Below are 55,717 nucleotides of genomic sequence, written 5' to 3'. Positions count from 1 at the left end.
GTGGCGAAACCGAGGCCGAAGCCAACGCCATCATAAGCCGCTTCGGAAAACAGGCTGCGGCTCATGGCCGGCAGATCGACGCCGCCGGGCAGATGGTTGGCGGTCATCAGATCGAGGGTCTTGCGGCTGATCAAGCGGTGGCCGTTCAGGGTGCCGCCGTTCAGCAGCATCCGGCAGAACTGCAGATAATCGCTCGCCGTTGAAACCAGCCCGCCGCCGCCGGAGATGAAGCTGGGCGCCGTGAGGTAGCTGGACGTGGTGGGATCATCCTGCAGGGTGATGGTGCCGGTCTTGTCGGGCTGATAGCAGGCGGCGAAGCGGTGCTGCTGGCCTTCGCGCACGTGGAAGCCGGTATCGACCATGCCCAATGGTGCGAAGATTTCCTCGGCAAGAAACTGCTCGAACGGGCGGCCGGAAACCACCTGCACCAGCCAGCCCAGCACATCGGTTGCCACCGAATAATTCCAGGCGTCGCCGGGCGAGAATTCCAGCGGCAGCTTGCCGAGCGCCTGGATCATGGATTCCAGCGTGCCGGCCTTTTCGATCTCGCCGATCTTTTCGCGGCGATAGGCTTCATCCACGTTCGTGCGCAGCTGGAAGCCATAGGTAAGGCCGGCGGTATGGCGGAACAGATCGACCACCTGCATGGGGCGCGTGCAGGGGCGCGTCTGGAAGCCCAATTTGTGGGTGCCGGCGACGAACACGCCGAGGTTCTTCCATTCCGGGATATACTTCGCCACCGGATCATCGAGCGCGATCTTGCCCTGTTCGACCAGTATCATCAGCGCCACCGAGGTGATCGGCTTGGTCATCGAATAGATGCGGAAAATCGTATCGTCGCGGGCCGGGATGCCGCGTTCGACATCGGCAAGACCTTGCGTGTGGAGATGGGCGATCTCGCCGTGGCGGGCGATCAGCGACAGGGTGCAGGGCAGGCGGCGGGTGGCGATGTATTTTTCCTCCAGATGCGAATCCAGCCGGGCAAGCCGGTCTGGCGACAGCCCCAATGTATCGGTCATCGCGTGTATCCCCCCACTGTTGTTGCGGCCGATCAGAAAGTCGGCTGGTCGTATTTGCGCGGTGCCACCTGGCGGTGCAGTTCGCAGATCGCGTCTGATCCGGCGGTCTTGTACAGGCCGGGGATTAGCCCGTGGACAAAGCATTTCAGGCTGGCGAAGAACATGCGGCCGCCCACGCCGAAGGCGGCGCCCATATGCTCGGTATAGGTTTCATTCACGATGCGCGGGTGTTCGAGAAAGAGGCGGGTGAACATGCGAACCTCGTGAGCGGTGAATCGGTCAAGCCATATTGGCCGCAGCCGCGCGATGCCGCAACCGTGCCGTGCCGCCCATCAGGCGATTGATGGCCAGCGCCACCGCGATCGTGGCCAGCAACGTCACCAGCATCAGGTGGATATAGTGGGTCGGCGTCCATGCCCAGGTGAACACGGCATAGAGCCCAACGCCGAAAACCAGCGCCAGCATGACGGCGCTGGCACGGATGCCAGTGAACACCAGGCCGCAGATGAAGGCCGCGAGGATCGGCATGGAGAGCAGGCCGTTCAGCTGCTGGACCAGGTTGATGATTGAATCCGCGCCGCTGTAGAGCGGTACCAGCGCAATGGAGATGGCGACGAAACCCAAAGAGATGAACGTGTTGAGCCGGCCGACATTGGGATTGCGGTTGATATAGGCTTCGTGGATGTCGCACACCCACAGCGTCGTCGTGCTGTTGAGGATCGACGTGTAGTGCGTGAGCACGGCCGCCGCCATGAACGCCGCGAACGCGCCGGAGGCCCAGGTGGGCATCACTTCCGCAACGATGCGGCCGTAGGCGCTGTCCCCCAAGGGCCCGAACAATTTGTAGCTGGCGATGCCGGGCAGCACGACGATGGCCGGCACGATGCACAGCCGGATGAGGCCGGCGACAAACACGCCCTTCTGGCCTTCGCGCAAGCTGGGCGCGGCCATGGCGCGCTGGGTGATGTTCTGGTTGGTGGACCAATAGAAGGTCTGGATGAAGATCATGCCGGTGAGCAGGGTGGGCCACGGGATCGGGCTTTCGGGGCCGCCAACCAGTGTGAGGCGTTCAGCCGGGATGCCGGAAAAATCCCAGCCGATGGCCTGCAGCGCCAGCCAGACGATGGCCAGCGCCGATCCGAGCACGCCCACCCCGGCGATCGTGTCGTAAACGGCAACGGCGCGCAGTCCGCCAAGGATGGCATAGAGCGAGCCCGCCACGCCCAGCACGGCCGCCAGTGGCAGCAGCGGCAGATCGGAACCGGATACCGTCCGAAGGAACAGCGCGCCGGTGTAGAGCGTGATCGGCAGATAGATGAGCAGATTGCCGGCCAGGAACAGCGCCGAGACGAGGGCGCGCAAGGCCGGCGAGTTATAGCGTTTCTGCAGCAGTTCGGTCGTGGTGGTGCAGCCCTCGCGATAATAAACCGGCAGGAACACCAGAGCCAGGATGGCGAGGCCGGCCACGGCGGAGAGTTCCCACCACGCCAGCAGCAGCATCTGCTGCCCGTTCATGCCAACCAGTTGATCGGTGGACAGGTTGGTGAGGGTGATGGAGCCGGCGATGAAGGGCCAGGTCAGCCCGCCGCCGGCGAGGAAATATTCGCGATTGTCGGCAGCGGCACTGCGGGCGCCCTGCTTGCGGCCCATGCGCCGCACCTGCCAGATGGTGGCCAGCGCCATGGCTATGGTCAGCGCGATGAAAACGGCGGTTTGCGTGGTGTCGAGTGTGGCCATTGCGGCCAAGGTTGCACGAACGGCCCGGCGCGGCTAGGGGCGGGCGACTAATGGCTTCACCGGCGGCTTGGGCGCTTAGCTCAGCGGTAGAGCATCTCGTTTACACCGAGAGGGTCGGGGGTTCGAAACCCTCAGCGCCCACCACGCCGCCGCCATTGCCTTCCTGATCCCAGGCGGGATCTGCAGTGTTGCTGCACTGCAACACTTCGCGGCCAACTGGGCCCTTGCCCGCCATGGTCACGAACTGACCATGAAGCTGTAACAGAAGCGTCACAAATCCCCTGCAGAGCCCGCCTTAATTATTGACGGCGGGGTTCGATTCCCGTTGTTTGCCTATGCCGTCTCAACCAGCCCCAGGGGGTCTTCTCATGCGTCATCTTCGTCTTGGTGTTGCGCTTGCCGCGCTTGCCGTTCCGGCCTTCGTTCTGCCCGCCGCCGTGCAGGCCCAGGAAACCACGTCGGCCATTCGCGGCGCCGTGGTCAATGAACAGTCCAAGCCGATCGCCGGCGCCACTGTGACGATCATCCACACCCCGTCGGGCACCCGCATGGTGCAGACCTCGGGCGCCAACGGCGAATTCAATGCCACCGGCCTGCGCTTGGGCGGCCCCTACAGCATCACTGTGCAGGCCCCGGGCTTTGACGCTGCCACCGACACGCTGGACGGCCTGACCGCCGGCGCCCCGCAGCGCGTGGAAGTCATGCTCGCCTCGGCCGGCCGCACCATCACGGTCACCGCCGCGCGCACCCGCAGCGCCATCACCATCGCGTCGGGCGCCGCCACCATCCTGACCGCGCGTGACATCGCCGGCGTGGCCAACGTCGGCCGCGACATCCGCAACTTGGCGGCGCGCGATCCGATGGTGAACATCGATCCTACCAACGGCGGCGCCATCTCGATCGCCGGCTCCAACAACCGCTTCAACCGCTTCACCGTGGACGGCGTAGCCTTCGGCGATCCCTTTGGCCTCGAAGCCGGCGGCCTGGTTTCCACTCGCGGCCCGGTGCCGCTGGATGCCATCGGTGAATTCTCGGTTGAAGTGGCCCCGGTCGATATCCGTCAGGGCTTCTTCCAGGGCGGCGCCATCAACACCCAGCTAAAGTCGGGTTCCAACCGCTTTACCTTCCTGGCGGGCGCCTATTATAACTCCGACAAGCTGCGCGGCGACAATGCCCGCGGCGTGATCCGCACCGGTGCGTTTGAATCGCAGATCTACACCGCGCAGTTCACCGGCCCGATCATCAAGGATCGCCTGTTCTTCGCCGTCACCTATGAACGCACCCGCGATGTCGTCCCGGCCGCGATCAGCCCGGGCACCCTGGGCATCACTGATGCCCAGATCAGCGAGATCGGCACCATCGCGAAGAACCGCTTTGGTTTCGATACCGGTGGCGTGGCCACCTCCATTGGCGAAAAGGACGACAAGGTCGTCGCCAAGTTCGACCTCAACATCGCCGATGGTCACCGTGCCGCCTTCACCTACATGTACAACGAAGGCACCGTGCTCGCCGGCCAGACCGGCGTTGGTGAACTGAATGCCACCAACCCGACCTTCGCCCTGCTGTCCAACAACTACAATCAGGGTGCCATCAACCACTTTGGCATCTTCGAACTCAACGATCAGTGGAGCGACAATTTCTCCACCCAGGCCCGTGTGTCCTATGCTGATTATGTGCGCCTGCAGGTGCCGTTCAGCGATCGTGGCTTTGGTCAGTTCCAGACTTGCCTTGCTCCGACCAGCTCGGCTCCGCCGCTGACCTGCCCGGCTGGCACCCGCCGTCTGCAGTTCGGTCCGGATATCAGCCGCCAGGCCAATGAATTGTCCTCGCAGTCGTTGAACTTCGAATTCACCGCGACGTTGAAGATGAACAATCACACGGTGAAGGCCATCGTCGAGCGCCGTACGCAGGACATCAACAACCTGTTCGCCCAGCGCGTTTCGGGCGCCTATTATTTCGATTCGATCGCCGATCTGAATGGCCGCACCGCCAACGAACTTGACATCGCCGTGCCGTTGCGCGGTGGCATCGATACCGTGCGCGCGCTGTTTGCCAACAACAGCTGGTCGTTCGGCATGCAGGACACAATGGATCTGGGCGAGAATTTCAGCCTGATTGCCGGCTTCCGTTATGACATGTTCGACACGCAGGACGAGCCGTTCTTCAACGATGCGTTCCTGGGCCGCTATGGCTTCCCGAACAACAAGACCCTGAACGGCCGCAGCTTGTTCCAGCCTCGCCTTGGCTTCAACTGGAAGCCGACCGATCGTCTGCAACTGCGCGGTTCGGCTGGCCTGTTCGGCGGTGGCAACCCCAACGTCTGGATTTCGAACAACTATTCGAACCCGGGCCCGACGCTGGGCCGCGCCCAGGTGCGCCGCAACGCCGATGGAACCTTCACGGTTGCCGGCATTTCCGGCCTGACTCCGGCTCAGGTGGCCAGCATCGGTGCCGGCGCGCTGAACAACGTCACCAACGGTTCGAACATCCCGGTTGATCTGGTCAACGCGATCCGCGCCGGTGGCACCGCCGCTTCGCCCACCAACTCGCTCGACCCGAATTACCGCATCCCGTCGACGTGGCGCCTGTCGGGCTCGGTGGATTATCTGGCCGATCTGGGCTTCCTGGGTGACGAATGGCGCTTGGGCCTCGACGTGGTGTGGAGCCGCCAGCGCGATGCTGCGACTTGGACCGATCTGCGCTCGGTGCCGCTGGGCACGTTGCCGGATGGCCGCATCCGTTATCAGGTGCTGCCGGGCCAGGGTACGACCACCAACACCGATATCCTGCTGACCAATGTCGATGACGGCTTCAGCTGGAACGTGGTGACCCGGTTTGACAAGCGCTGGTCGAACGGCTTCCGCCTGGGCGGCAGCTACACCTTCCAGCGTGCGCGTGATGCCAGCAACGGCACTTCGTCGGTGGCCTTCTCCAACTACGTCAACGCCGCTGCCGGCATCGATCCCAACAATGCCGCTTATGGCATCTCCAGCTATCAGCGTGATGATGCCTATCGCCTGATGGCCAGCTATGACTTCAACATGTTCGGGGACAACAACACCCGGATCGAGCTGTTCTTCAACAGCCAGGCTGGTCAGCGCTTCAGCTACACGATGGCGGATCAGGCGTCGGGCAGCAACCGCTCCGCCGTGTTCGGTGTCACCGGCACCAACAACCGCTATCTGATGTATGTGCCGAACGTCAGCTCGGCCACGGCTGATCCGCGTGTTGTGTATGCGACTGGCTTCGATTTTGCCGGCTTCCAGAATGTCGTGCAGAACTCGGAACTCAACCGCTATCAGGGTGGGATCGCGCCGAAGAACATTGGCAAGACGCCGCGCTACAACCGCCTCGACCTCGCCGTCCGCCAGGAAGTGCCGTTCGTGTTTGGCGGCAAGATCGAGCTGAGCGCCGACATCGAGAACTTCCTGAACCTGCTGAACAAGGATTGGGGTACCATCCGCCAGGTGGCCTTCCCGGGCTACGGCACGCTGGTCAGCGTGACCTGCTCCACCCCGGCTTGCACGGCGTATCAGTTTGCCAACCGGAGCGGGACCACCGTGACGGCGCCGGTTCAGGGTGTGAACCTCAACGGTTCGCTGTGGGCGCTGCGTCTGGGTGCCCGCGTCAAGTTCTGATCGCAGCCGGGCGGGTGGATAGCGCAGCTATCCACCGGCTCAGGCAAGATCGGCCAGCGAAAGAGAAAGGGCGGCCCCGACGGGCCGCCCTTTTTCTGTTCGTCTGACGGCGCGGCTTTGCCGCGCTCTTTCTCTTACTTTCCTTCAGCATCCCCAGCGGACTCGGCGGCTTTGCCGCCGGCCGCGTGCCTCAATATCCTTCCCGCTTCTCCAGATTCCGCTCTACCTCCGTTCGCGTCAGCCACAGCGACCGGAACCGCTTTTCGCTGAGCAGGTTCAATTGATCGCTGCGATGCGCCGTGCCGGGCTGGCTGCTGTTGCCATAGCTCATGGTGGCGATGGCCTTCATCGGCGTGGTAAACTGAATGAGGTTGACCCAGGTTTCGCCCGCTTCCGGCACACGGTTGCCGGTTTGCCACGGTTTCCAGCTGATGGTGCGGAACAGGCCAAGGCCGCCTTCGCCGCCATGGCCGGGGAAGGTGAGGCTTTCTCCTGCGCTGAAACGCGAAACGTCGCCATAGCGGGGATCAACGCGGCCGTGGCGGGCTGTCACGGCCTGTGCGGCCGCTTTCAGCATGGCGGTGGCGACCGCATTGTCCTTGATGCCGGATGGCGTGTTCACCGGATCGTCCAGGGTCCAGCGGCGGGCATAGTTGGCCTGATCGTTCAAGTTCGGCCCGGCGAAGCGCGTGGCCCATTCCTCGAACAGGATGGCGGCGCGGCTGTCTGGTTCAAACCGATTATCCCATCCCGTCAACAGGTCGCGCGCCGCGGCAATGTCCGGGTCCGGGCTGCTGGCGACTGCGGCAAGCAGGGCGGGTTTCATGCGTTCGGCCATCAGGCTGGTGGTGGTGAGCTTGCGGCGCTGGAACTCGGCGAAGGACAATTTGTCTGTGCCAGCCAGCAGCCGGGCTGACATTTGCGCACGCAGGCTGGTCGGCTGGGGCGGGGCGACATACGCGGGATAATCCTTGGGATCGATCACGCGCGGCAGGCTGTTGACCCATGGCGTATCGTTGGCATTCTGGACGAAGCCTCCCGGCGGATCGAGCGCCTTGGGCAGGCTTTCATAGGGTTCAATCTCGGCGGAGATCAGGTCGCTGCGGTTGCCGGGGACAATGCCGGCCCAGAAGGCGTGCGTCCCGCCCGTCTTGTGGCGGGGCAGGATGCCGTTCGAAATGTGGAACACATGGCCGGCGCGATCAGCATAGACGATGTTGAAGCTGGGGATCTGCACCCGTTTCAGGGCCGATTCAAAGCCGGCGAAATCCTGCGCCTTGCCCATGTCGAGATAGGCCTGCAGCACGCCGGGGCGATCGAGGCCGGCGATGCGCACGGCGATCGGCTTTCCGTCCACATCGAACACCGGGCCGTGCACGCTGTGGCGCTGTATGAAGCTCTCGCGCTTCAGGCTGCCGTCGCTCTGGCGGATCAGCAGCGATTTGGTGACGCGGCGATAGGCCATCACCTTGCCGTCAAGCAGATAGCCGCCGGGCGCTTCCTCCAGCGCAAAGCGCGTCGCACCCAGCATGTTGTTGACCGTGTTGGTAAAACCCAGATTGTTGTTGAAGGCAAAGCGCAGCACCGGCAGACCGACCTGCGTTGCGCCATAGACGCTGTAGCCCGGCGCGGTGATCTGCGCCTCGTAGTAGGTGAGCAGCGACGGCGCCCACGGCAGGTGTGGATTGGCCAGCAGCATCGCCGCGCCATCGCTCGTGCGCTGCGGGGCGACGGCCCAGCCGTTGGAACCGCCGGCATCGCCGTCCCCGTTATCGCCGATACCGGTTGGCTTGAAGTCCGCCGGCGGTGTGAGCATGCGGCCCATCGGGGCGACATAGAGGAACTGCATCAACCGGTGGGCGTGGGCCATCACATCGACACCGGTGATGGGCAGCACGCGTTTGAGTTCGGCCGGCACATGATCCGGGTGGGCGGCGAGATAGGCGTTAATGCCGGCAGCGAACCCATCGAGATTGGCGCGCATCTGGGGCGTTTGCGCCTTGTACCAGGCCTTGCTGCGCTCCGGCGCATCATGGGCGATCAGGTAGCGATCGAGCGGGGCGTGTTCCGCTCCCCAATATTCCGCCGCCCGCGCCCGGCTTTCGCCGTACATCCTGAGCAGGATATTGCCGTGGCTGGCCGCCTGCGCCCAGCCGAAGCCCTTGAAGGCGCCGGCTTCGCTATCGGCATAGATGTGGGGAACGCCGTAACTGTCCCACAACACTTCATCGGCCAAAGAAGGCGCGGCAATGGCGGCAGTCGAGGCCAGCAGGCAGGCAGCAAGCAGAGCGATTTTCATGTGTGTCCTGTCGTTTTCCCAAGGCAGATTGCGGACGCTAGCAAGGGCACACTGGCCTGAACAGTGAGGAAGCAGACATGACTATCAGCTTTGATGAATGGCGCGCACGCTCGCCGTTCTATGATGAAACCCACGAGGCCGTGGCGCAATCGGTGCGCAAGTTCATGGCCGCCGAAGTGCTGCCCAACATCGACAAGTGGGAAGCCGATGGCGAACTGCCGCGCGAACTGCACAAGAAGGCGGCGCAGGCCGGCATCTTGGGCTTGAACTATCCGGAAGAATATGGCGGCCATAGCGAAGGCTTCGATGTTTTTCACGGGCTCACCCAGACGGAAGAAATGTCTGCGGCCGGCGCTGGCGGGCTGGGAGCCAGCCTGATGACGCACGGGATCGGCCTGCCGCCGATCCTGGCGCTGGGTTCGGACGAGATGAAGCGCCGCATCGCGCCGGCCGTGCTGGCTGGCGAGAAATTGATCAGCCTGGCCATCACAGAGCCCTCCGGGGGTTCAGACGTGGCGCAACTGAAGACCCGCGCCGAGAAAGTGGGCAACAAATATGTGGTGAATGGGCAGAAGATGTTCATCACCACCGGCATGCGCGCCGATTATATGACGGTGGCGGTGCGCACCGGCGGGCCGGGGATGAAGGGCATTTCGCTGATGCTGATCGAAACCGATCGGCCGGGCGTGAGCCGCACAAGGCTCGACAAGATGGGCTGGCGCTGTTCGGACACCGCCGCCGTTTATTTCGACAATGTCGAAGTGCCGCCGGAAAACATGATCGGGCCGGAAAACGGCGGCTTCATCGGCATCATGCGCAATTTCAACAGTGAACGGTTGGGCATGGCGCATGGCTGCTGTTCGATGGCGCGGGTGGCGCTGAAAGAGGCGATGGATTGGGCCCAGCAGCGCGAGACGTTCGGCAAGAAACTGGGCGCGCATCAATCGATCCGCATCAAGCTGGCCGATTGTGCCCGGCAGATTCAGGCAACGCAGGCCTGGGTCGATCTGTGTGCGCATCAGCATCGTTCGGGGACCGGTGTGCCGGCCGATTACGCCATGCTGAAGGTGCAGGCGACGCGCATGCTGGAACATGTCGTGCGCGAGGCCGCGCAAGTACTGGGCGGCGCCAGTTACATCACGGGATCCAAGATCGAGCGCATCTATCGCGAGGTGAGGGTGAACGCGATCGGCGGCGGTTCGGAAGAGATCATGCTCGATCTGGCCGGGCGGCAGATGGGGCTGGGTTAAGGGTTACACCAATCGCAGCTGGCGGGGCTTGCCGCGGTTACGCCATCGGGGCGCGGTCGGGTTTCGCGGTGGTGGCAAACGGTGCAGCCATCGATGATCGCCATCACGCCCTGCGTGGGTTGATTGCACGAGGAACAGGGCAGACCGCGCAGCAGATCGACTTGGCCCCAGCCGGGGGCGCCGCAATCCGGGCACAGGGCGGCCAGTCGCGCCGCTAGCCGGCCGGCAAGGCTGCGGATCGCGGCCATGCGGGCGGGGTTCATGTGGGCGCGCATGTCGGTTTCCAACCGGTTGCCGGGCCAGGCCAAGGGCGAAAGCGTGGCCATGTCCTGCACGCCGGTGGCCAGTACGTCGCCATCGGGCCCCTTCACCACCAGCGCGTGGGAGGGAAAGCCGACGCGGGTGAGGAAGGCGGCGATATCGGTGCCGGCGCTCACCTCATGCTGGGCGAAATTGGTGCGGCGCGAGACAGCGGAAAGGGTGAGTTCGAGGCCGCGCGGTGCGTCGATGAAGGCCAGGGTCTCCACGCCGCCGGCGCCGAACGGCAGCCATGGGTGCGGGCCGAAACTGCCTTCGCTGGCCATGCCCAGATCAAGCCCGGCGGCGGCCATCCCGGCCCGCGCCTTCGCCAATACCGCTTCGGCTGCGGTGCCGGTGCGCGCGGTGGTGCCGGTGAAGGTGCCGAACGCATCGGTATCGATGGCGGCAGGTTCAACAATCAGTCCCAGCCGGCGCGCCAATGGTGGCGCCAGCGCGCGCAGCTTTCCGTGCTGTGTGGCCAGCACGACGCGACGGCCTTCGTAAGGATGCTCAGGCAACGAAGCGCCAGTCCAGCACCTCGCCGGCGTGGAAGGGCACGATTTCGGTGCCAGCGGCCGGGATGCGGGGTGGCACGGGCGTTGCGACCCGTTCCAGCGTGATGAAATCGGGGTTCAGCGGCAGGCCATAGAAGCGCGGGCCATGCTCGCTGGCAAAGCCTTCCAGCCGGTCCAGCGCGCCTTCTTCCTCGAACACGCGCGCATAGGATTCGATGGCCAAGGGCGCGCAATAGATGCCGGCACAGCCGCAATCGCTCTCCTTGGTCTCCACGGCGTGCGGTGCGCTATCGGTGCCGAGGAAGAATTTCGGATCGCCGCCGGTGGCCGCCTGGCGCAGCGCCTGGCGGTGCAGTTCGCGCTTGGCCACCGGCAGGCAATAGAAATGCGGGCGCATGCCGCCTTCAAACATGGCGTTGCGGTTGATGGCCAGGTGGTGCGGCGTGATGGTGGCGGCGATGTTGGGGCCGGAATCGCGCACGAAATCCACCGCATCCTTGGTGGTGATATGTTCGAACACGATCTTCAGCGCCGGGAAATCGGCGACAACGCTTTTCAGGATGCGTTCGATGAACACCGCCTCGCGGTCGAAGATGTCGACTGTGTGATCGGTCACCTCGCCGTGGATGAGCAGCGGCATGCCGATGCGCTGCATCGCTTCCAGGGCCGGATAGATGTGGCGCACATCGGTGACGCCATGGGCGCTGTTGGTGGTGGCGTGGGCCGGATAAAGCTTGGCGGCGGTGAAGATGCCTTGCGCATGGCCGCGCACCAGTTCGTCCGAATCGATGCCATCGACCAGATAGCAGGTCATCAGCGGCTCGAATTTCAGGCCCGGCGAAACGGCGGCGCGAATGCGGTCCCGATAGGCAGCGGCAGCGGCAGCGGTCGTCACCGGCGGTTTCAGATTTGGCATCACGATGGCACGGGCGAACTGGCGCGCGGTGGCATCGGCCACGGCGGCCAGCATCTGGCCATCACGCAGGTGAACATGCCAATCATCGGGGCGGCGCAGGGTGAGCGATACTGTCATGCGCCGCCTGTTACGCCGTTCATTGGTTGGCGAAAAGCCCCTCGGAACCGGCTCACTCCGGAATCATGCGTAAAGCTTTGGACCGGGCAGCGGCGTAAAAAGGGCATCGGCGGCATTCTGGCTGGCATCGGCCGCCGAACCTGGCGCCATCGAGACATGGCCGGCCGCCAGCGCCGGGCCGTCGTTGAGGCCGTCGCCAACCATCAGTACGCGGCGGCCGTTGGCGGCGAGCGACTTGATCGCCGCTAGCTTATCAGCGGGGTTGAGGCCACCTTCGCCGGGGACACCCAGCGCCCGCGCGACCGCCGCGACCGGTTCGGGGCGATCGCCGGAGAGGATACGGGCGGGCAGGCCCAGATGGGCCAGTTCGGCGACGGTGCCAGCGGCGGCCGGGCGCAGCGGATCGGCAAAGCGCAGCTTGATTTCCGGCGCCGCGCCGATCGAGAGAGCGGCAGCCATCATGTCACCGTCATCGCTGGCGGGGCGGCCAAGCAGCACGACTTGCCCATGCCATTGGCCGCTTAGGCCTTCACCGGGCGTTTCCGTGACCAGTATCACCCGTTGCGGAACGGTGCCGGCGCCAGTGAGGGCGGTGCGCAGGGCTTCAGAGAGTGAGTGGCGGCTGCACTGGGCGAGAGCCAGCGCGATGCCGGCTTGTGTTGCGTCCAGCATCGACAGGTCAACGGGTTCGGGCGACCCAAGCGTGAGGGTGCCGGTCTTGTCGAATACGGCGGCGTCCGCTTCGGCGAGCCGTTCGAGCGCGCTGCCGTCCTTTACCAGCACGCCGGCCTTCATCAGCGCGCCGGTGGCGACAATATGGGCGGCAGGCACGGCGAGGCCATGTGCACCGCAAAGGCGGTGTCTTGCGCTTGGGCCATGCCAAACGGCGCGATGATCATGGCCAGAAACAGGCCGCCTGATTTTGCCAGGGTCGCCGGCATGGTATTTCCCCTAATGGTTATTGCAGCTTTGGCCCTTTTGGCGCGCCGTGTTGCGCTGCGGAAATACAGGCAAGCCCGATTAGGTATTGCAAAGGAGGGCGTTTTTTCCCAGTCTGGCAGCAGAACAACAAAAGGCCTGTGCAGTGCAGCAGGCCGGGGGCGTACATGCATCAACTGGCAATTGTTCATGACCATCCGGATGGGTTTCAGCCGCTGTTTGCCGCGCTGTCCCGGGCCGGGATCGATTATCTGCCGGTGCACACCGCCGGCCACGGGTTTGATCCCATTGGTGGCCAGCCGCCGGCGCCGGTGATCTTCAACCGCATCGCCATGAGCTCGGCCCGCCACGGCGTGCATCACCCGGTCTATTACGCCATGGCGCTGCTCGATCATTGGGCCGGGCAGGGGGCGCTGGTGCTGAACGGCGCCGATGCCATGGCGATCGATGCCAGCAAGGCGCGGCAGCTGGCGCTGATCAACCGGCTGGGGCTGGCGGCGCCGGCAACGCGCGTGGTGCACGACACAGCGGCGCTGCTGGCGGCGGCCACGACTATCGGCTTTCCGGTGGTGGTGAAAGCGGATGTGAGCGGTGCCGGATCGGGCGTCACCCGCTTCGATGATCGTGCGGCGTTGGCGCATACCGCCGAAGCTGGCCTGTTGCCGCCATCGGCCAACGGTGTGTGGCTGTGCCAGGCGCTGGTCAAACCGCGCGATGGCACCACCACTCGGATCGAGGTTCTGGGTGGCCGCTACCTTTATGGGGTCGATGTTGCCGCTGCCGAGGATGCGCTGATGCTCGCCAGCCCTGATGACCGGCTGCAGCGCCTGGCCCAGCGTCGCCGCCGTCGTGCCGAACCCCCGCCCAATCTGATTGCGGCGGCCGAAATGCTGGCGCGTGAGGCCGGCATGGAGGTGTGCAGCATCGAATATATGATTGACGATGTGTGCGGCACACCGCGCTTCCACGATATCAACGGCCTGTCGCCCTTCGTGGAAAATCCGATGGATGTGCTGGGTTGGGATCCGCACGATCGGCTGGTGGAACGGTTGTGGCATCATATCCGCCGTATGGGTGGATGAAGGCAATCGCGGGTTGCACCGTAACAAATGCCAACCTATGCCCTGCGGCGCGAAAGGATCTACCCATGAACCGCACCTCTGCCGCCATCAACCGCATCCAGCCATCGCCCACCATCGCGGTGACCAACAAGGCGGCCGAGTTGAAGCGTCAGGGCCGCGACATCATCGGGCTGGGCGCTGGCGAGCCGGATTTCGACACGCCGGATTTCGTCAAGGAGGCAGCTATCGCTGCTATCCACGCCAACCAGACCAAATATACGGGGGTGGATGGCACGCCCGAATGCAAGGCCGCGGTGCAGGCCAAGTTCAAGCGCGACAACAACCTCGATTACGGACTTGACCAGATCAGCATCAATTCCGGCGGCAAGCACACGATTTTCAACGCCTTGCTGGCCACGCTCGATCCGGGCGATGAAGTGGTGATTCCGGCGCCGTATTGGGTGTCTTATCCCGATATCGTGCTGCTCGCCGGTGCCACCCCGGTGGTGATCCAGTGCGGCGTCGAGCAGGGCTTCAAGCTCTCCCCCGCACAGCTGGAAGCGGCGATCACGCCCAAAACCCGCTGGTTCATCTTCAATTCCCCGTCCAACCCCACCGGCGCGGCGTACACCCGCACGGAACTGAAGGCGCTGGCCGACGTGCTGATGCGCCATCCGCAGGTGCTGGTGCTGGCCGACGACATGTATGAACATATCGTCTATGACGATTTCGATTTCGGCACCCTGGCCGAGATCGAACCCGGCTTGTACGACCGCACGCTCACCGTCAATGGCGCCTCCAAGGCCTATGCCATGACCGGCTGGCGCATCGGCTTTGCCGGCGGTCCGGCGTGGATCATCAAGGCGATGGCCAAGCTGCAATCGCAGAGCACCTCAAACCCCTGCTCCATCTCCATGGCCGCCACGGTGGCGGCGCTGAACGGTGATCAGAGCTTCCTTGCCGAGCGCAACGCCGCCTTCCAGCGCCGCCGCGATCTGGTGGTGTCCATGCTGAACCAGACGCCCGGCCTGATCTGCCCGCGCCCGGAAGGCGCCTTCTACGTCTATCCTGATTGCTCGGGGCTGATCGGCAAGACGACGCCCACCGGCACCGTGCTGATCAACGATGAAGAAGTCGCGGCCTACTTCCTCGAAACCGAAGGTGTTGCCGTTGTCCATGGCGCGGCGTTCGGCGGCTCGCCGGCCTTCCGCATCAGCTATGCGACGTCAGACGCGGTGCTGGAAGAAGCCTGCAAGCGCATCCAGCGCGCGGTGGGCAATCTGCGCTGAGAATGCGCATTGCGCTGTTTGAGCCGGAAATTGCCGGCAATGTCGGCGCCGTCCTGCGCCTCGGCGCCTGCCTGGACGTGCCCGTCGATCTGATCGAACCGCTCGGTTTCCTGTGGGACGATGCCCGCGTCCGCCGCACGGCGATGGACTATATCGATCACGTCGCGATCACCCGCCACGCCGACTGGCCCGCCTTCCACGCCAGCATTGGTGCCGCGCGGTTGGTGCTGCTCACTACCAAGGGCAGCGTTTCGGCCTATGATTTCGTCTTCCGCCCCGACGACGTGCTGCTGTTCGGCAAGGAAAGCGCCGGTGCGCCACCGCATGTCCACGCCGCCTGCGAGGGCCGCATCCGCCTGCCGATGAAACGCGACGTGCGCTCGCTGAACCTCGCCATGTCGGCCGGGCTGGCGGTGGGGGAGGCCCTGCGGCAGACGGGCGGGCTGCCGGGGTAGGAGAAAGGGGCCTCCGGCGGGCAGGGACGCAGTCCCTGCACCCGTATGTTTTCGCGTTCGCTGGACGGCGGGACCGTGCCCCCAGTCGGTGGAATCAGCGGTTAAGGGTCGGCACAAGAAAGCGTCCCAACCTCACCCAATAAGTCCGTAGCTCATTTTCCATCGGCGCGAAGTCCGGCGGGTCGATGTAACGCTGCATGCTTGCGACTGATATGAACTGGTCGTTGAGCCTTATTCGCTCTAGCTCCTCGAAGTAGGCGCGGTCGATGATTTGCCGCTCAAGAAGGCTGGCCGCAACGCGGGTGCAGGGACTGAGTCCCTGCCGGCCAATGACGATCCCGAAAAGATCGATTACGTCACCTATGTAACCGCGCACGAGGTCGCCCACCAATATTGGGGCCACCAGATCGTCAGCGCGGAGATGCAGGGCGGCACGTTGTTCGTGGAGACCATGGCGCAATATTCGGCGCTGATGGTGATGAAGCAGCTCTATGGCGAGGACAAGATCCGCCGCTTCCTGAAGTACGAACTGGATAACTACCTGCGCAACCGCGGCGGTGAGATCATCGAGGAACTGCCGCTGAACCGGGTCGAGAACCAGGGCTATATCCATTACCGCAAGGGTAGCCTGGTGATGTATCTTCTGGCCGACCGGCTGGGCGAGGATCGGGTCAACGCCATGCTGTCCGGCCTGCTCGCCACCCACAAGTTCAAGAGCCAGCCTTATCTCACCTCCACGACACTGGTGGATGGCTACAAGTCGCTGGCCCGCAATGAGGCCGAACGGCAGCTGGTGAGCGACCTGTTCGAGCGCATCACCCTTTATGATCTGAAGGCGACGGCGGCGACGACCCGGAAACTGGCCGATGGCCGCTGGGAAACGCGGCTGACGGTGGACGCCGCCAAGCTCTATGCCGATGGCAAGGGTGTGGAAAAGGCGGCGCCGCTGGCCGACACGATCGACGTTGGCCTTTTCACCGCCAAGCCGGGGCAGGGGGCGTTCAGCCGGACCGATGTGCTGGCGATGACGCTGCTGCCGGTGCAATCGGGCAAACAGGTGCTGGTGCTGATCAGCAAGGCCAAGCCGGCCTTTGCCGGGATCGATCCCTACAACAAATATGTCGACCGCAATTCGGACGACAATCTGGTGGATGTCAGCTGATCCGTTGTTCCCATAGTGGGAAGAGCGGCCCGGTGCCGAAGCCCGCGCGGTCGATGCTGTAGAAGAGGTGGATGACCGGCCCGGTGGACAGTTGGGCGGTCGTCTGCCGGTCGGTCAGCGTCGCACCGATCCGTTCAATGGCGGTGCGACTGCGAATGTTGGTTTCGCCGATCAGGAAGATCACCCGTTCCACGCTCTGCAGCGCGTGGCCGACCATGAGTGCCTTCATGATGTGATTGGTGCGGCTGCCCCAGTGGCGGCGCACCAGGAAGGTCCAGCCCACTTCCACTTCACCGGCTTCGGCTCGGCCCAAGTCAAAGCGCGAGGAACCGATGAGGACGCCGGTTGCCGGTTCTGCGGCGACCAGCATGCCGCCGCTGGCCAGGCCATCGTCGAAGAAGGCGCTGAACACCGGTTCCTGCCAGCGATCATGCGCCGGGTGGCCTTCCCAGATGCCGGGATCATGGGCGGCGGCAAACAGCGCCGGCCAGTCGTCTGCGGTGGCGGGGCGCAACGTGACGGCGGGATGGGTGAGGGTGGGCTGGCGGTTCAGCATGGGAGCTTCAGTGTGGCAGGAGGACAAAGCGCGCGCTGGCATAGATGACCACGCCGATGCAACCCCCGATCAGCGTGCCGTTGATGCGGATGAACTGCAGATCGCGGCCAACCGCCTGTTCCACCTTGTCGGTGACGGTATCAGCATCCCAGCTGCGCACGGTTTCGGAAACCAGCTTCACGATCTCGTCGCCATGGGTCTTGGCGAGGCCAGCAACGGCGCGGCGCAGGGCGGTGTTCAGCCCCGCTTTCAACGCGTCGTCACCTTCGATGCGGTTGCCAAGCGCCACCAGCGCGCCGCCCAGCCTGTTCTCGCCGGGTTGTTTCAGGCTGGTGGCCAGCGCGCCGCGCGCCGCATCCCACAGGCCCTGCACCCAGCTGCCCATCGCCGGATTGGCGAGCAGATCATCCTTGAAGCCTTCCACCCGCGCCTGGCTTTCGGGGAAGTGGCGCAAATCGAATGTCCACTGCTTGAAGGCATCGACCAGGCGCTGCCGCACCGGGTGCCAGGGATCATGCTTGATCTCTACCAACAGGCGCTGCACCGAACTGATCATCGTATCCGACAGGCTTTCATCGGCGCCGGCGAGGCGCAGCAGCCAGTTGGTGCGCTCTGTCACCTTGCCGCGGATGTTGGGGGCTTCATCGACGATCGTCGCCAGCCCCCATTCGACAGCGGCATCGATCAGCAGTTCGTGTCGGCCTCCCGCCACCAGCGTGTCCACCGCATCGGCAACGATGGGGGACAATTGCATGGATTGCAGCCGGCCGCGGGCCAGATCTTCCACCGCCTTGGCAATGGCGGGATCATCCAGCCCGTCGATCAGCTGGCCAACCAGCGGGGCAATGCCCTTCTTGCGGTTCGGGCCTTCCGCCGGCGGCGCGGCCAGCCAGCGCGCCAACACGCCGGCCAGATCGGCATCGTCCAGACGGCGGGCGACGACCTGGGGTTTCAGGAAATTGTCTTTCAGGAACTGGGCCAGGGTTTCGCCCAGCCGGTCCTTCTGTTGCGGGATGATGGCGGTGTGCGGAATCGGCAGACCCAGCGGATGACGGAACAGCGCGGTGACGGCGAACCAGTCGGCAAGGCCGCCCACCATCGCCGCTTCACTGAACGCCATCACCCACGGCACAGCCGGATGCGCCTTGGGAAACATCAGGCAGACGATGAAAATCACGGCCATCGCTGCCAGCAGCAGCGTCGCCATCAGGCGCATCCGGTGAAAGGGCGATTCCGGCAGCAGGCTGTTCAGGGCGTGATCACTCCGCAGGCGTTGCGCCGGGAAGCTTAGCAGCCCCTTCGTTGTTGGTGAACCACCGCTTCATGCGCGGCGCCAGCCATTCTTCCACCGAAACGGCGATGGAGAAGCCGGCCGGCACGATGATCAGGGTGAGAGCGGTCGAAACAATCAGGCCGCCGATCACCACGATGCCCATCGGTGCGCGCCAGGAACCGTCACCACCCAGCGCCAGTGCCACCGGCATCATGCCCGCTACCATGGCGACCGTGGTCATCACGATCGGCTGCACGCGCTTGTGGCCGGCCTCAAGGATCGCTTCCAGCTTGGGAACGCCCTTTTCCATTTCTTCGATGGCCATGTCGACCAGAAGAATGGAGTTCTTGGCGACAATGCCGAGCAGCATCAGCAGGCCGATAAACACCGGCATGGAGATGGCATTGCCGGTGAGCCCAAGGGCGATCAGGCCACCCAGCGGCGCCAGCAACAGCGACATCATGTTGACGAACGGCGGCAACACCCGCTTGTACAGCAGCACCAGCACGGCAAACACCATCACCACACCTGCGATCACCGCCAGAATGAAGTTTGACACGAGTTCGCCCAACCACTTCTGCATGCCCAGCTGCACCTTTTCGACGCCAGGCGGCAGGTTCTTCAGGCTCGGCAGCAGGTTCACCTTGGTCTGCACATCGCCAGACAGCAGGCCTGGGGCAAGATCGGCACCCATCAGGATGCGGCGCTGCTGGTTGAAGCGGCGGATTTCAGTGGGGCCGGTGCCAAAGCTGATTTCGGCGACCACCTTCAGTGGCACGGTGCCGCCGCGCGCGGTGGGCACCGGCAGGTTTTCGATCGTGGAAAGATTGCGCCGCGAGGATTCGGCCAGCGCCACGCGGATCGGGATCTGGCGATCAGCCACGCTGAACTTGGCAACATTCTGATCGATATCACCTAGCGTGGCGATGCGGATGGTTTCCGACAGCGCAGCCGTGGTCACACCCAGTTCGGCGGCAAGATCAAGCCGCGGCTTGATGGTGATTTCCGGCCGTTGCAGGCCGCCATCGATCCGGGCTTGGCGCAGTTCTGGCATCGCGCGCATTTCTTCCACCACCTTGCGGGCGGTGCTGTCGAGCAGGATGGGATCATTGCCGGTGAGTGTGACACTGATCGGGCGGCCGCCGGGCGGGCCATCGCCCTGGGCTGAAAAGCCGATGCGGGCATCGGGAATGGCAGCCAGCTTGGGCGCCATTGCACGTTCCCAATCGATGCGGTGCATCGTCCGGCTTTTCTTCAGCGTGAGATAGATGTTGCCGCCGCCGACATCGACATCGGCAAAGGCCAGCGCCAGATCGGGCGAGCTTTCCAGCACGGCCACAGCCTTTTCAACGATGGCTTCGGTTTGTGGCAGCGTGACGCCAGGCGGGAGGGCGATGGTCACCTGGGAGTCATCATTGTCGACGTCGGGCTGGAAGGTCATCGGCAGGGTGGCAAACAGCACGATGGTCAGCCCCAGCGCGACGCCGCCAATGCCGAACACGGTCTTCATGCGGTTGGCCAGCGCCCAGTTCAGGATACCCATATAGACATCGACCCACTTGCCGGTGCCATGTTCGGCCTGGCCCTCGCTCTTCAGGAAGAAGGCGGCGAGCATCGGCGTGATGAGGCGGGCGACGGCAAGGCTGATCAGGACGGAGACCGCAACGGTTGCGCCGAAATTCTTGAAGAACTGGCCAGAAATGCCGGGCATCAGCGCCACCGGCAGGAACACCGCGACAATCGACATGGTGGTGGCAACCACGGCCAGGCCGATCTCGTCGGCTGCGTCCATGCTGGCCTGCCAGGCGGATTTGCCCATGCGCATGTGGCGCACGATGTTTTCGATTTCCACGATGGCATCATCGACCAGCACGCCCGCCACCAGGCTGAGCGCGAGAAGCGAAAGCTGGTTGAGGCTGAAGCCCAGCCAGACATCGAGGAACCAGAAGGTGGGAATGGCCGACAGCGGGATGGCCAGCGCCGAAATCACCGTGGCGCGCCAATCGCGCAGGAACAGCCACACCACCAGCACGGCGAGGATCGCGCCTTCGATCATCGCGTCGATGGCGCCGTGATACTGGTTCTTGGTATATTCCACCGAGGTGAAAATCAGCTTGAACGAAACCTTGGGATACTGCGTGCGCAGGGCATCGATTTCTTTGACCGCCGCATCATACACCGTGACGTCGGAGGAGCCTTTGGCCTTGGCCATCGAGAAGCTGAGCACCTGGCGGCCATTAAGCTTGGAAATGCTGCGCTGCTCTGCATAGCCGTCGCGAACATCGGCGATATCGGCAAGGCGGATGCTGCGCCCCTGGCCAAGATTGATCTGGGTTTCGCCGAGGCCCACGGCGTTGCGGGCATTGCCCATCACGCGAACCGATTGTTCGGCGCCGGCGATTTCGGCGCGGCCACCGGCGGCATTCAGGTTCACCTGACGCAGTTGGGCGTTCACCTGGCTTGCCGTGACGCCATAGGCCTGCATGCGATCGGGATCGAGGATCACCCGGATTTCGCGGCTGACCCCACCCGAACGGCGCACCTGAGCCATGCCGGGGATGCCCAGCAGGCGCTTGGCCACGGTGTTGTCGACGAACCAGCTGAGTTCTTCCAGGGTCATCGCCGTGGATTCAACCGCGAAATAGGCAATCGGCCCGCCGGCAATGTCGAGCCGGCTCACCTGCGGCTGCAGGATGCCCTGCGGCAGATCGGAACGGATATTGGCAATGGCGTCGCGCACATCGTTGACGGCGCGATCAATCGGCGTGCCGATGGCAAACTGCACCATGGTGCGGCTGCTGCCTTCGGAAACCGTGCTGTTCACTTCATCGACACCGGTGATGTTGCGCACCGCTGCTTCAACCCGCTGCGTGACCTGGTTTTCCAGCTCTTCCGGGGCAGCGCCCGGCTGCGCCACCATGATCATCGCGCCCGGGAATTCGATATCGGGCTGGTTGTTGATGTCCATCGCCCGGAACGAAAGGATGCCGGCCAGCATCAGCAGTGCGAACAGCACCAGCGGCGGTACCGGATTCTTGATCGACCAGGCGGAAATATTGCGCATTTTGGGCGTGTCCTGTCGAAATCAGCGCGTGGCGGGGGCGGCCAGCACCGGCTTGATCGTATCGCCCGGCTTCAGGAAGGCGCCCGCACTGGCCACCACCCGTTCCGCGCCGGTGAGGCCCGAAGCAACACCGACGCCGGCATCGCTGATCGCGCCCACTTCGATGCTGCGGCGCTCCACCTTGTTGTCTTTGCCCAGTACATAGACGAAATTGCCGTTCGCATCGGCCAGCACCGCGGATTGCGGCAGCAGCGGACGCGTGGTTTCGCCGCCTTCGATGCGGGCGCGGGCAAAGGCGCCAACCCGCAGGCCGGGCGTATATTCAAGTTGGATGCGCACGATGCCCTGGCGATTGGCCGGATCGATCACCGGGTCGATCAGCCACACTTTGCCCTTGAAGCCTTCGGTCGCGCCCACCGGGGTGACGACAGCAGACATGCCCACCTTCAGCCGGGCGAGATCCTGTTCGGCGACCTGCGCACGCATTTCCAGCGCATTGCCTTCCGCCAGCCGGAACAGCGCGCCGGTGCCGGGGCCGACCACCTGGCCGGTTTCGACATTGCGCGACAGGATCAGACCAGCAGCGGGCGCCCGCACGTCGAGCCGGTCAGCCCGTTCGCGGGCCGCACCCAACTGGGCGCGGGCCACGCCAACGCGGGCCTGTGCGCCATCGCGGGTGGCAAGGCGTTGATCGATGTCGGCACGGCTGATGAAGCCCTTGGCCACCAGGCTTTCGGCGCGGGCCAGATTGGCCTGCGCCAGCCGGGCTTCGGCTTCGGCCTGGCGAACGCTGGCAGAAAGCTGGGCGATTTCCTGGGTTTGCACCTGGCGATCGATCTGGGCCAACACCTGACCGGCGCCAACGCGCTGGCCGGGTTCCACCATCACGCGCACCACGCGACCACCTTCGCCCTGCACACCCACGGCGGCATCGCGCTTGGCGGCAATGCTGCCAGGCGCGGTGATCGCATCAGCCAGCATGGTGGTGCCGGGCACCAGCACGGTGACTTCCGGCAGGTTGCTGGCAGGCGCGGCGGGCGGGGCTGCGGCGGGGCCGAACGCCTGCCACGCAGCCGCCCCGGCCAGCGCGATCGCCAGCGCGATCAGGCCCGGCTTCAGCCAGCGGTTGCGCTTTGACGGCGCGTCGCCTTCGGCAGGTGGGAAGTTATACACCTCCGCCGCGGCTGGTGAAGGGACAGGCTGTTGGGCGTTCATTGACATAGTTCCTCTGCGAGGGTGTATTATCGAAATACATCACCGCACGCAAGAGCACTCCTTAAACGAAGTCGATGGCAGCAAAAAGGCAAATTTGAGCGCTACTCGACGGTATTTCGCCGCACGGATGCGGCGACGATTTGCAGGAGTGACGGCGGCCGCCAGTCGCGCCATCATGCCGGCATCGCGAACCAGGAGCTGATCCATGCGCTTTTCTGCCATTCTGCTGCTTTTGTTGGCTGCCGCTTCCCCCGTCGCTGCCCAGGATCGGATGCAAGTGCCGCCACCGGGTCTGCCGTCATTGCCCGCTGATGGACCCATGCGCTTCATGTTGCACCGTTCGGCCGCGATGCCGGCCATGCTCACCATTACCGCCAGTGCCGATGTGGCGCGGGCGCCCGACCAATTGCGGATGACGGCCGGCGTGCTCACCGCGGCGGCCACGGCGGCCGAGGCGATGGCGGCCAACGCGACCCGCATGAACGCTGTGCTTGCAGCCCTGAAAGCCGCTGGCGTCGCCGATCGCGACGTGCAGACCACCGGGCTCAGCCTCAATCCGCAATATCGGTACGAACCGAACCAGTCGCCGATCCTCACCGGCTATCAGGCCCGAAACAGCATCAGCCTGCGCACCATGAAGTTGGGCGATGCCGGCAAGCTGATCGACGTGGCGATCAAGGCCGGCGCCAACGAGGTGCAGGGGCCGGAGTTCACCCTGGCCAATTCGGACGCCGCGCTGGACGGAGCGCGCACCGCCGCGGTTGCCAAGGCCCGGGCAAGGGCGGAGCTTTATGCCAATGCTGCCGGCCTGAAGGTGAAGCGCATTGCCAGCATCAGCGAAGGCGCCGGCGCTCCGGAACCCGGCCCGCGGCCGATGATGCGCATGGCGATGGCCGAAGCCGGCGCGGCGCCTCCGGTGCAGCCGGGCGAATTGTCATTGTCTGCGCAGGTGACGATCAGCTTTGAGCTGGAAGGCCAGCCATGACGGCCTTCACCCGGGGCCTGCACGAAATCGGCGACGGCCTGTTCGCCTGGCTGCAGCCCGATGGCGGCTGGGGCTGGTCCAACGCCGGGCTGATCGTGGAAGGGCGGCCCGGTGACGGCGCAGCGGCGCTCGTGGACACATTGTTCGACACGCAGCTGACCGCCGAGATGCTGGCCGGCATGGAGCGCGCGACGGGCTTTGGCGCAGCGAGCATCGGCCAGGTGGTCAACACCCATGCCAATGGCGATCACACCCACGGCAATCATCTGCTGGAGAAAGCGGACATCATCGCGTCGGAAGCGTCGGCACGGGAGATGGAGGCGTTTTCACCGGCATTGCTGGCGCAGTTGAAGGCGGCAGGCGCGGCCGGGCAGATGGGAGTGGCCGGTCGCTATTTCGCCGAGGTGTTTGCGCCGTTCGATTTTGCCGGCGTGCAGGAGCGCGCGCCGACACGCACCTTCTGTAGCCAGACCCAATTGGACGTGGGCGGCCGCGCGGTTGACCTGATCGAGGTTGGCCCGGCGCACACTGCCGGCGATGTGCTGGTGCATGTGCCGCAAGCCAAGGCGGTGTTCACCGGCGACATCTTGTTCATCGAAGGCACGCCAATCATGTGGGCCGGGCCGGTATCGAACTGGATCGCCGCCTGCGAGCGCATCATCGCCATGGATGTGGACGTGATCGTGCCGGGCCACGGCCCCCTCACCGACAAGGCCGGGGTGCGCGAGGTGGCCGATTATCTGGCTTATATCGATCACGAAGCCCGCGCCCGCCACGCCGCCGGCCTGTCGGCGGAGGACGCCGCGCGCGACATCGGGCTGGGGCGTTATGCGACGTGGAAGGACGCTGAGCGCATCGCGGTCAACGTCGACACCTTGTATCGCGAATATAACAACGACCCGACTCCGCCCGATGCCATTTGGCTGTTCGGGCTGATGGGGCAGATCTATTACGACAGGCGCTAGGCGCCGCGTTCAGGCCGCCGTCACCCCGCCATCAATCACGAAATTCTGCCCCGTCGTGAAGGCCCCGGCCTTGCCGGCGAGGAACACGGCCATGCCGGCGATCTCATCGGGCACACCGATGCGCTTCAACGGCGCGGTGGCGGTGGAGCGCTTCAGGGTTTCGGCATCATCCCACAACGCCTTGGCAAAATCGGTCTTGATTAGGCCGGGCGCGATGCAATTCACGCGCACATTGTCGGGCCCATATTCACAGGCGAGGTTGCGGGCCAATTGCATGTCGGCCGCCTTCGAGATGCAATAGGCACCGATGATGGTGCTGCCGCGCAGTCCGCCGATGCTGCTGACGATGGTGATGGTGCCATCCTTGCGGGCACGCATCGCCGGGGCGACCATGCTGATCAGCCAGTGGTTCGAAACGATGTTGTTTTGCAGGATCTTGGTGAAGGCTTCATCAGAAATGCCGCCCTGCGGGCCATAATAGGGGTTGCTGGCGGCGTTGCAGACCAGGTGATCGATCTGGCCCCATTTGGCGACGGTGGCATCAACCAGCGCTTGCAGACTTTCCTTGGATGCAATGTTGGCCGGCACGCTGATGGCGGCTTCGCGGCCCACGGCGGCGTTGATCTCGTCCCGTGCGGCTTCGCAGGCATCGGCCTTGCGGCTGGAGATCACCACGTTGGCGCCATGTTCGGCCATGCGGTGGGCAATGGCCTTGCCGATCCCGCGGCTGGAACCGGTGATGAGGGCGGTCTGCCCGGTCAGATCAAAAAGCGCCGGAAGGGCCATGGCGAAGTCTCCCCAGTGGTTGTTTGACGCAATCTAGGCCGCTGCTGCACCATCTGTCCACGCGCCAAGAGTGACAGGGTGATGACAGCCTGCCATCAAACGCCATGACCGAATCACCCCCCGCACAGCTGAGTTCCAACGGCGTACGCGCCACCATCCTGTCGTGCCTGTTTTTTGCCGGCTTTGGCGCGTTGATCCCGCATCTGCCGACATGGCTGGATGCGGCGCAGGGCTTCACCGGCGTGCAGATCAGCCTGGTGCTCACGGTTGGTGGCTTGTCGCGCATTGTGGTCGGGCCGCTCACTGCCGCCTGGGCCGCAGGCCAAAGCGACAAGCGCGCGCCGCTGTTTCTGTTCGCCTTCCTGCTTAGCGCTGGTTTTGGTGCGCTCTGGTTCGTTGAAGGCTTCTGGCCGGTGTTTGCCATCATCCTGCTGATGGATGTCGGCTTCTGGGGCCTGCTGCCGGCCGTGGAGGCGGCCTTGATCCGGCTGACGAAATCGGGCCTGCCGCCCTACGGCTTCGCGCGTGGCCTGGCGTCGGCAGCGTTCATTGTCGGTTCGTCCAGCGTGGGCGCGCTGGTGACGGATTTCGGGCCATGGGCGATCTGGGCCTGGCTGTTGGGCGTGTCGATTGCGCTGATCGGTGCGGCATTCGTGATGCCGAAGGAGCCCGTGCGGGGCAATGAGGAAGGCGATTTCATTGGCCGCCTGAAGGAGGGCGTTGGCCTGCTGAAGAACCGCCGCTTTGCGCTGCTGATCTTTGCGGCTGGCATCTTGCAGGCCACCCACGGCTATTTCTATGGTTTCGGCGTGCTGATCTGGACCAAGGATCAGGCGATTTCGCAGACGGTGGCGGGCAATCTCTGGTCGGTAGGGGTGGCGGTGGAAGTGCTGTTCCTGATGTTCCTTGGCGGCTGGTCGAGCAAATTTGCTTCGGAAACCCTGATCCTGGTGGGCGCTGTCGCCTGCATCATCCGCTGGACGGCGATGGCCTTCCTGCCGCCGGAATGGGCGCTGTGGCCGCTGCAGGTGCTGCACGCCGGCACCTTTGCGGCGGTGTTCCTGGGCGCGATGCGGCTGGTCAACCAGATGATGGGCGATGAACAGACAGCCACGGCGCAGATGATCTACATGGCGCTGGCCTCGGCCCCAGCGCAGGCCTTTACCACCTTCGTTTCCGGTTATCTTTATGATGCGCTGGTGGCCGATGGCGATGCCGCGCTGGGCTATCTGGCGATGACCGGGGTGAGTGTCTTGGGGCTGGTGCTGGCGCTGATGTTGTGGGTGACGCGGGCGAAGCCGAACGCACAACTGGCGCCTGCCTAACTGCGCAATTCCTGTTCCGGCTGGCTGGCATATTGCGGCAGCGGAATGGCGGCGGCAGCAGCGCGCAGGGCGTTGCTCCAGCGGTTTTTGAGTTCGCTGTAATATTCATCATCCACCTCGATCGGGTGGATCAGCTCCAGATCGGAAACGCCGCTGCGGATGGTGGCGATATCGACGGGCAGGCCCACGGCCAGGTTTGATCGCATGGTGGCAGAGAAGCTGATCAGCGCGATCTTCAGGGCTTCCGCCATCGGTGTTTCATAGGTGAGCATGCGATCGAGCACCGGCTTGCCATATTTGGTCTCGCCAATCTGCAGGAATGGCGTGTCGGACTCGCCCCTGCACCCGTTTGTTTTTGGGCTGCCCCTGCAGTGTGCGCCTGCCATCCTGTTTTGAAAGAGCCAACAAGACCTCGCCACACGTGCGGGCCATTTCACTTTGTGCATTTTATTTGACAGTTTTGACGCATTTCGCCGGTTTCACCACGCCCATATCAACAATTGACCGGTGACGCCGGGCCGGGAAGGTCGCATAGTCAGCCGACGGCATGGGTCCGTTCAGGAGACAGACGATGGCCAAGGGTCAGGCAAAATCCAACAAGGAAGTCCGCAAGCCCAAGAAGGAAGCCCCCAAGAAGGTGATCCAGGCCAACCCTTCGACCAAGTGAATTTCCCCTTCACTGCTGATTGGTCTGTCGGTGGTTTCGGCGCGGTGATGAAACTGATCGGCGGCGCACCAGACTGAAAGCGCGCCGCCTTGCTGCCGTGCGGTTACCGCAGGCTGACAATGCCCAATTTGTCTTCCTTCGCCCGCGCCTTCACCGATTCCTCACTGCGGGTCAGCGCCTTGGCGATGGCCCGCAGCGGCATGCCCTTCTTCGCCAGCGTGTGCAGTTTCTGCACTTCATCGCTCGTCCACGCCTGCTTGTGCCGCTCGAACTTCTCGCCCACCGCGCACACTCCCCTGCCCAAATCACCACTGCGCTGAAAATGCCGAACGCACGGCCGCTATCGCTGCATCACCGCCGCCAGCGCGGGCGTCAACTTCGTTCTTCGCGGCAGGCAGGGGTGACCACTGCACCCGTTTGTTTTCGGGCAGCCCTTGGCCTCTAAAAAACCCTGTCATGCTGGCGCAGGCCAGCATTCACTGCAGGGCAGGGGGCACTCCTGCTGGCCGGAGGTCTCCTTTTACTCCGCCGCCGGGAGATAAATCTCCCCGCCCTTGGCCCTGAACTCGGCGCTCTTTTCCGCCATGCCGGCTTCCAGCATTTCGGCGCTGTTCTGTTTGGCGGCGTAGTCGCGCACGTCCTGCGTGATCTTCATCGAACAGAACTTCGGCCCGCACATGGAGCAGAAGTGCGCCACTTTGGCGCCTTCGGCCGGAAGCGTCTCGTCGTGATAGGCTAGGGCGGTTTCCGGGTCCAAACTCAGGTTGAACTGGTCGCGCCAGCGGAAATCGAAGCGGGCGCGGCTCAGCGCGTCGTCGCGCAGTTGGGCGGCCGGGTGGCCCTTGGCCAGGTCAGCTGCGTGGGCGGCGAGTTTGTAGGTAATGACGCCGACTTTCACGTCGTCCCGATCGGGCAGGCCGAGATGTTCCTTGGGCGTGACGTAGCAGAGCATCGCGCAGCCGAACCAGCCGATCATGGCGGCGCCGATGCCGCTGGTGATATGATCGTAACCGGGGGCGATGTCGGTGGTGAGCGGCCCCAGCGTGTAGAAGGGGGCTTCGCCGCATTCTTCCAACTGCTTTTCCATGTTCACCTTGATCTTGTGCATCGGCACGTGGCCGGGGCCTTCGATCATCACCTGGCAATCATGTTCCCAGGCGATCTGGGTGAGTTCGCCCAGGGTCTCGAGTTCGGCAAACTGGGCGCGATCGTTCGCGTCCGCAATGGAGCCGGGGCGCAGGCCGTCACCCAGCGAGAAGCTCACATCATAGGCTCGCATGATCTCGCAGATCTCGCGGAAGTGGGTGTAGAGGAAGTTTTCCTTGTGGTGCGACAGGCACCATTTCGCCATGATCGAGCCGCCGCGTGACACGATGCCGGTGACGCGCTTGGCCGTGAGCGGCACATAGGCCAGGCGCACGCCGGCGTGGATGGTGAAATAATCGACGCCCTGTTCGGCCTGTTCTATCAGCGTGTCGCGATAGACTTCCCAGGTGAGGTCTTCAGCGACGCCGTTCACCTTTTCCAACGCCTGATAGATCGGCACGGTGCCGATCGGCACGGGGCTGTTACGCAGGATCCATTCGCGGGTGTTGTGGATGTTGCGGCCCGTTGAAAGGTCCATGATGTTGTCGGCTCCCCAGCGGGCAGCCCAGACCATCTTTTCGACTTCTTCCGCCACCGAGGAGGCCACGGCTGAGTTGCCGATGTTGGCGTTGATCTTCACCAGGAAATTGCGGCCGATGATCATCGGTTCGGCTTCCGGGTGGTTGATATTGGCCGGGATGATGGCGCGGCCACGAGCGATTTCGCTGCGCACGAATTCCGGCGTGACATAATCGGGGATTTCGGCGCCAAAGCTTTCACCGTCGCGGATCAGGCCATCACGCTGGGCGCGGCCGATGTTTTCGCGGATGGCGACATATTCCATTTCCGGTGTGATGATGCCGCGGCGGGCGTAGGCGATCTGGGTGACGGCCTGGCCGGGTTTGGCGCGCAGCGGGTTCTTCACGACGTTGGGGAATTCGGCGACATCGGCCTTGCCGCCGGGGACGTTGGCGACGCCGTTATCCTCTGGCTTCACTTCGCGGCCGGGGTAGCGCTCCACATCGCCGCGGGCTTCCACCCACGCGGTGCGCAAGGGGGGCAGGCCGGCGGCAATATCGATGGTGGTGGTGGCATCGGTGTAGGGGCCAGACGCATCATAGATGCGCACCGGCGGCTCCTTGGCCGAGGGATCGAGCGCGACTTCGCGCATGGCGACGCGGATATCCGGATGGATGGTGCCGGCGACATGGATCTTGCGGCTGCCCGGCAGCGGCCCGGTGGTGACCGGCATTTCCAGCTTTGAATTGATATCGGCCATGGTCGTGCATCCTTCCAGAGGTTCGGAACGGATGGTGCGCGGATCAGGCCACTTTGGCTCTCACGCTCCCTCCCTCCGCCGGGGTCAACCGGATCAGGTTCAGCGGGTCGGGGCCATCAGCCCACCTCTCAGCCAGTCGCGCTGGCCCCCCGGGGAATGGGTCTGGATTAGGCCTGCTGGCTCCAGTTGGCAAGGCCGCGATCGGTGCCGCACAGCTTGTCCCAGAAGCGGAAATAGAGGCCGTAATTGCAGTTGTAGTGGCGGTGGTGGGCTTCGTGGTGGGAGGCGCTTATGAAATGGCGGCCGAACCAGCCGTTGATCCAGGATTGGGGGAACATTTCCCAGCCCATGTGGTTGGTGACGCCCATGATGGTGGCGATCAGCATCACCATGCCCAGCGCGCCGATGTGGATGGGGATGATGAACATCAGCGCCGGGATGAGGATGGCGCCGGAGATGGCTTCCCACGGGTGGAAGCTCATCGCGGCCCAGGCGGTGGGCGGCCGGCTGGCGTGGTGAACGGCGTGGGCGGCCTTGAACAGGCGGGGCAGGTGCATCCAGCGGTGCGTCCAGTAGAACCAGCCGTCGTGCAGGAAAAGATAGACGAGGATTGAGACGGGTACCCAGGCGGCCTGCAAGGGGCCATCCACGCTCACCATGATCTGCGTGAGGCCCCAGCCGCGCCAGGCTTCGATGGCGAGGCCGGCGGGGATGGCATAGATGACGGCGGAGATCAGCGACCAGCGGATTTCGGCGCTGATCTGGCGCTGGCGCTTGGCCGGATCGGCTGGCCCGGCCTGCACGCCACGTCGCTGTGTGAGCCACGCAAAGCCGCCCGAAACCGCAAGGTAACGGACGGCGATGATGGCGGCCATCGAGAGGACGGCAAGAACGAGGGTTGCAGCGGTGTTCACACCGGCGGGTTTAGCGCGCGGGCATCAACCCGCCAAGCGGCAGCACGTCGCGGGCGTTGGGGCGGATCAGAAGCTCACGATGCCGAAGATGCGCAGCAGCCAGACGATGACGGCGATGATCACGACGATGTTGATGATCGACTTGATGGTGCCGTCCATCGGGATCTTGTTGTTGACCAGCCAGAGCAGGACGCCAACGACGATGAGAACGATGATGGTCTGAACAAGCATGTGTTGCCTCGCGAATAGTGGATGAGAGACAGGATAGGGCTTTGTGCCGGAACTGCGCGTTGTGGCTTTTACGGGTGCACAGCCCGGCCATCGGCATGGGGGTATCTACGCGGGGGGCTGAACCGGGCTGCGGGATCGATCAGCGCGGGAAGGAAATGGTGGAGCAGAGGGGGATCGAACCCCTGACCTCAGCAGTGCGATTGCTGCGCTCTCCCATCTGAGCTACTGCCCCGCACCAAATCCTGATCCCGCGTTCGGGAGGGCCGCCGATATAGCGCGGCGGCGGCGCTTTGCAACGGAGAAATCAGTCGAACCCGTGCGCCAGATACTGCTCGGCAATCGCCGCATGCAGGGCAGCGCCGCGGGCCATGGCGCTTTCATCAAGGTGCATGTGGGTGGAGTGCAGCCCGCAGCAGGCGCGCCAATCCGCACCCTGTTCGGCAACGCCAAGGAAGAACATCGCGCCCGGCACTTTTTCCAGCACATAGGCGAAATCTTCGGCGCCCATGATGGGATTGGCCAGCGTAGCCCAGGCGTCGTCGCCATAGAGGCGTTTCGTCACCGCTTCGCCCAGCGCCACCGCGCGGCCGTCGCAGTTGGTGACCGGAAAGCCGGGGATGATTTCCACCGTGGCACTGGCGCCGTGGGCCGCGGCGATGCCCTGTGCGAGGCGCGGCAGGCCATCGTGGAGTTTCAGGCGCGTGGCCGCCGAGAGCGTGCGCATGGTACCGAACAGCAGCGCGGTGTCGGGGATCACATTGTCGGTGGTGCCGGCGCTGATCTGGCCGATGGTGATGACGGCGGGATCGAACACGCTGATCTGGCGGGTCACGAACGTCTGCAGCGCCAGCGCGATCTCGCAGGCGATGGGGACGGGATCGAGCGCGTCGTGCGGCATGGAGGCATGGCCGCCGCGGCCGGTGATGACGATGCGGAGCTTGTCGTTGCTGGCCAGAAGCGCGCCAGTGCGGCCACCCACAACGCCCCACGGCGCATTGGGCATGATGTGCAGCGCGAACGCCGCATCAGGGAGCGGATCGATCAGGCCATCATCCAGCATGTAGCGGGCGCCGTGATGGCCTTCCTCGCCGGGCTGGAACATGAACATCACGCTGCCGGCAAGGCTCTCGCGCCGTTCGCACAGCAGGCGCGCAGCACCGGCCAGCATGGCGACATGGGAATCGTGCCCACAGGCGTGCATGGCGCCAGGAATGGTGCTGGCGAAATCCAGGCCCGTTTCCTCTGGCATCGGCAGCGCATCGGTATCACCGCGCAGCAGCACGGTGCGGCCGTTGGCGGGGCCCTTTAGCGTGGCGATGATGCCGGTGGTGGATGGGCCAGTGCGGAATTCCAGCGGCAGGCCGGCGAGCGCGGCCATGATCTTTTCGGCCGTGCGCGGGTTGTGCAGGCCCAATTCCGGTTCGGCATGAATGGCGCGGCGCAGCGCGGTCATGCCGGGCAGGGCAGCTTTTGCGGGGTGTGTCCAGTCGATCATGCAGCAAGGCTAGCGCCTTCCCTTGGGCAGCGCCACACGCTAGGCGCAGGTGATGCAGCATGACGCAATCATCCTGGGCGCCGGCGGTGCCGGCCTGTTCTGTGCGCTAACCGCCGGGCAGATGGGCGCGCGGGTGCTGGTGATCGATCACAACCAGGAACCGGGCAAGAAGATCCTGATTTCCGGCGGCGGTCGCTGCAATTTCACCAATATTGGCGCAGTGCCGGATCGGTATCTGAGCGAGAACAAGCACTTCGCCCGTTCCGCTCTGTCGCGCTACACGCCAGCCGATTTCGTTGATCTGGTGCGCCGCTACAATATCGCCTTCCACGAAAAGACGCTGGGGCAATTGTTCTGCGATGGTTCGGCGAAACAGATTGTTGCCATGCTGATGGACGAATGCGCCGCTGGCCGTGTGGATTTCGCCTTTGGGGCCGCGATCAGCGATGTGAGCCATGCTGATGGCCGCTTCACCGTCACCACCAGTGCCGGCATTTACAGCGCGCCGAACCTGGTGATCGCCACCGGCGGGCCGGCGATTCCCAAGCTTGGCGCAACGGGTTTTGCCTACCAATTGGGCAAGCAGTTCGGGCTGAAGATCATTCCGCCGCGCCCGGCGCTGGTGCCGTTCACCCTGCCGCAGACAGAGAATCTGTTCCGTGAACTGGCCGGCGTGGCGGCCGAAGTGGTGGCGAAAGCGGGCAAGTCTGCCTTCCGCGAAGCCGCGCTGTTCACCCACAAGGGGCTTTCCGGCCCGGCAATGCTGCAGGTGTCCAGCTACTGGCGGCACGGCGAGGCGATCGCGGTCGATTTCCTGCCCGATGCGCCGGCGGACTGGCTGATCAGCGCCAAGCGCCTGCGGCCCAAGGCTGGGTTGAAATCGGTGTTGGGCAGTGCCTTGCCCGAACGCCTTGCGACCGCACTGGCGGACACGCTGGCCCAAGGGCTTGGGATTTCTGGCGACATGGCCAGCCAGAAGGATGCGGCGCTCACCGCCGCCATGCAGCGCCTCAAGGGTTGGGCCTTCCGCCCTGATGGCACCGAAGGCTTTGCCAAGGCCGAAGTGACCGCGGGCGGCATCGACACCGCCGGGCTTTCTTCCCGCAGCATGGCGGCCAATCACATTGAAGGGCTGTTCGCCATCGGCGAGGCCGTAGACGTTACCGGCTGGCTGGGGGGCTATAACTTCCAGTGGGCCTGGGCCAGCGGACACGCCGCCGGGACGGCAATCGCGGAGAGAGTGCATTCATGATGAGCTATGACGAAGTGGTGATGGGCCGCCGTTCCATTCGCGGTTTCAAGCCCGATCCGGTGCCGCTGGAGCTGATCAAGGAAATTCTCACCATGGCGATGCGCTCGCCATCGTCGATGAACACGCAGCCGTGGAACTTTACCGTGGTCACCGGTGAACCGCTCAATCTCATCCGCGCCGGCAACACCGAACGCAACATGGCCGGCATTCCGCACAGCCGCGAATTCCGCACCGGCACAGCGTTTGAAGGCGTCCACCGCGAACGCCAGATCGGCGTTGCCAAGCAATTGTTCAGCGCCATGGGCATCGCCCGCGACGACGCGCCGGCCCGCATGGACTGGGTGCTGCGCGGCTTCCGCCAGTTCGATGCGCCGGTGTGCGTGATCATCACCTATGACAAGACACTGTCGGGCAGCGACGACACGCCGTTCGATTGCGGCGCGGTTTCGACCGCGCTGGTCAACGCCGCCTGGTCGCGGGGCCTGGGCGCGGTGATCAACAGCCAGGGCATCATGCAATCGCCGGTCGTGCGCGAACATGCCGGCATTGCCGATGATCAGGTAATCATGAAGGCTATCGCCATCGGTTGGCCCGATGACAGCTTCCCCGCCAACGCCGTGGTGTCGGAACGCAAGAGCGTGGACGAGGCGGCGCGTTTCGTGGGGTTCTGACCCGCGTCAGTCGATCATGATCCCGGCCACCCGCCAGCCGTCGCCCTCGCGCGCCATGGACAGCGTCTCGATGGCCCCGGCCTTCCTGGCATAATCGGTGCGGAACTTAACGACCGTGTAGCCGTGGGGCGGTGCCGGCCTGGGAATAAGTGGCGATGCCGGAAGGATCATCATCGGCGGCGCCTGTCACCAGACCCGGCCCCAATGCCGAATGATAGGCCGGCTTCTTCAGCCGGTGGGTGAGGGGGGGCGCCGCTGGGTCATGGCCGATGGCGGATCAGCCCTTCCTGCATGAGGGTGGCGACAGGACGGCCATTAATATCGTGCACGATGGCCCGGTTGATGCCGCGACCGCCCCCAGCCATGGGTGAATCCTGATCGAACAGGTGCCAATCGTTCATGTCGGGCGTCTGATTGAACCAGATGGCGTGATCGAGGCTGGCCGATTGCAGCGCCGGATTGGCCCAGCTGATGCCGTGCGGGGCCAGGCAGGTATCGAGCAGGGTCATGTCGCTTGCATATGCGAACAGGCAACGTTGCAGCACCGGATCGGCGGCCTGTTCGGGCGTCAACGGCGCGGCCAGCCGCACCCAGTGCCGCTGTTGCGGCGGGCGTTTCTGCGGATTGAAGAAATCATCGTCGCTTTCCACCGCCCGTACGTCCAGCGGGCGGTCGCGGGTCAGCCAGATGGTGCGCCAGGGTTCGGGCGCGTGTGGTGCGTTGCGGCGGGCCCATTCCGAATCGCTTTCCAGTCCGTCGGGGTGCAGCACGTCGGATGGCGGGGTGATGGCGTGTTCCAGGCCGTCTTCCGGCACCTGGAAACTGGCGGCCATGTTGAAGATCGGCCGGCCTTTCTGGATGGCGACGATCCGCCTTGTGGTGAAGCTGGCACCATCGCGATCGCGCTCCACCTTGTAGACGATGGGCAGTTTCGGATCGCCGGGCCGGATGAAATAGCTGTGCAGGCTGTGGCACAGACGGCCTTGTTCCACAGTGCGGCTGGCGGCCATCAGCGCCTGCGCAACCACCTGTCCGCCATAAACTCTGATCCATCCCTCATCGGTGGATTGGCTGCGGAACAGATCGGTTTCGACCTCCTCCAGATTGAGCAGGCCGAGCAGACGGGTAACCGCGCGTTGTGGATCAGGAGTGGGGGCTTCGATGTCCATGCACTCTCCCTAGCCGATTTCCGCTTGTCCACAACATCCAAGCATAACTCTGCTTGACAGGGCGGCGCACCGTCCATATCAGCGCGGCTCCACAGCGCTTGCGGGTGTAGCTCAGTTGGTTAGAGCGTCGGCCTGTCACGCCGAAGGTCGCGGGTTCGAGCCCCGTCACTCGCGCCACTGTCCCCATCAGGACGTGGCCATCTAAGCCGCTGGTGCCGTGGAAATCCGATCAATTGCCCGATGATTTGAACGGTTGCAGCAGCAGCCGATCGAGCCATTGCGCACGTGGTGCGCGGAAATTGGGCAAGCCCATGGCCATGTTGCTGTGCCCGTCGCGGGGCTGGGCCGCCTGTGAGGCGAACAAGCGGTCCCACAACGACAGGTTGAAGCCGAAATTGCGGTTCATCTCATCGCCGTGGATGCTGTGATGCACCCGATGCAGATCGGGCGTCACCAGCAGCCAACGCAGCCGTTGCTCCAACGCGGGCGGCAGGCTGACATTGCCATGATTGAACATGGCGGTGGCATTCAGGATCACTTCGAACAGCAGCACCGCCAGCGGCGGCGCGCCCAATGCGGCCACCACGGCCAGCTTGATCAGCATCGAGACCATGATTTCCAGCGGGTGGAAGCGCAGCGCGGTCGTCGTGTCGAAGGCCGGATCGGCATGGTGCACCCGGTGTAGCCGCCACAGCCACGGCACGGTATGAAACAGGCGATGCTGCCAATAGATGGCCAGGTCGAGCAGGATGATCGCCAGCAGCACTGCCAGCCAGTGGGGCAGGGCGATGATGTTGAACAGACCTATGCCGCGCTGTTCCATCTCGCTGGCGAAGCCGACAGCCAGTATCGGGAACAGCAGTCGAACCAGCAGTGTATCGAGCCCGACCAGCGCCAGATTGTTGAGGCGGCGTGTCGTGTTGCCGGCTGTTGGCGCCCGTCTCGGCGCCAGTTGTTCCCATAGCAGCATGACCGCCAGCACGCCGGCAAAGGCGGCGAGGCGGATGATGGGTTCGTTCGCCAGCATCAGGCGACTTGGGTGCGCAGCTTATCCCAGCGGTCGAGTTCGTGGGCGATGGAGGCTTCCACCAGCGCCTCCCACAGATTTTCGGCCAGCCCCGACGGCAGGCCGGCAGCGGCGGCTGCGGCGCTGGCGTTGGCGATCACCTGGGCCTTGCGGGCTTCGTCCCGTACGTCGCTGCGGCTGGGCTTGATACGGGCGGCGGCGTTCATGTAGCCGAAACGGCGCGCGAGCAGTGCCACCAGTTCCTGATCAAGCGCATCAACCCCCGCGCGCACCTCCACCATTGTCTGGCAGGCTTCTGGCGGCAACACGGTCATTTCTGCCTCCAGCGGCCGGTGTTCATCCACAGGAACAAGGGCTTCAGCGGCGCCACCCAAGCGATGCCTGCCACCCCATAGGCCAGGGTTTCCATCCAGCGCGGCAGGCCAATGAGTTGATCGGCCAGCACCGAGACGATGAGGGCGTAGATCGCGATATAGGCGATCAATCCCAACATGCCGACAGGCTTGCGCCAGCTTGGTTCGGGCGGGATGCGATGGGGAGCGAGGTCCATGAGCGGCCCCTAACGCGATTTGCGGCAATCGACCAGACGCTGCGGCGTCGCAATCATGTCCAGCGGCATGTCCCATGGCTCGGCCACGAGCGTCGGCGCAATCTGGCATTCCCAGGCCAGCCCGATGGCCAGCACGGGTTGCCGGCGGCGCAAGGCGGCAAGCGCGCGATCATAATAGCCACGGCCCTGGCCCAGCCGCACGCCGGAGAGGGTGACGGCCAGCAGCGGCACCAGCAGCACATCGGGATGCACCATCGGCGCCGTGGCTGGCGGCTCGGGGATGTTCTGGAAGCCGGGCTTCAGTTCGCTCCATTCGGCTTGGTGAAAGACGATATCTGGCCCGGCGATGCGTGGAAAAGCGTGCGGGCCGATGCGTTTTTCGATCCACGTGGGATCGATCTCGTCACCCACCGCGGCATAGCTGCCGGCCATGTGCACAAGGGTGAGTGCAGGCGCGACAACTTCGGCCAGGTTGCGCTCCAATGCCTCGCGTTCCCCTTTGGGCAGAGCCGCGACAAAGGCCTTGCGGGCAGCGCGATACTGGCGGCGCAGGTCGGTCTTGTTCACGCAGTGACGCTCTCGGGATAGTGTGGCGGGACCACCATGGGCCGTTGGCCTTGAAGATCCTCTGACGCCAGAACGTCAGGTGGGAACCAGTTGTGGTGAACCAGGGTTCACCCAGTGCCAGCCCCCGATAGGATGATTATCGCCTCAGGGATGCTTGCTCGCTCGTACCGGGCAGTGCCCGCCACCTGTTTATATAAGATAGAAGGCCCGGAAGCTCAAGCAAAGCCTCGCCATGGGTGTATTGCTCGGCGCGTTACCGCGCCTCAGGCGCGGGCGAGCTGTTCCATCCGTTCGACGATGCGGGCAAGGCGGGTGATGTCCACCATGGGCGCCGCAGCGACAGGCGGCGCAATCCCGGCGCGGGCATCGGCCAGCTCATCGGCCAGCATCAACGCGGTCATCACCAGCAATTGGCCTTCGGGCACGCTGCCCAGCGATCCGGTGATGCGTTCAGCGCGGGCGGCGATTTCGTCCCCCAGGCGGGAAATGCGGTCCTCATCGCCGTCGCGGCAGCTGATGCGATAGGTGCGGCCGGTGATGGTGAGCAATGCTTGGCCCATTTTCGTCACTCCTGCCCGATGAGAGTGTCGAGGGCGCGCACAGCTTCGGCGGCGGCGGCTTCGATCCGCTGCAGGCGTGCACGGTCATCAGCAGCGGTGGCCGCTTCAGCGCTTCGGCGAGCCTCGATCGCGGCCAACGCCGTTTCGAGTCGCACCAACAGGCTCATCAATTCCGAAATCGACCTGCTCCCCAGCCAGCTCAAGGACTTGCGGCGTGTTTATAAGACGGGATATCAGCCCGGGTCAAGCCGGCTGCGTGCGGCAATCACGGTGAACCGCAACTGGAAGGTTGACGCGTGCGCGAAGGGTAGGCCAAAGCCGCCCGCAACAAACAGTCACCACCGGGAATCGCTCCCGCCCGTACCGGCCACAGCGCCAGTGCGGATGGTTTACAGGAACGGCCTCATGACCGATCTCGCACGCTGCGCCAATGCCATCCGGGCGCTGGCCATGGATGCGGTGGAAGCTGCCAACAGCGGCCACCCTGGAATGCCGATGGGCATGGCCGATGTCGCGACCGTGCTGTTCGCCAACCATCTGAAGTTCGATCCCAAGGCGCCGCGCTGGCCGGATCGGGATCGTTTTGTGCTGTCGGCCGGCCATGGTTCGATGCTGATCTATGCGCTGTTGCACCTGACCGGCTATGAGAAGCCGTCGCTGGATGACATCAAGCGCTTCCGCCAGTGGCATTCCCCATGCGCCGGTCATCCGGAAAATACCGAGCTGCCGGGCGTGGAATGCACCACCGGGCCGTTGGGGCAGGGCCTGGCGATGTCGGTGGGCATGGCGATGGCGGAGCGGCACCTGAATGGCGTGTTCGGCGATGCGCTGGTGGATCACCACACCTGGGTGGTTGCCGGCGATGGCTGCCTGATGGAAGGCATCAGCCAGGAAGCGATTTCGCTGGCCGGCCATTTGAAGTTGGGCCGCCTCAACGTGATCTGGGACGACAACAAGATTTCCATCGATGGCCCGGTGAGCCTGTCGTCCAGTGAAGACATGGCCGGGCGCTTCGCCGCCGCCGGCTGGCATGTCGTGGCTTGCGATGGCCATGATTTCGCCAGCATTGATGCGGCGCTGGCGGCGGCCAAGGCCGATCCGCGGCCCAGCCTGATTGCGGCCCGCACGACGATCGGCAAGGGGGCTCCGACCAAGGCCGGCACCAGCGGCAGCCATGGCTCGCCACTGGGCGCCAAGGAGATCGAAGGCGCCCGCGCCGCGCTGGGCTGGGAATATGGCCCGTTCGAGATCCCGGCTGACATCAAGGCCTGGTGGGAAGGGCTGGGGGCCCGTGGTGCTGCCGCCCGTGCCGATTGGGAAGCGCGCCTCGCCGCTGATCCTAACGCCGGCGAATTCAACCGCCGCATGGCCGGTGAGCTTCCCGTCGCCGATCCGATGCCGGCCTATCTGGCGAGCCTGGTCGCCACGCCTCCCAAGGTTGCCACGCGCAAGTCCAGCGAGATGGCACTGGATGCACTGGTGCCGGCGCTGCCCGAACTGCTCGGCGGTTCGGCGGATCTGACCGGTTCGAACAACACCAAGGCCAAGGGGCAGCCGCTATTCACGGCGGCTGATTACGCTGGCCGCTATGTCCATTACGGCATTCGCGAATTTGGCATGGCCGCCGCGATGAACGGCATGGCGCTGCACGGCGGTATCATCCCCTATGGCGGCACCTTCCTGGTGTTCAGCGATTATATGCGCAACGCCATTCGCCTGGCCGCGATCCAGCAGATCCGCGTGATCCACGTCGGCACGCACGACAGCATCGGGCTGGGCGAGGATGGCCCGACCCATCAGCCGATCGAGCATCTGGCATCCTTGCGCGCCATGCCCAATCTGGCGGTGTGGCGGCCGGCTGATGCCATCGAGACAGCGGAAGCCTGGTCCTTTGCCCTGAAGGACGAGAAGCGCCCCTCCATCCTGGCGCTGTCGCGGCAGAATTTGCCGCCACTGCGGGATGACGTCACCGAAAATCGTTCGGCGCGAGGTGCTTATCGCCTTAAGGCTGCCACCGCGCCGCGCCAGGTTGTACTGGTCGCGACCGGTTCAGAAGTGCATATTGCTGCCGAAGCTGCGGCGCTGCTTGAAGCCGATGGCATTGGCTGCGACGTGGTATCGATGCCGTGCTGGGAAGTGTTTGCGGCGCAGGACGCAGGCTACCGCACCGATGTGCTGCCGGGCGATGCGCTGAAGGTCTCAGTGGAAGCCGGCGTGACCATGGGCTGGGAACGCTGGACGGGAAGCGACGGTCTGAATATCGGCCTCGATCATTTCGGGGCTTCGGCGCCGGCGGAACGGCTTTATGCCGAATATGGTTTGACCGCGCCGGCGATTACTGCGCGCGTCAAGGCCCGGTTGGGCTGAAATTCAAGAAGGATCAATGACATGGCTGTGAAAGTTGCAATCAACGGTTTCGGGCGTATCGGCCGCAACGTGCTGCGCGCCATCATCGAATCCGGCCGCACCGATATCGAAGTGGTGGCGATCAACGATCTGGCGAGCCCTGAGGCCAACGCCCGCCTGCTGGCGCGCGACAGCGTGCATGGCGCCTTTCCCGGCACGGTGAGCGTGGATGGTGATGCCATCGTTGTGAACGGCAAGCGCATCGCGGTCACCGCCGAGCGTGACCCGGCCAAGCTGCCCCATGCCGCCATGGGCGTGGATATTGCCTTGGAATGCACCGGTTTCTTCACCGATGCCGCCAAGGCCGGTGCCCACATTACGGCCGGTGCCAAGAAGGTGTTGATCTCCGCGCCGGGCAAGAATGTTGATTTGACAGTGGTTTACGGCGTGAACCATGACAAGCTTGAAGCCAGCCACAACATCGTTTCCAATGCGTCGTGCACCACCAACTGCCTGGCGCCGGTCGCCATGGTGCTGGACCGCGAGTTCGGCATCGTGAAGGGACTGATGACGACGGTGCACGCCTATACCAACGATCAGAAAATTCTTGATCAAATTCATGATGATCCGCGCCGTGCGCGTGCTGCTGCCCTGTCGATGATCCCCACCACCACCGGCGCTGCCCGCGCCGTGGGCGAGGTGCTGCCGCAGTTGAAGGGCAAGCTGGATGGTTCGGCGATCCGGGTGCCGACGCCGAATGTGTCGGTGGTCGATCTCACCTTCGAATCGGCCCGTCCGACGACGAAAAGTGAAGTGAATCAGGTGCTTGCGGAGGCTGCTGCGGGTGAACTGAAGGGTGTGCTCGATTTCACGGTGGAGCCGCTGGTGTCCATCGACTTCAACCACAGCCCGGCTTCGTCCACCGTGGACAGCCTGGAAACCGCGGTGATCGGCGGCAACATGGTGCGCGTGCTGTCGTGGTACGACAATGAATGGGGCTTCTCCAACCGCATGGCCGATACCGCCGTCGCCATGGGCAAGTTCCTATAAGAACAATGGCTTCGTTCCGCACCATCGATGATATGTCGGCGCTGGCCGGCAAGACCGTGTTGGTCCGCGCCGACTTGAACGTGCCGATGGCCGATGGCCATGTGAGTGATGACACCCGCCTGCGCGCCGCCGTGGCGACCATTGCGGCGCTGGCTGACGGCGGCGCCAAGGTGCTGGTGCTGTCGCACTTCGGCCGGCCCAACGGGCGGGATGAAAAGAACAGCCTGAAGCCGATTGCGCTGGCATTGGCGTCCGTTCTGGGCCGGCCGGTGTCCTTTGTGGCGGATTGCGTTAGCCGGCCGGTGACGGACGCTGTACGGGCGCTGCCGGCCGGTGGCGTCGCGGTTCTGGAGAACACGCGCTTCCATGTCGGTGAGGAAGCCAATGATCCGGCCTTCGTCGCCGAACTGGCTGCGGCTGGCGATTTTTACGTGAACGATGCCTTTTCGGCCGCCCACCGCGCCCATGCCAGCACCGAAGGCCTGGCGCATTTGCTGCCGGCCTTCGCCGGGCGGACGATGGAAGCCGAATTGAAGGCGCTGGAAGCTGCGCTCGGCAGCCCGAAGCGGCCGGTGGCGGCGATCGTGGGCGGCGCCAAGGTTTCGAGCAAGATCGACGTGCTCACCCATCTGGTGGAAAAGGTCGATCACCTGATGATCGGCGGCGGCATGGCCAACACCTTCCTGGCAGCGCGCGGCATCGATGTTGGCAAGTCGCTGTGCGAGCATGACCTGAAGGACACCGCGCTCGACATCATGGCGCGGGCCGAAAAAGCCGGCTGCACCATCCACCTGCCGTACGACGTGGTGGTGGCCAAGGAGTTCAAGGCCCACGCCGCCAATCGCGTTGCCAATATCCACGCTATCCAGGCCGATGAAATGGTGCTGGATATCGGCCCGGCCGCGGTCGAGGCGCTGGCGGATGCGCTGAAAACCTGCGCGACGGCCTTGTGGAACGGGCCGCTTGGCGCTTTTGAAATTCCGCCCTTCGATGCCGCCACCGTGGCACTGGCCCGCACGGCCGCTGCGCTCACGCAAGGTGGCACGCTGCTCACCGTTGCGGGCGGCGGTGATACCGTGGCGGCGCTGGCGCATGCCGGCGTTACCCAGGATTTCAGTTTCATTTCCACCGCCGGCGGCGCCTTCCTGGAATGGATGGAAGGCAAGCCACTGCCCGGCGTGGTTGCGCTTCAACAGGCTTAAAGGAGACACGCGATGTCGATGACCCCCACCATCAAGGCGATCCTTGCCAATTACGAGAGCGACAATCCCGGCACCAAGGGCAACATCGCGCGGCTGTTGATGCAGGGCCGCCTGGGCGGCACCGGCAAGATGGTGATCCTGCCGGTCGATCAGGGTTTCGAGCACGGCCCGGCGCGCAGCTTTGCGCCCAACCCCGAAGCCTATGATCCGCACTACCACTACCAGCTTGCCATCGATGCTGGCCTGTCGGCCTATGCCGCGCCGCTGGGCATGCTGGAAGCCGGCGCCGACACGTTCGCCGGCCAGATCCCGACCATCCTGAAGCTGAACAGCAGCAACAGCTGGGCCACCGGCATCAACCAGGCCGTCACCGGCGGCGTGGACGATGCCTTGCGCCTGGGCTGTGCGGCCATCGGCTTCACCATCTATCCGGGCGCGGACGACGTGTTCGACATGATGGAGGAATTCCGCGAACTGGCCGCCGAAGCCAAGTCGGTCGGCCTCGCCACCGTGCTGTGGAGCTATCCGCGCGGCGGCCTGCTCAGCAAGGACGGCGAACTGGCGCTCGATGTTGGCGCCTACGCGGCCCACATGGCGGCGCTGCTGGGCGCGCACATCATCAAGGTGAAGCTGCCGAGCGCCCATATCGAGCAGAAGGACGCGGTGAAGGCCTATGAAGGCACCGACTGGTCCGGCCAGGACAAGCGCGTTGCCCATGTGGTGAAGTCGTGCCTGAACGGCCGCCGCCTGGTGGTCTTCTCCGGCGGCGCGACCAAGGGCACCGATGCGGTGTTCAGCGACGCGGTTGCCATCCGTGATGGCGGCGGCAACGGCAGCATTATCGGCCGCAACACTTTCCAGCGCCCGCGCGCTGAAGCGCTGGCGATGCTGGACAAGATCGTCGACATCTATCTCGGCAAGGTTTGAGCGGGGGCCTGACCTTGAGCAGCACGGACGACGAACTGGTTCCCCTGCCGGCAGACTTTGCCGACCGCTTCGAACAGGATGAGCGGCCGGCCTGCCAGCTTTATGTCGTCTCGCCGCCGCGCATCGAGATCCCCGCCTTCACCGAAAGCCTGAAGGCCGCGCTCGATGGCGGCCCGGTGGCGGCGTTCCAGCTTCGGCTGAAGGATGTGAGCGATGCCGACGTGCTGCGCGCCTGCGAGGCGCTGTTGCCGGTGTGCAATGCGGCTGACGTGGCCTTCATCCTGAATGACCGCGCCGATCTGGCCAAACAGGCGGGTGCCGATGGCGTCCATCTGGGGCAGGGCGATGGTTCGATTGCGGATGCCCGCGCGCTGCTTGGTCGTGAGGCCCAGATCGGCCGCACCTGCCACGACAGCCGGCACCTGGCGATGGAAGCTGGCGAGCAGGGCGCGGATTATGTGGCGTTCGGGGCGTTTTACGACACCACTACCAAGCCCAGCCATTATCGCCCGCAACCGGAAATATTGAGCTGGTGGATCACGCTGAGCCAATTGCCCTGCGTCGCCATCGGCGGCATCTTCCCGCACAACGCCGCGCCGCTGGTCGAGGCCGGGGCCGATTTCATCGCCGTGGTGCGGGCGGTGTGGGATCATGAAGGCGGGCCGGGTGCGGGGGTTGCCGCTTTCGGGGACGTGCTGGGCTGGTAATCGCGCCCCGCATCCGCTAAGGCGCGCCCCGTTCTCTATCGCTCTTTCGCATTCCCATTCCCCAATCGCCGCCCGCGCATTCACGCCGGCTGCAAGGATTTCGCCATGGTCGCCCATAGCTCGCTCATCACCGTCATGGAAAAGGCCGCGCGCAAGGCCGCGCCCAAGCTGCGCCGCGATTTCGGGGAAGTGGATGCGCTGCAGGTGTCCCGCAAGGGACCGGCTGATTTCGTTTCCAATGCCGATCGGGCCGCCGAAGATGCGGTGGTGGAAGTGTTGCGCCATGCGCGCCCCGATTGGGGTCTGCTGCTGGAAGAGGGCGGCGAAATCAAGGGTGAGGATGAACGCTGCCGCTGGATCGTCGATCCGCTGGATGGCACGTCCAACTTCCTGCACGGCATCCCGCATTTCGCCATTTCCATCGCCGCCGAAATCGATGGTGAAGTGACCGCTGGCCTGATCCACCAGCCGCTCACCGGCGAAAGCTATTGGGCGGAGAAGGGCCGCGGCGCCTGGCTGCAGACTCAGCGCCTGCGCGTGTCGGGCCGGCGTGATCTGAATGATTGCCTGATCGCCACCGGCATCCCCTATCTGGGCCATGGCGATCGTGCCCAGTTCAATTCGATCCTGAATGCCGTGATGCCGGAAGTGGCCGGCGTGCGCCGTTTCGGTGCAGCCAGCCTTGATATGGCCTGGGTGGCGGCCGGGCGGTTTGATGGCTTCTGGGAAACCGGGCTTTCCTATTGGGATATCGCGGCCGGCATGTTGATCATCAAGGAAGCCGGCGGCTTTGTCAGCGATTTTCGGGGCAGTGATGGCATGGTCGGCCGGCGCGAGATCATCGTGGGCAACCAATCCATCCAGTCGCGCCTCCACAAGCTGATCGCGGGCGCACTGCGGTAGGGCTGGGCGCCAAGGGTTGCCAGTGCCACGCACCTGACAAAATGTCGCAATTATCGGCTCGAAGAGGTTGCCCTGCCGGGGCAGGACGGCTAATCACGCTGCATTGCAACAGCTGTTGGAAACCCCAGGCCATGTCGGCCATTGCCTCTGAATATCTGCCGGTGCTGCTGTTCTTCGCAGTGGGTATCGCCTTCGCGCTGATCTTCGTCAGTGCGCCCATTGCCGTGTCCGGCCTGATCGGTACGTCCAAGCCTGAAGCGGTGAAATTGTCGGAATATGAAAGCGGGTTCCCCGCCTTCTCCGACGCGCGCACCAAGTTCGATGTGCAATTCTACCTCGTCGCCATCCTGTTCATCGTGTTCGATCTGGAAGCGGCCTTCCTGTTTCCGTGGGCGGTGAGCCTGCATTGGGGCGGCGAAAGTGCCTGGTGGGCAATGATGGAATTCCTCGGCGAACTCGGCATTGGCCTGGTTTACGCCTGGAAAGTGGGAGCGTTGGAGTGGGAGTGAACCAGCCCGGCGATGACCTGATGGTCACCAATGGCGGCATTCTGCTGCCGGCCAATAACCGCGATCAATTCCTGGGCGACGTATCCCAGGAAGTGGCGGACAAGGGCTTCCTTGTCACATCGACCGAAGATTTGTTCCACTGGGCGCGCACCGGCAGCCTGTGGTGGATGACCTTTGGCCTGGCCTGCTGCGCGGTCGAGATGATGCATTCCAGCATGCCGCGTTATGATCTGGAACGGTTCGGGATCGCACCGCGCGCATCGCCCCGCCAGTCGGACGTGATGATCGTGGCCGGCACGCTGTGCAACAAGATGGCCCCGGCGCTGCGCCGTGTGTACGACCAGATGGCCGAGCCTCGCTATGTCATCTCGATGGGCAGCTGCGCCAATGGCGGCGGCTATTACCACTACAGCTATTCGGTGGTGCGCGGCTGCGATCGCATCGTGCCGGTGGATATCTATGTGCCCGGTTGCCCGCCCACGGCCGAGGCTTTGCTTTATGGCATCCTGGCCCTGCAGCGGAAGATCCGCCGCGTCGGCGTGTTTGAACGGTAAGCGACATGGCAATTGTTGCTCCTGAATTGGGCCGGCACAGCTGGCCGGTGATGGCCACCCATGATGCGCTCAGCGCGCGGCTGGGCGAGTTGCTGGGCGGTGCCCTGATCGACGTGATTGAACATGCCGGCGAGACCACGGCGGTGGTGCAGCGCGAGGCGCTGGTGCCGGCGATCACGGCGCTGCGCGATGCGGCTGACCTCAAGTTCAACCAGCTCACCGACATATGTGGCGCCGATTATCCGGACCGGGCTGAACGCTTCGAGATCGTGATCCACTTGTTGTCGATGACGCACAATCTGCGGCTGCGCGTGAAGCTTTCCACCGATGGCCGCGCGCCGGTGCCGTCGTTGACCGCGCTTTATCCCAACGCCGGCTGGTATGAGCGCGAGACCTGGGATTGTTACGGCGTGATGTTCACCGGCAATCCGGACATGCGCCGCATCCTGACGGACTATGGCTTTGAAGGCCATCCGTTCCGCAAGGATTTCCCGCTGACCGGCCATGTCGAATTGCGCTGGTCGGAAGAGCATAAGCGGGTGGTGTATGAGCCGGTGAAACTGGCGCAGGATTTCCGCAGCTTTGATTTCCTCAGCCCCTGGGAAGGCACGGATTATGTGCTGCCGGGCGATGAAAAGGCGACTGGCAAATGAGCAGCCTGGGTTCTGCCGGTGCCGCGTGGACGGCTGACGACACCACCGATGTGCTGCCCGCCAAGGATGGCAACGAAATCCAGAACTACATGATCAATTTCGGGCCGCAGCACCCCGCGGCCCATGGCGTGTTGCGGCTGGTGATGGAGCTGGACGGCGAGATCATCGAACGCTGCGATCCGCACATCGGCCTGCTGCATCGCGGCACTGAAAAGCTGATCGAGTACAAGACCTATTTGCAGGCGCTGCCCTATATGGACCGCCTCGATTACGTGTCGCCGATGTGCATGGAGCACAGCTATGTCCTGGCCATCGAGAAATTGGCCGGCATCGAGGTGCCGCTGCGGGCGAAATATATCCGCACGATGTTTGCAGAAATCACGCGCATTCTCAATCACATCCTCAACACGACCGCACACGCCATGGACGTGGGCGCGATGACGCCGATCCTGTGGCTGTTCGAAGAGCGCGAAAAGCTGATGGAATTTTACGAGCGCGTTTCCGGTGCGCGCTTTCACGCCGCCTGGTTCCGCCCCGGCGGCGTGCACCAGGATCTGCCGGCGGGCCTGCTGGACGATGTGCTGGCCTGGTGTGACCATTTCCCCAAGGTGCTCGACGAGATGCAGGGTCTGGTGGCCGACAATCGCATCTTCAAGCAGCGCCTTGTCGATATTGGCGTGATTTCCAAGGAAGACGCGATTGCCTGGGGCTTCACGGGCCCGTGCATCCGCGCCAGCGGCGTGGCCTGGGATATCCGCAAGAGCCAGCCGTACGACGCCTATCACCTGATGGATTTCGACGTGCCGGTGTCGAACGATGGCGACTGCTATGCCCGCTTCATGGTGCGCATGCAGGAAATGCGCGAGAGCCTGAAGATCATCAAGCAGTGCGCGAAGGAGATGCCGGCGGGCAGCCACATCACCGACAACCGCAAGGTGGCGCCGCCGTCACGGGGAGAGATGAAGCGCTCGATGGAAGCGCTCATCCACCATTTCAAGCTCTACACCGAAGGCCTGCACGTGCCGGCCGGCGATGCCTATGTGGCGACCGAAAGCCCCAAGGGTGAATTCGGCATCTACATGGTCGCCGATGGCACCAACAAGCCGTGGCGCTGCCACATCCGCGCCACCGGCATGGCCCACCTTCAGGCGATTGATTTCCTGTGCAAGGGCCACATGCTGGCCGACGCGCCGGCGGTGCTGGGCAGCCTGGATATCGTGTTTGGCGAGGTTGACCGGTGAACGAGAAGGGCAAGCTTCTGGCCGTGGCGGCCCTGGGCGCTGCGGTGATCGCAGCCACCGGCTTTGCGGCGGCGCAGCTGTGGGGCGAAGGCGCCGGCATGCCGATCGTGGCGCTTGGCGCGACCTTGTGGACGGCGGCGTTCGTGCGCTGGTCGGCCAGGCGGCGCCACTCATGAATAAGCTTGCCATCGCCGAGGCCATGATCGCGCATTACAACGCGCAGGATGCCGATGCCTATGTGGCGCTGATGAGCGATGATGCGGTGGAAGCCGGCTATCGCGGGGCGGTGTTGCGGGATGGGAAAGAGGGCGTGCGGTCTGGCATGAAGGCGATGTTCGCCCAGTTCCCGGAAAACCGCGCAGAGATCATCACCGGCTATGAACTGGGCCCGTTCGCTGTGCTGCACGAGAAGGTGTGGCGCACGAATGCGGGCGAGCCGTTCGAGGTGATGAGCGTCTATAGTTTCGACGGCGACAAGTGCAGCCGCGTGGAGTTCATCCGGTGAGCGATTTTTCCGATTTCAACTGGACCGCCGAGAACGCCGCCGAAGCGCAGCGCCTGATTGGCCTTTATCCGCCCGGCCGTCAGGCCAGCGCCATCATGCCGCTGTTGTGGTTGGCGCAATATCAGGTGCGCGACGAGACGGGTGTGGCCTGGCTGCCGGTGCCGGTGATCGAGTTTGTCGCAAACCAGATCGGCATGCCCTATATCCGCGCCTACGAAGTCGTCAGCTTCTACACCATGTATAATCTGAAGCCCGTCGGCCGCTTCCACGTGCAGGTGTGCGGCACCACGCCCTGCATGTTGCGCGGTTCGGACGACATCATGAAGGCCTGCAAGGACAAGGGGATGGCCAAGGGCGCCACCACGGCGGATGGCCTGTTCACGCTCACCGAAGTCGAATGCCTGGGCGCCTGCGCCAATGCGCCGATGGTGCAGATCAACGATCACAATTATGAAGACCTGACCTACGACAGCATGACCGCCATCCTGGACATGCTGGCGCGCGGGGAGGAACCGAAGGTGGGCAGCCAGATTGGCCGCACCGCCTCGTGCCCGGAAGCTGGTCCAACGACTTTGCAGGAGATGGTGTGATGCTGGCCGACAAGGATCGCATCTTCACCAACCTCTATGGCTTCCAGCCGTGGAACCTTGAAGCTGCGCGCACACGCGGCGATTGGGCCGACACCAAGGATCTGATGAGCGTTGGCCCCGATGGGTTGATCGACGCTGTGAAGGCCAGCGGGCTGCGCGGGCGCGGCGGCGCGGGGTTCCCGACCGGCATGAAGTGGAGCTTCATGCCCAAGACGCCGAACCCGGACCGGCCGAGCTATCTGGTCATCAACGCCGATGAATCCGAACCCGGCAGCTGCAAGGATCGCGAGATCATCCGCCATGATCCGCATAAGCTGATCGAAGGCGCGCTGATCGCCGGCTTTGCCATGCGCGCGCGTGCGGCCTTCATCTATATCCGCGGTGAGTATATCGCCGAAGCCAAGGTGCTGATGGCCGCCGTGCAGGAGGCCTATGCCGCCGGCCTGATCGGCAAGAACGCCTGCGGCACCGGTTATGATTTCGATGTCGTCGTCCATCGCGGCGGCGGCGCGTATATCTGCGGCGAAGAAACCGCGATGATCGAAAGCCTGGAGGGCAAGAAAGGCCAGCCGCGCCTGAAGCCGCCATTCCCGGCCGGCGCCGGCCTTTATGGCAACCCGACAACGGTGAACAATGTCGAATCCATCGCCGTGGTGCCGACCATCCTGCGCCGTGGCCCGGAATGGTTCGCCGCCATCGGCCGGCCCAAGAATGAAGGCACCAAGCTGTTCCAGATCAGCGGCCATGTGAACCGGCCCTGCGTGGTGGAAGAAGCCATGGGCCTGCCGTTCCGTGAACTGATCGACACGCATTGCGGCGGCATTCGCGGCGGGTGGGACAATCTGCTGGCGGTGATCCCTGGTGGTTCTTCGGTGCCGCTGGTGCCGGCGCACCAGATCATGGAAGCGCCGATGGATTTCGACGGCCTGCGCGATCTGAAATCCGGCCTGGGCACCGCCGCCGTGATCGTGATGGACAAGTCCACCGACATCGTGCGGGCGATTGCCCGGCTGAGTTACTTCTACAAGCATGAAAGCTGCGGCCAGTGCACGCCGTGCCGCGAAGGCACCGGCTGGATGTGGCGGGTGATGGAACGGCTGGTGACGGGTGATGCCGAACCGCACGAGATCGACATGCTGCTGGAAGTGACCACGCAGGTTGAAGGCCACACCATCTGCGCGCTGGGTGACGCTGCGGCCTGGCCGATCCAGGGCCTGATCCGGCATTTCCGCCCGGAGATCGAAGCGCGGATTGCGAAGCGCAAGGGCTTCATCCAGGTGCCGAACATGGGGATCGCGGCGGAGTAGCAGCTATCATCCGCCCGGCCTCAGTCGCCAAGGGCGTACGCTGCCAGCCATTGTTACTTGCGACCAGTGGCAAGCCGTCTGTGCGGTGTTGACTCCTGCCGCCGGCCATCCGAACACTTCGCCGAGTGGATCAGGAGGCTTGCTTGATGCATCGCGTTACCATCGTGGCCGCAGCTTTGGCTGTCGCCTGCCTTGCTGTGCCAAGCGCCGCACAATCGAAGAATTTTGCCGAGGATGCTGTGGCGCGGCGCCGGGCCGATGCGGAATCAGTGAACAAGATGATTGACTGCGCGGTTCGCAGCAGGGCGCAGGATTTGGCGACGTGGGTATTGGCGATTGACGGGCCGCCAGAATGGCCAAAGCCGGTTATGAAGGCGCTGCAAGCCTGTCTATCTGTCAACCAGCGCAGCTCCTTGATCCGGATGGAGGCCAGTGTTTCGCGCGGCCTGTTCGGCATGGGCTTCGTGCGCCATCCAGAGCGTCTGCCTGACGTCTTGGTGGTGCCGCCGCTGCCGGTGCCGCCCACCAGCGATTTTGCCATTGTGGCCAGTGTTTCTGCGTGCATCGTGACGGCGAACCCGGCCGCGGCGCGACGATTTGCCGAGGCGATATCGGGATTGCCCGAAGAACGGGAGGCTTTTGCCGCGATCGAACCCATCGCTTCTGGCTGCATTGCGCCTTGGCCGAACCTGTCGATCAACGGGCCGTTTTTGCGGGCCGGGCTGGGCTTTGCCTTGTTCCGGGCGGTTGCAACCCAGTCGTTGCCCAAGCCCTGAATTCCTGCCCTTTCCACTGGCCTTTTCGCACCGTTTCCCCTAATCCGGATGGGCATCTGAAGTACGCCTGAAAGAGCCAAGAAAAGCCCAATGGTATCAACCACTAAACCCCCCGCCGGTGAACCCGACATCCAGCCGATTTCCATCGTTACGGAAATGCGGACGAGTTTCCTTGATTATGCCATGTCGGTCATCGTTTCGCGGGCGTTGCCTGATGTGCGCGATGGCCTGAAACCGGTGCACCGGCGCATCCTGTGGGGCAGTTACGAAAACGGCTTCACCCACGGCAAGCCCTATCGCAAATCGGCCCGCATCGTCGGCGACGTGATGGGCAAATATCACCCGCACGGTGACAGCGCGATTTACGATGCGTTGGCGCGCATGGTGCAGGATTGGTCGATGCGGCTGCCGCTGATCGACGGCCAGGGCAACTTTGGCTCGATGGACCCGGATGCCCCGGCGGCCATGCGCTATACCGAAGCGCGGCTGGCGAAATCGGCCGAAGCGCTGCTCGCCGATATCGAGAAGGACACGGTTGATTACGTCGCCAACTATGACGGTTCCGAACAGGAACCGACCGTGTTGCCGGCGCGCTTCCCCAACCTGCTGGTCAATGGTGCTGGCGGCATCGCCGTTGGCATGGCGACCAATATTCCGCCGCACAACCTGGGCGAAGTGATCGATGCGGTACGGGCTTGGCTGGCCGATCCGATGATCAGCGTTGAAGGGCTGATGCACCACCTGCCGGCCCCGGATTTCCCCACCGGCGGCATCATCCTGGGTTCCAGCCAGCTCAAACAGGCCTATGAAACCGGGCGCGGCAGCATCCGCATCCGGTCGCGCCACGTGGTGGAAGAAGGCCGCGGCGAGAAGCGCGCCATCGTGCTGACCGAAATTCCCTATCAGCAAGGCAAGAACGCGCTGGTGGAAAAGATCGCCGAAGCGGTGAAGGACAAGCGCATTGAGGGCGTGTCTGACCTGCGCGATGAATCCAATCGCGAAGGCGTGCGCATCGTGCTCGATCTGAAGCGCGATGCGACGCCGGACGTGGTGCTGAACCAGCTGTGGCGCAACACGCCGGCGCAGCAGAGTTTTGCCTTCAACATGCTGGCCATTCGTGGCGGACGCCCGGAACTGATGGGCGTGAAGGACATCATCCACGCCTTTGTGGAGTTCCGTGAGCAGGTCATCACCCGCCGTTCGAAGCACGAATTGATGAAGGCACGCGAACGGGCCCACCTGTTGATCGGCCTGGTGATTGCGGTCGCCAACCTGGATGAAGTCGTGCGCATCATCCGCGCCAGCGCCAGCCCGGCCGAAGCCCGTGAAACGCTGATGGCGCGTGATTGGGATGCGGCCGAGATTCGCCCCTATCTGGCGCTGGTCGAGGCCGGCACCGTGGACGTGGACGCGCCCACCATCCGGCTTTCGGATCTGCAGGTGCGCGCCATCCTTGATCTGCGCCTCAACAAGCTCACCGCGCTGGGCCGCGATGAAATCGGCAGTGAATTGAAGGAACTGGCCGATGCCATTGCCGATCTGCTCGACATCCTGACCAGCCGTGTGCGCCTGCGTTCCGTGCTGAATGCCGAGCTGGACGATGTCGCCAATGAATTCCAGTCCAAGCGCCGCACCGAACTGGTGTTCAACGCCGAGGACATCGACGACGAGGATCTGATCGAGCGCGAGGACATGGTGGTGACCGTGACCCGCGATGGCTGGATCAAGCGCGTGGCGCTGGCCGAATATCGAGCGCAGGGCCGCGGCGGCAAGGGCCGCAATGCCATGGGCACCAAGGACGAGGATGCGGTGACGACGCTGTTTGTCACCTCCACCCACAATCCGGTGCTGTTCTTCTCCTCGGCCGGCAAGGTCTATCGCCTGAAGGTGTGGCGCCTGCCGGTGGGCAGCCCGCAGGCCAAGGGCAAGCCGATCAACAATCTGCTTCCCCTTGCCGATGGCGAAACGATCATCACCACGCTGGCGCTGCCGGAGGACGAGGCCGAATGGGGCCGCCTGCACGTGATGTTTGCCACGGCGCATGGTGGCGTGCGCCGCAACGCCATGGACAGTTTCACCAGCGTGCCGACCGCGGGCAAGCTCGCCATCCGCTTTGAAGAAGGCGATGATGATCGCCTGATCGGCGTGGCGCTGTGCGATCAGGCCGATGATGTGTTCCTGGCCGCCAAGAGCGGCAAGGCCATCCGCTTCCCCGTTGATGATGTGCGCGAGTTTGTCTCCCGCACCTCCACCGGTGTGCGCGGCATGGCGCTGGGCGCGGGCGACGAAGTGGTATCGATGGCGATCCTGAAGGGCTTTGCCGCCAGCACGGAGGAGCGCGAGGATTATCTGAAGGCCGCGGCCTGGAAGAATGAGCCGGGCGAGCGCGTGCTTTCGGAAACCCGCATGGGGCAATTTGCGGCGGCCGAGGAGTTCATCCTGACGGTGACCGCCAATGGCTTTGGCAAGCGCAGTTCGGCGTTCGAATATCGCCAGTCGGGCCGCGGCGGGCAGGGCATCCGCAACATCGCCGAAAGCGATCGCAACGGCGACGTGCTGGCCAGCTTCACCGCGCGCGACAGTGATGATGTGATGCTGGTGACGGACCAGGCCAAGCTGATCCGCCTGCGCGCCGGCGATATCCGCATCATGGGCCGGGCGGCGCAAGGCGTGACCCTGTTCAAGGTGGCCGATGATGAGCTTGTGGTTTCGGCCGCGCTGATCCCGGCTGATGAGGAAGCCGAAGTGGGTGACGTGCCGGACGTGCCGGAAGTGCCGGGCGAAGAGGCCTAATCTGCGTGGGCGGCGCGGGCGAGGAGCCCGCGCCCCACGCCCAGCGCAATCAGCCACTGGCCGCCGAAGTAAAACGCCCACACCAGCGCGCCATCCGCCGTTGGCCCGATCAGCCGGCCACCGCCCAGGCGCAGCACCAGGATCGTGTCTGACAGCACGAAGGCGATCGCGCCCAATGCCGCCAGCCGGGGAAAGCGGCTGAGCCACAGGCTGGCCGCCATGCTGGTCAGCAGCACGGCATAGAGCAGCGTCTGGCCGAAGGGCAGGCCTGCCGGGGTGAGCAGCGGCGGCATCGCCAGGCCGAACAGCAGCAGCAGCGCCGCCACCAGCCAATCTTGGGCACCAACAGTGCGGCGGTGGCGGGCATAGAAGATGATCGCCACCAGATGCCCGGCGGCAAAGCTGGCGGCGCCGGCAATGAACAGGCCGGGCAGGGCGAGCAGCACATCGCCCAGCGCCCCCAGGGCCATGATCGCTGCCAGCCAGCGCGCGCCATCGGTACGCAATTGCAGCGCCGACAGCGCCAACAGCGTAACGCCGCTGCCTTTCAGCACGACATTCGCGGCCCCATCGAGCATGGGCGACAGCAGCAGATAGGCGAGCCCCGCGGCAAGAGCGGCCGTGAGCCCGGCGCGGAACCGCACCGGCAGGCCGGCCAGCGGCAAGGAGGCGGCAAGAGCCGTCATTTCGCGTTGATTCTCGCGCGTTGTGGCGGTCAGGGCAAGGGCTGGTCGCACACACACCCCCAAACTCACTTAATGTTCATGTTGCAGATGCAAAAGAGCAGCATCACCTGTGCCTGTGGCCGGTTGACGCGCGGCCGAGGGCGGCTTAGCTCAACTCCATATTGCTTGAGGGAGGCATGAATGAAGACGATCGCAACGGCCTTGGCGCTGGTACTGATGACCGGCAGCCTGGGGATGGCCAGCCCGGTGCTGGCACAGAAGAAGGACAAGGCTGCCGACAAGCCGGTACCGCCGAAGCTGTCCAAGCCGATCCTGGCCGTGGTCATGGCCGTCCAGAAACTGCAGACCGCCGGTGACCATGCCGGCGCGCTGGCCGCTTTGGCCACTGCCGCCACAGTGCCGCGTGCCGAAAAGGACGACGCGCTGATCATGGCCAAGCTGAAGCTGTTTTCGGCGCAGAATCTGAAGGACAATGCCAAGCTGGAAGAAGCGCTGCTCGAAGCCGCCGAGGCGCCGTCGATCACGCCCGAGGAAAAGCTGAACTTCTCCAAGTTCATCGCCGGCCTGGCGTCCAACCGCAAGGATTACCAGCTGGCCTGGAAATGGTATGAATTCTACTTGGCCCAGAAGCCCG

General features: G+C 64.1%; 56 protein-coding genes, 3 tRNA genes, 1 pseudogene and 1 riboswitch (2 of these 61 only partly in view). Of the genes and pseudogenes, 30 read left to right on the top strand and 30 right to left on the bottom strand.

Annotated elements, in window-relative coordinates; translation table 11 throughout:
* The 3 genes in view from G566_RS0102855 to G566_RS0102845 are tightly spaced (at most 32 nt apart) and all read right to left on the bottom strand, a layout consistent with a single transcriptional unit that may run on beyond the window.
* On the bottom strand, positions 1-1,019 hold the 5' portion of the coding sequence (locus G566_RS0102855; protein WP_022679175.1) for a serine hydrolase domain-containing protein. It extends 196 nt beyond the left edge of the window; 1,019 of the gene's 1,215 nt are visible here — the first part of the coding sequence; its start codon is at positions 1,017-1,019; its stop codon lies beyond the left edge, outside the window.
* Positions 1,020-1,051: 32 nt separating this feature from the next.
* Positions 1,052-1,273 carry a DUF6356 family protein gene (locus tag G566_RS0102850; RefSeq protein WP_022679174.1) on the bottom strand — a complete coding sequence of 74 codons (222 nt, stop codon included), beginning with the start codon at positions 1,271-1,273 and terminating at the stop codon, positions 1,052-1,054.
* Positions 1,274-1,298: 25 nt separating this feature from the next.
* Entirely contained in the window at positions 1,299-2,756 is a 1,458-nt protein-coding gene (locus G566_RS0102845) for a sodium:solute symporter family transporter (RefSeq protein WP_022679173.1), read from the bottom strand.
* Positions 2,757-2,825: 69 nt separating this feature from the next.
* Here G566_RS0102845 and G566_RS0102840 point away from each other — a divergent pair.
* A tRNA-Val gene (locus G566_RS0102840) sits at positions 2,826-2,900 on the top strand.
* 224 nt (positions 2,901-3,124) lie between these two features.
* Complete coding sequence (locus G566_RS13305) at positions 3,125-6,394, top strand: TonB-dependent receptor (RefSeq protein WP_022679172.1); 3,270 nt, start codon at positions 3,125-3,127, stop codon at positions 6,392-6,394.
* Positions 6,395-6,584: 190 nt separating this feature from the next.
* Here the strand turns inward: G566_RS13305 and G566_RS0102830 are convergent, their stop codons facing one another.
* Positions 6,585-8,693 (bottom strand): penicillin acylase family protein, encoded by a 2,109-nt coding sequence (locus tag G566_RS0102830; RefSeq protein ID WP_022679171.1) that lies wholly within the window; start codon positions 8,691-8,693, stop codon positions 6,585-6,587.
* A gap of 77 nt (positions 8,694-8,770) precedes the next feature.
* Between G566_RS0102830 and G566_RS0102825 the strand changes: the two genes are divergently transcribed.
* Positions 8,771-9,943: an acyl-CoA dehydrogenase family protein gene (locus G566_RS0102825; protein ID WP_022679170.1), complete on the top strand. Its 1,173-nt coding sequence runs from the start codon at positions 8,771-8,773 to the stop codon at positions 9,941-9,943.
* On the opposite strand, the gene G566_RS0102820 is transcribed toward G566_RS0102825, so the two are convergent.
* From G566_RS0102820 to G566_RS15270, 4 genes are all read right to left on the bottom strand, one after another.
* Positions 9,940-10,761 (bottom strand): DUF6671 family protein, encoded by an 822-nt coding sequence (locus G566_RS0102820; protein WP_022679169.1) that lies wholly within the window; start codon positions 10,759-10,761, stop codon positions 9,940-9,942. The two genes, G566_RS0102825 and G566_RS0102820, sit on opposite strands and share 4 nt — an antisense overlap.
* A complete protein-coding gene (gene pyrC / locus G566_RS0102815) occupies positions 10,754-11,791 on the bottom strand; it encodes a dihydroorotase (protein WP_022679168.1) in 1,038 nt (345 codons plus the stop codon). The genes G566_RS0102820 and pyrC overlap by 8 nt, the downstream gene beginning before the upstream one ends.
* 63 nt (positions 11,792-11,854) lie before the next feature.
* Complete coding sequence (locus G566_RS0102810) at positions 11,855-12,622, bottom strand: HAD-IC family P-type ATPase (protein ID WP_243442394.1); 768 nt, start codon at positions 12,620-12,622, stop codon at positions 11,855-11,857.
* Positions 12,586-12,732: a hypothetical protein gene (locus tag G566_RS15270; protein ID WP_022679166.1), complete on the bottom strand. Its 147-nt coding sequence runs from the start codon at positions 12,730-12,732 to the stop codon at positions 12,586-12,588. Before G566_RS15270 ends, G566_RS0102810 begins: the two co-directional genes overlap by 37 nt.
* 165 nt (positions 12,733-12,897) lie before the next feature.
* On the opposite strand from G566_RS15270, the gene G566_RS0102800 reads away from it, so the two are divergent.
* The 4 genes from G566_RS0102800 (at position 12,898) to G566_RS0102785 (ending at position 16,697) form a co-directional block, all read left to right on the top strand.
* Complete coding sequence (locus tag G566_RS0102800) at positions 12,898-13,812, top strand: ATP-grasp domain-containing protein (RefSeq protein ID WP_022679165.1); 915 nt, start codon at positions 12,898-12,900, stop codon at positions 13,810-13,812.
* Positions 13,813-13,877: 65 nt separating this feature from the next.
* On the top strand, positions 13,878-15,080 hold the full coding sequence (locus G566_RS0102795; RefSeq protein ID WP_022679164.1) for a pyridoxal phosphate-dependent aminotransferase: 1,203 nt from the start codon (positions 13,878-13,880) through the stop codon (positions 15,078-15,080).
* 2 nt (positions 15,081-15,082) lie between these two features.
* Complete coding sequence (locus tag G566_RS0102790; RefSeq protein ID WP_022679163.1) at positions 15,083-15,535, top strand: tRNA (cytidine(34)-2'-O)-methyltransferase; 453 nt, start codon at positions 15,083-15,085, stop codon at positions 15,533-15,535.
* A 271-nt stretch (positions 15,536-15,806) separates the two neighbouring features.
* Positions 15,807-16,697, top strand: a complete 891-nt coding sequence (locus tag G566_RS0102785) for a M1 family aminopeptidase (protein ID WP_029131177.1) — start codon at positions 15,807-15,809, stop codon at positions 16,695-16,697.
* Here G566_RS0102785 and G566_RS0102780 read toward each other — a convergent pair.
* From G566_RS0102780 to G566_RS15265, 5 genes are read right to left on the bottom strand one after another with little or no spacing between them, the layout of a single operon-like run.
* Positions 16,690-17,253, bottom strand: a complete 564-nt coding sequence (locus tag G566_RS0102780; RefSeq protein WP_022679160.1) for a GNAT family N-acetyltransferase — start codon at positions 17,251-17,253, stop codon at positions 16,690-16,692. The genes G566_RS0102785 and G566_RS0102780 overlap by 8 nt on opposite strands.
* Before the next feature lie 7 nt (positions 17,254-17,260).
* On the bottom strand, positions 17,261-18,469 hold the full coding sequence (locus G566_RS0102775; protein WP_022679159.1) for a DUF445 domain-containing protein: 1,209 nt from the start codon (positions 18,467-18,469) through the stop codon (positions 17,261-17,263).
* 43 nt (positions 18,470-18,512) lie between these two features.
* Complete coding sequence (locus G566_RS0102770) at positions 18,513-21,590, bottom strand: efflux RND transporter permease subunit (RefSeq protein ID WP_022679158.1); 3,078 nt, start codon at positions 21,588-21,590, stop codon at positions 18,513-18,515.
* A 21-nt stretch (positions 21,591-21,611) separates the two neighbouring features.
* The gene (locus tag G566_RS0102765) at positions 21,612-22,811 is read right to left on the bottom strand and encodes an efflux RND transporter periplasmic adaptor subunit (protein WP_029131174.1); all 1,200 of its coding nucleotides are present in this window, start codon (positions 22,809-22,811) and stop codon (positions 21,612-21,614) included.
* Positions 22,812-22,844: 33 nt separating this feature from the next.
* Positions 22,845-23,012, bottom strand: coding sequence for a hypothetical protein (locus G566_RS15265; RefSeq protein ID WP_156874403.1), 168 nt, complete (start codon positions 23,010-23,012; stop codon positions 22,845-22,847).
* Between G566_RS15265 and G566_RS0102760 the strand changes: the two genes are divergently transcribed.
* Both G566_RS0102760 and G566_RS0102755 read left to right on the top strand, forming a co-directional pair.
* Positions 23,011-23,790, top strand: a complete 780-nt coding sequence (locus G566_RS0102760; RefSeq protein ID WP_029131173.1) for an SIMPL domain-containing protein — start codon at positions 23,011-23,013, stop codon at positions 23,788-23,790. The two genes, G566_RS15265 and G566_RS0102760, sit on opposite strands and share 2 nt — an antisense overlap.
* Entirely contained in the window at positions 23,787-24,755 is a 969-nt protein-coding gene (locus G566_RS0102755) for an MBL fold metallo-hydrolase (RefSeq protein ID WP_022679155.1), read from the top strand. The genes G566_RS0102760 and G566_RS0102755 overlap by 4 nt, the downstream gene beginning before the upstream one ends.
* A gap of 9 nt (positions 24,756-24,764) precedes the next feature.
* Here the strand turns inward: G566_RS0102755 and G566_RS0102750 are convergent, their stop codons facing one another.
* On the bottom strand, positions 24,765-25,541 hold the full coding sequence (locus G566_RS0102750; RefSeq protein ID WP_022679154.1) for an SDR family NAD(P)-dependent oxidoreductase: 777 nt from the start codon (positions 25,539-25,541) through the stop codon (positions 24,765-24,767).
* Between the two features lie 104 nt (positions 25,542-25,645).
* Here G566_RS0102750 and G566_RS0102745 point away from each other — a divergent pair, with 104 nt between their 5' ends.
* Complete coding sequence (locus G566_RS0102745; RefSeq protein WP_022679153.1) at positions 25,646-26,866, top strand: MFS transporter; 1,221 nt, start codon at positions 25,646-25,648, stop codon at positions 26,864-26,866.
* Here G566_RS0102745 and G566_RS13300 read toward each other — a convergent pair.
* The 7 genes from G566_RS13300 to G566_RS0102705 form a co-directional block, all read right to left on the bottom strand.
* The gene (locus G566_RS13300; RefSeq protein ID WP_022679152.1) at positions 26,863-27,150 is read right to left on the bottom strand and encodes an Ntn hydrolase family protein; all 288 of its coding nucleotides are present in this window, start codon (positions 27,148-27,150) and stop codon (positions 26,863-26,865) included. The two genes, G566_RS0102745 and G566_RS13300, sit on opposite strands and share 4 nt — an antisense overlap.
* A gap of 486 nt (positions 27,151-27,636) precedes the next feature.
* Positions 27,637-27,816 carry a hypothetical protein gene (locus G566_RS0102730; RefSeq protein ID WP_029131171.1) on the bottom strand — a complete coding sequence of 60 codons (180 nt, stop codon included), beginning with the start codon at positions 27,814-27,816 and terminating at the stop codon, positions 27,637-27,639.
* Positions 27,817-28,053: 237 nt separating this feature from the next.
* Entirely contained in the window at positions 28,054-29,898 is a 1,845-nt protein-coding gene (gene thiC, locus G566_RS0102725; protein ID WP_022679149.1) for a phosphomethylpyrimidine synthase ThiC, read from the bottom strand.
* Between the two features lie 53 nt (positions 29,899-29,951).
* Positions 29,952-30,060: riboswitch (TPP riboswitch) on the bottom strand.
* Between the two features lie 5 nt (positions 30,061-30,065).
* Positions 30,066-30,812 carry a sterol desaturase family protein gene (locus G566_RS0102720; protein WP_029131170.1) on the bottom strand — a complete coding sequence of 249 codons (747 nt, stop codon included), beginning with the start codon at positions 30,810-30,812 and terminating at the stop codon, positions 30,066-30,068.
* Positions 30,813-30,878: 66 nt separating this feature from the next.
* Positions 30,879-31,043 carry a Thivi_2564 family membrane protein gene (locus tag G566_RS15570; RefSeq protein WP_022679147.1) on the bottom strand — a complete coding sequence of 55 codons (165 nt, stop codon included), beginning with the start codon at positions 31,041-31,043 and terminating at the stop codon, positions 30,879-30,881.
* Between the two features lie 156 nt (positions 31,044-31,199).
* Positions 31,200-31,275, bottom strand: a tRNA-Ala gene (locus G566_RS0102710).
* 72 nt (positions 31,276-31,347) lie between these two features.
* Entirely contained in the window at positions 31,348-32,538 is a 1,191-nt protein-coding gene (locus G566_RS0102705) for a M20 metallopeptidase family protein (protein WP_022679146.1), read from the bottom strand.
* A 52-nt stretch (positions 32,539-32,590) separates the two neighbouring features.
* On the opposite strand from G566_RS0102705, the gene G566_RS0102700 reads away from it, so the two are divergent.
* A complete protein-coding gene (locus tag G566_RS0102700; RefSeq protein ID WP_022679145.1) occupies positions 32,591-33,790 on the top strand; it encodes a BaiN/RdsA family NAD(P)/FAD-dependent oxidoreductase in 1,200 nt (399 codons plus the stop codon).
* On the top strand, positions 33,790-34,461 hold the full coding sequence (locus G566_RS0102695) for a nitroreductase (protein ID WP_022679144.1): 672 nt from the start codon (positions 33,790-33,792) through the stop codon (positions 34,459-34,461). The genes G566_RS0102700 and G566_RS0102695 overlap by 1 nt, the downstream gene beginning before the upstream one ends.
* Positions 34,462-34,467: 6 nt before the next feature.
* Here the strand turns inward: G566_RS0102695 and G566_RS14975 are convergent, their stop codons facing one another.
* Positions 34,468-34,632 (bottom strand): DUF4019 domain-containing protein, encoded by a 165-nt coding sequence (locus G566_RS14975; RefSeq protein ID WP_243442401.1) that lies wholly within the window; start codon positions 34,630-34,632, stop codon positions 34,468-34,470.
* An 89-nt stretch (positions 34,633-34,721) separates the two neighbouring features.
* The gene (locus G566_RS0102685) at positions 34,722-35,630 is read right to left on the bottom strand and encodes an acyl-CoA thioesterase (RefSeq protein WP_022679142.1); all 909 of its coding nucleotides are present in this window, start codon (positions 35,628-35,630) and stop codon (positions 34,722-34,724) included.
* Between the two features lie 100 nt (positions 35,631-35,730).
* Here G566_RS0102685 and G566_RS0102680 point away from each other — a divergent pair.
* A tRNA-Asp gene (locus G566_RS0102680) sits at positions 35,731-35,807 on the top strand.
* Between the two features lie 52 nt (positions 35,808-35,859).
* On the opposite strand, the gene G566_RS0102675 is transcribed toward G566_RS0102680, so the two are convergent.
* The 6 genes from G566_RS0102675 to G566_RS15260 form a co-directional block, all read right to left on the bottom strand.
* Positions 35,860-36,657 (bottom strand): sterol desaturase family protein, encoded by a 798-nt coding sequence (locus G566_RS0102675; protein WP_022679141.1) that lies wholly within the window; start codon positions 36,655-36,657, stop codon positions 35,860-35,862.
* The gene (locus G566_RS0102670; RefSeq protein ID WP_022679140.1) at positions 36,657-36,971 is read right to left on the bottom strand and encodes a chorismate mutase; all 315 of its coding nucleotides are present in this window, start codon (positions 36,969-36,971) and stop codon (positions 36,657-36,659) included. The genes G566_RS0102675 and G566_RS0102670 overlap by 1 nt, the downstream gene beginning before the upstream one ends.
* Positions 36,968-37,207 (bottom strand): DUF2842 domain-containing protein, encoded by a 240-nt coding sequence (locus tag G566_RS0102665; protein WP_022679139.1) that lies wholly within the window; start codon positions 37,205-37,207, stop codon positions 36,968-36,970. Before G566_RS0102665 ends, G566_RS0102670 begins: the two co-directional genes overlap by 4 nt.
* A gap of 9 nt (positions 37,208-37,216) precedes the next feature.
* Entirely contained in the window at positions 37,217-37,774 is a 558-nt protein-coding gene (locus G566_RS14615) for a 5-formyltetrahydrofolate cyclo-ligase (RefSeq protein ID WP_022679138.1), read from the bottom strand.
* Positions 37,775-38,037: 263 nt separating this feature from the next.
* Entirely contained in the window at positions 38,038-38,334 is a 297-nt protein-coding gene (locus G566_RS0102655) for a cell division protein ZapA (protein WP_022679137.1), read from the bottom strand.
* A 5-nt stretch (positions 38,335-38,339) separates the two neighbouring features.
* A complete protein-coding gene (locus tag G566_RS15260; protein WP_022679136.1) occupies positions 38,340-38,501 on the bottom strand; it encodes a hypothetical protein in 162 nt (53 codons plus the stop codon).
* Positions 38,502-38,739: 238 nt separating this feature from the next.
* Here G566_RS15260 and tkt point away from each other — a divergent pair, with 238 nt between their 5' ends.
* From tkt to gyrA, 16 genes and pseudogenes are all read left to right on the top strand, one after another.
* Entirely contained in the window at positions 38,740-40,701 is a 1,962-nt protein-coding gene (gene tkt / locus G566_RS0102645; protein WP_022679135.1) for a transketolase, read from the top strand.
* A gap of 21 nt (positions 40,702-40,722) precedes the next feature.
* Positions 40,723-41,730: a type I glyceraldehyde-3-phosphate dehydrogenase gene (gap, locus tag G566_RS0102640; protein ID WP_022679134.1), complete on the top strand. Its 1,008-nt coding sequence runs from the start codon at positions 40,723-40,725 to the stop codon at positions 41,728-41,730.
* Positions 41,731-41,735: 5 nt separating this feature from the next.
* Positions 41,736-42,932 carry a phosphoglycerate kinase gene (locus tag G566_RS0102635; RefSeq protein WP_022679133.1) on the top strand — a complete coding sequence of 399 codons (1,197 nt, stop codon included), beginning with the start codon at positions 41,736-41,738 and terminating at the stop codon, positions 42,930-42,932.
* 12 nt (positions 42,933-42,944) lie between these two features.
* Positions 42,945-43,859 (top strand): class I fructose-bisphosphate aldolase, encoded by a 915-nt coding sequence (locus G566_RS0102630; protein WP_029131167.1) that lies wholly within the window; start codon positions 42,945-42,947, stop codon positions 43,857-43,859.
* Between the two features lie 14 nt (positions 43,860-43,873).
* On the top strand, positions 43,874-44,566 hold the full coding sequence (thiE, locus tag G566_RS0102625) for a thiamine phosphate synthase (RefSeq protein WP_029131166.1): 693 nt from the start codon (positions 43,874-43,876) through the stop codon (positions 44,564-44,566).
* Between the two features lie 105 nt (positions 44,567-44,671).
* On the top strand, positions 44,672-45,469 hold the full coding sequence (locus G566_RS0102620) for an inositol monophosphatase family protein (RefSeq protein WP_022679130.1): 798 nt from the start codon (positions 44,672-44,674) through the stop codon (positions 45,467-45,469).
* Positions 45,470-45,600: 131 nt separating this feature from the next.
* Positions 45,601-45,978 carry an NADH-quinone oxidoreductase subunit A gene (gene ndhC, locus G566_RS0102615; RefSeq protein ID WP_022679129.1) on the top strand — a complete coding sequence of 126 codons (378 nt, stop codon included), beginning with the start codon at positions 45,601-45,603 and terminating at the stop codon, positions 45,976-45,978.
* Between the two features lie 20 nt (positions 45,979-45,998).
* Positions 45,999-46,532 carry a NuoB/complex I 20 kDa subunit family protein gene (locus G566_RS0102610; protein ID WP_051135919.1) on the top strand — a complete coding sequence of 178 codons (534 nt, stop codon included), beginning with the start codon at positions 45,999-46,001 and terminating at the stop codon, positions 46,530-46,532.
* A 5-nt stretch (positions 46,533-46,537) separates the two neighbouring features.
* A pseudogene (locus G566_RS0102605) lies at positions 46,538-47,173 on the top strand (NADH-quinone oxidoreductase subunit C); the annotation flags it as partial.
* An 8-nt stretch (positions 47,174-47,181) separates the two neighbouring features.
* On the top strand, positions 47,182-48,426 hold the full coding sequence (locus G566_RS0102600) for an NADH-quinone oxidoreductase subunit D (RefSeq protein ID WP_022679126.1): 1,245 nt from the start codon (positions 47,182-47,184) through the stop codon (positions 48,424-48,426).
* Positions 48,423-48,602: a hypothetical protein gene (locus tag G566_RS0102595; protein WP_022679125.1), complete on the top strand. Its 180-nt coding sequence runs from the start codon at positions 48,423-48,425 to the stop codon at positions 48,600-48,602. The genes G566_RS0102600 and G566_RS0102595 overlap by 4 nt, the downstream gene beginning before the upstream one ends.
* Complete coding sequence (locus G566_RS0102590) at positions 48,599-48,931, top strand: nuclear transport factor 2 family protein (protein ID WP_022679124.1); 333 nt, start codon at positions 48,599-48,601, stop codon at positions 48,929-48,931. The genes G566_RS0102595 and G566_RS0102590 overlap by 4 nt, the downstream gene beginning before the upstream one ends.
* Complete coding sequence (nuoE, locus tag G566_RS0102585; protein WP_022679123.1) at positions 48,928-49,521, top strand: NADH-quinone oxidoreductase subunit NuoE; 594 nt, start codon at positions 48,928-48,930, stop codon at positions 49,519-49,521. The genes G566_RS0102590 and nuoE overlap by 4 nt, the downstream gene beginning before the upstream one ends.
* Positions 49,521-50,828, top strand: a complete 1,308-nt coding sequence (gene nuoF / locus G566_RS0102580; RefSeq protein WP_022679122.1) for an NADH-quinone oxidoreductase subunit NuoF — start codon at positions 49,521-49,523, stop codon at positions 50,826-50,828. Before nuoE ends, nuoF begins: the two co-directional genes overlap by 1 nt.
* Before the next feature lie 269 nt (positions 50,829-51,097).
* Positions 51,098-51,604 (top strand): hypothetical protein, encoded by a 507-nt coding sequence (locus G566_RS0102575; RefSeq protein WP_156874402.1) that lies wholly within the window; start codon positions 51,098-51,100, stop codon positions 51,602-51,604.
* Between the two features lie 90 nt (positions 51,605-51,694).
* Complete coding sequence (gene gyrA, locus G566_RS0102570; RefSeq protein ID WP_022679120.1) at positions 51,695-54,397, top strand: DNA gyrase subunit A; 2,703 nt, start codon at positions 51,695-51,697, stop codon at positions 54,395-54,397.
* On the opposite strand, the gene G566_RS0102565 is transcribed toward gyrA, so the two are convergent.
* Entirely contained in the window at positions 54,394-55,083 is a 690-nt protein-coding gene (locus tag G566_RS0102565) for a lysoplasmalogenase family protein (RefSeq protein ID WP_022679119.1), read from the bottom strand. The two genes, gyrA and G566_RS0102565, sit on opposite strands and share 4 nt — an antisense overlap.
* 180 nt (positions 55,084-55,263) lie before the next feature.
* Here G566_RS0102565 and G566_RS0102560 point away from each other — a divergent pair, with 180 nt between their 5' ends.
* A protein-coding gene (locus tag G566_RS0102560; protein WP_022679118.1) for a hypothetical protein crosses the window boundary here: on the top strand, positions 55,264-55,717 show its start. Its footprint extends 782 nt past the window's final position; the window shows 454 of its 1,236 coding nt (coding positions 1-454); the start codon lies at positions 55,264-55,266; the stop codon falls past the right edge of the window.

The organism is Sandarakinorhabdus limnophila DSM 17366 (genome assembly GCF_000420765.1).
Taxonomy (GTDB): Bacteria; Pseudomonadota; Alphaproteobacteria; order Sphingomonadales; family Sphingomonadaceae; genus Sandarakinorhabdus; species Sandarakinorhabdus limnophila.
Note: the sequence above shows the minus strand (reverse complement) of the source record. Positions and strands in the feature narration are given on the sequence as shown.

Excerpts from the sequence above, each read along its gene's own strand:
- G566_RS0102705 (WP_022679146.1), bottom strand. The coding sequence starts at position 32,538 with ATGATCGACTGGACACACCCCGCAAAAGCTGCCCTGCCCGGCATGACC.
- G566_RS0102670 (WP_022679140.1), bottom strand. The coding sequence starts at position 36,971 with ATGACCGTGTTGCCGCCAGAAGCCTGCCAGACAATGGTGGAGGTGCGC.
- G566_RS0102675 (WP_022679141.1), bottom strand. The coding sequence starts at position 36,657 with ATGCTGGCGAACGAACCCATCATCCGCCTCGCCGCCTTTGCCGGCGTG.
- G566_RS0102760 (WP_029131173.1), top strand. The coding sequence starts at position 23,011 with ATGCGCTTTTCTGCCATTCTGCTGCTTTTGTTGGCTGCCGCTTCCCCC.
- G566_RS0102635 (WP_022679133.1), top strand. The coding sequence starts at position 41,736 with ATGGCTTCGTTCCGCACCATCGATGATATGTCGGCGCTGGCCGGCAAG.
- G566_RS0102590 (WP_022679124.1), top strand. The coding sequence starts at position 48,599 with ATGAATAAGCTTGCCATCGCCGAGGCCATGATCGCGCATTACAACGCG.
- gap (WP_022679134.1), top strand. The coding sequence starts at position 40,723 with ATGGCTGTGAAAGTTGCAATCAACGGTTTCGGGCGTATCGGCCGCAAC.
- G566_RS0102610 (WP_051135919.1), top strand. The coding sequence starts at position 45,999 with ATGGTCACCAATGGCGGCATTCTGCTGCCGGCCAATAACCGCGATCAA.
- tkt (WP_022679135.1), top strand. The coding sequence starts at position 38,740 with ATGACCGATCTCGCACGCTGCGCCAATGCCATCCGGGCGCTGGCCATG.
- G566_RS0102630 (WP_029131167.1), top strand. The coding sequence starts at position 42,945 with ATGTCGATGACCCCCACCATCAAGGCGATCCTTGCCAATTACGAGAGC.
- G566_RS0102845 (WP_022679173.1), bottom strand. The coding sequence starts at position 2,756 with ATGGCCACACTCGACACCACGCAAACCGCCGTTTTCATCGCGCTGACC.
- pyrC (WP_022679168.1), bottom strand. The coding sequence starts at position 11,791 with ATGACAGTATCGCTCACCCTGCGCCGCCCCGATGATTGGCATGTTCAC.
- G566_RS13305 (WP_022679172.1), top strand. The coding sequence starts at position 3,125 with ATGCGTCATCTTCGTCTTGGTGTTGCGCTTGCCGCGCTTGCCGTTCCG.
- ndhC (WP_022679129.1), top strand. The coding sequence starts at position 45,601 with ATGTCGGCCATTGCCTCTGAATATCTGCCGGTGCTGCTGTTCTTCGCA.
- G566_RS0102825 (WP_022679170.1), top strand. The coding sequence starts at position 8,771 with ATGACTATCAGCTTTGATGAATGGCGCGCACGCTCGCCGTTCTATGAT.
- gyrA (WP_022679120.1), top strand. The coding sequence starts at position 51,695 with ATGGTATCAACCACTAAACCCCCCGCCGGTGAACCCGACATCCAGCCG.
- G566_RS0102765 (WP_029131174.1), bottom strand. The coding sequence starts at position 22,811 with ATGTCAATGAACGCCCAACAGCCTGTCCCTTCACCAGCCGCGGCGGAG.
- G566_RS0102780 (WP_022679160.1), bottom strand. The coding sequence starts at position 17,253 with ATGCTGAACCGCCAGCCCACCCTCACCCATCCCGCCGTCACGTTGCGC.
- thiC (WP_022679149.1), bottom strand. The coding sequence starts at position 29,898 with ATGGCCGATATCAATTCAAAGCTGGAAATGCCGGTCACCACCGGGCCG.
- G566_RS0102620 (WP_022679130.1), top strand. The coding sequence starts at position 44,672 with ATGGTCGCCCATAGCTCGCTCATCACCGTCATGGAAAAGGCCGCGCGC.
- G566_RS0102795 (WP_022679164.1), top strand. The coding sequence starts at position 13,878 with ATGAACCGCACCTCTGCCGCCATCAACCGCATCCAGCCATCGCCCACC.
- G566_RS15270 (WP_022679166.1), bottom strand. The coding sequence starts at position 12,732 with ATGCCGGCGACCCTGGCAAAATCAGGCGGCCTGTTTCTGGCCATGATC.
- G566_RS15265 (WP_156874403.1), bottom strand. The coding sequence starts at position 23,012 with ATGGATCAGCTCCTGGTTCGCGATGCCGGCATGATGGCGCGACTGGCG.
- G566_RS15570 (WP_022679147.1), bottom strand. The coding sequence starts at position 31,043 with ATGCTTGTTCAGACCATCATCGTTCTCATCGTCGTTGGCGTCCTGCTC.
- G566_RS0102770 (WP_022679158.1), bottom strand. The coding sequence starts at position 21,590 with ATGCGCAATATTTCCGCCTGGTCGATCAAGAATCCGGTACCGCCGCTG.
- G566_RS0102750 (WP_022679154.1), bottom strand. The coding sequence starts at position 25,541 with ATGGCCCTTCCGGCGCTTTTTGATCTGACCGGGCAGACCGCCCTCATC.
- G566_RS0102745 (WP_022679153.1), top strand. The coding sequence starts at position 25,646 with ATGACCGAATCACCCCCCGCACAGCTGAGTTCCAACGGCGTACGCGCC.
- G566_RS0102685 (WP_022679142.1), bottom strand. The coding sequence starts at position 35,630 with ATGGACATCGAAGCCCCCACTCCTGATCCACAACGCGCGGTTACCCGT.
- G566_RS15260 (WP_022679136.1), bottom strand. The coding sequence starts at position 38,501 with ATGAGCCTGTTGGTGCGACTCGAAACGGCGTTGGCCGCGATCGAGGCT.
- G566_RS0102695 (WP_022679144.1), top strand. The coding sequence starts at position 33,790 with ATGAGCTATGACGAAGTGGTGATGGGCCGCCGTTCCATTCGCGGTTTC.
- G566_RS0102700 (WP_022679145.1), top strand. The coding sequence starts at position 32,591 with ATGCAGCATGACGCAATCATCCTGGGCGCCGGCGGTGCCGGCCTGTTC.
- G566_RS0102600 (WP_022679126.1), top strand. The coding sequence starts at position 47,182 with ATGAGCAGCCTGGGTTCTGCCGGTGCCGCGTGGACGGCTGACGACACC.
- G566_RS0102830 (WP_022679171.1), bottom strand. The coding sequence starts at position 8,693 with ATGAAAATCGCTCTGCTTGCTGCCTGCCTGCTGGCCTCGACTGCCGCC.
- G566_RS0102850 (WP_022679174.1), bottom strand. The coding sequence starts at position 1,273 with ATGTTCACCCGCCTCTTTCTCGAACACCCGCGCATCGTGAATGAAACC.
- G566_RS0102800 (WP_022679165.1), top strand. The coding sequence starts at position 12,898 with ATGCATCAACTGGCAATTGTTCATGACCATCCGGATGGGTTTCAGCCG.
- G566_RS0102565 (WP_022679119.1), bottom strand. The coding sequence starts at position 55,083 with ATGACGGCTCTTGCCGCCTCCTTGCCGCTGGCCGGCCTGCCGGTGCGG.
- G566_RS14975 (WP_243442401.1), bottom strand. The coding sequence starts at position 34,632 with ATGATCCTTCCGGCATCGCCACTTATTCCCAGGCCGGCACCGCCCCAC.
- G566_RS0102755 (WP_022679155.1), top strand. The coding sequence starts at position 23,787 with ATGACGGCCTTCACCCGGGGCCTGCACGAAATCGGCGACGGCCTGTTC.
- G566_RS0102790 (WP_022679163.1), top strand. The coding sequence starts at position 15,083 with ATGCGCATTGCGCTGTTTGAGCCGGAAATTGCCGGCAATGTCGGCGCC.
- G566_RS0102775 (WP_022679159.1), bottom strand. The coding sequence starts at position 18,469 with ATGCGCCTGATGGCGACGCTGCTGCTGGCAGCGATGGCCGTGATTTTC.
- G566_RS0102665 (WP_022679139.1), bottom strand. The coding sequence starts at position 37,207 with ATGGACCTCGCTCCCCATCGCATCCCGCCCGAACCAAGCTGGCGCAAG.
- nuoF (WP_022679122.1), top strand. The coding sequence starts at position 49,521 with ATGCTGGCCGACAAGGATCGCATCTTCACCAACCTCTATGGCTTCCAG.
- G566_RS0102655 (WP_022679137.1), bottom strand. The coding sequence starts at position 38,334 with ATGGGCCAAGCATTGCTCACCATCACCGGCCGCACCTATCGCATCAGC.